This window comes from Mycolicibacter senuensis (assembly GCF_002101885.1).
Taxonomy (GTDB): Bacteria; Actinomycetota; Actinomycetes; order Mycobacteriales; family Mycobacteriaceae; genus Mycobacterium; species Mycobacterium senuense.
On sequence record NZ_LQPS01000010.1, the window covers coordinates 1 to 55,927 of the forward strand.

Sequence of the window (55,927 nt, forward strand, 5' to 3'; positions counted from 1 at the left end):
CCCTGGGGTGCGGCGCCGGGACCGCCCGCCCCTGCGCCCGCCGCCGCACCCCAGGGCGCGGTCATCGGCGGCAACGTCGGCCTGGTCGGCAGCCCCCAGGAGAAGCAACAGATCAGCCGCATCACCGGACGCGCCGATACCCCCACGGTGCTGTTGCTGGCCCCGTTGTTGCGCGGCAGCACCGTGCAGCTGTCCACGGAAGGTGGCCGATGAGAGCTCGTCGCAAGTCGGTGGTCGGCATGGCCATCTTCACCACTTTCGCGCTGACCGTCACCTGGATGGTCTACAACACGTTGCGCCGCGACATCACCGGGCCGACCTACACCTACTCGGCGATCTTCAGCGACGCCTCCGGAATGACCCCGGGCGATGACGTACGCGTCGCCGGCGTCCGCGTCGGACGGGTCGACCGGGTGCAATTGCACGGCACCGCCGCCAAGGTGCAGTTCCGGGTGCAACGCAGCCAGCAGCTCTACCAGAACACGATTGCCTCGGTGACCTATCAGAGCATCATCGGACAGCGCTACCTCGGCCTGGCCCAGGGCCCCGGCGACAACCGCGACATCTTGCCCAATCACGGCCAGATACCGCTCGAACGCACCAACCCGTCGCTGGATGTCTCCTACATGCTCAACGGCTTCGAGCCGCTGTTCGCCGAGCTGGATCCCGAACAGGTCGACAACATCAGCAATGCGACGGTGCTTGCCCTGCAAGGTAATCGGACATCGATACTGACGCTGATCACCCAGGCCTCGCAATTGGCCGAGACCTTCGCCGGCCCCGACGAAGTGCTCAGCACGCTCATCACCAACCTCGATCAGCTGATGACCGACTTGGCCAACCAGAGCACCAACATGGAGAAGATGATCCGTCAGTCGCGCGACACCCTGGTGCGGCTGGCGAACCACCGCGAACCGCTGGTCGACTCGGTGGGCTCGATCAATGCCACCATGGCGCGGTTGTCCACCATCGTCGACAACATCGCCCCGGATCTCGAAGAGTTCGTCGGGCGCGAGCCCGGTCTGCTCAACTACGGCGTCAATGACGGCCGCGAACGGTTCGCCTACATGGCGGCGAACCTGCCGTACGTCCTGCAGGGGCTGGCCCGGGTCACCCAGAGCGGCACCTACAGCGACGTCTACGCCTGCGAATTGGACTTCGGCTTATGGCGCGGTCTGTTCCACTGGTTCCGGTCGTTCGTCGGCGCCGCCACCGCCGGCGAAGGTCTCGCCCACCAACACACGGCGGCGTGCCGATGAGCCTGATTCCCGTCGCGCTCAAACGCCCCATCGAGTCCTTCAGCCGGCCCTGGATGGGCGTGTTCGCGATCGTCGTCATCGCCGCCGTACTGATGGCCACCGTCGTCTACTCCGGCCTGGGCATCGGGAAGACCCGCTATGACGGCGAATTCGCCCAGGCCGCCCAGATCCGCCCGGGCGCCGTGGTGACCATCGCCGGCATCAAGGTCGGCACCGTTGAACGCGTCAAGCTCGCCGGTGACCACGTCGTCGTCGGATTCAACGTCGAGCGCGGCATCCCACTGGGCGCCGACACCCGCGCCGCGATCAAGTTGACCACCATCCTGGGATCGCGCTACCTGGAACTGTCACCGGCGGGCACCGGGCAGCTGGAGAACCGCACGATCTCCCTGGCGCACACCGAGGTTCCCTACGATCTGCAGCGCACCCTCGCCGGGGCGACACGCACCCTGGGTCCGGTGGACGCCAACCGGTTCGTCGACTCCCTGAACATGCTCAACGCCAACGTCGGTGGGGTCGCCGAGGAACTGCCGCAGGCGCTGACCAACCTGCAGGCGATGGCCGACATCATCGCCGACCGCCGCGAGCAACTCGGCACGCTGCTGACCAACACCGAAACACTGACCACCATGCTGCGCGATCAGCGAGCCAACCTCGGCGCCCTGGTCCTGCAGGGCCGCGATGTGCTGCGTGAGATCGCCACCCGGCGCGCGGCCGTGCAACAGCTGTTCGCCAGCGCCACCCTGCTGGTCGATCGCGCCCACGGGATCCTGGGCGACGAGACGGCCCTCAACCAGATGATCCGCGACTTCAGTGAATTCATGCAGATGACCGCCGACCACGACGCGTTGCTGCGCAGCTTCCTGCAGTCCACCCCGGTGGCCTTGCGCAACTTCGCCAACGCCACCGGCAGCGGCAACGCAGCCGATGTCTTCTTGCCGGCCGGCATCTTCGTCGACTCCTGGATGTGCGCGCTGAGCGGACGTGCCCGCCAGTTCAACCTGGTCGAGTACTTCAAGGACTGCCAATGAGCCGCGCCGTCAAGCTGTACCTACTCGCCGGTGTGGCCGCGGTAGTGCTGGCCGTCACCGGCGCCGCGGTCGCCCCGCAACTCGTCCCGGACCTGCCGCGAATAGCGCTGCACAAAATCCGGGTGACCGCCCAATTCGAAGACGCCGTCGGCCTTTACACCGGTAACGGGGTGTCGGTGCTCGGAATGGACGTCGGCAAGGTCACCAGCATCACCCCCAAGGGCGGCTACGTCGAGGTCAAACTCGCGATCGACGCGAGCGTCGATATTCCCGCCGACGTCGAAGCTGTCACCGTCTCGTCCTCGGTGCTCACCGACCGCCACGTCGAGCTCACCCCCGCCTACACCGGCGGGCCCAAGCTGCGCAACGGGGATGTGCTGAGCCTGGAACGCACCCGCACGCCGGTGGAATTCGAACGGACGCTGGCGATGATGCACAAGCTGGGCAGTGCGTTGCGCGGCGACGAGAACAACCAGGGCCCGTTGGGCGAGTTCGTGGCGCTCGGCTCCAAGATCACCGTCGGGAACGGCCCGGATCTCAAGGCGACACTGGGCCGGCTCTCCGAAGCCCTGCAAGTGGGGGCGGACAAGGGCGCACACAGCAAGAAGGCCATCCAGGCGATCATCACAGGCGTCGCCGAACTCAGCGAAGCGGCGTCGCGAAACGACGCCGCGCTACGCGAATTCGGCTCCTACATCCATCAGCTCAGCGACATCCTGGCCGCCGAGAACCTCGGTGGCGGCAACACCGGAGCCAAGATCAATCGGCTGCTCGCCGAGACCTCGCGGCTGTTGGAAGGCAACTCCGAACGGCTGCGGGACGCGTTCACCGCGGTCCGCACGGTAGCCACGACCCTGACCGACAACGAACGCGACCTGCGCGAGATCCTCGATGTCGGACCGTTGTTCATCGACAACTTCTACAACGTCATCGATGACAACGCGGGCAGTCTGCGATCCCACCTGCTGCTCGGTAAGACCCTGTTCAACAGTCAGTTCGGTAAAGAGATCTGCAACTTGATGGGCCTGAAGCAGCTGGCGTGCGCGACCGGGACGCTGCAGGATTACGGGCCGGACTTCGGTCTGGGCAGCATGCTCGACCTGATGCAGGACGGGATCGGTGAGCAGCCGTGAGGCGGCCGGCGGGGTTGAGACGCGGTGCCCGCGCGGCGCTGGCGATTGCCACCGCACTGTTGACGGTCGGCTGCGGCCTGGACCTGCAGAGCGTGGCGCTGCCGGCACCCGGCGGCGGCGGGCCCTACTACACCATCACCGCGGTCTTCTCCGACGCCCTGAATCTTCCCGAGAAGGCGAAGGTGCGGTTGTACGGCGCACAGATCGGTGAGGTCGAATCGATTCGGGCGCAAGATTTCAACGCCTACATCACGATGCGGATCAAATCGGCCGTGCCGTTATATGCCGGCAGCACCGCCGAACTGCGGTCGGCCACCCCGCTCGGTGACATCTTCGTCCAGATCTGGCCCGACAAGGACCGGCCCGACGACGCTCCGCTGCTGCACAACGGTTCCGTGCTGCCGCTGGACTCTACCGCCAATGCGCCGACCATCGAGGAACTGATCAGCTCGATGGCGATGCTGGTCAACGGCGGGACGGTACGCCACCTGGTGTCCATGCTCAACGGTGCCGGCAAGGCGGTCGGCGGGCGTGGTGAAAAACTCGGCTTGCTGTTGGACCGGACCGCGACGCTGCTCTCCCGGATGAGCGCCCGGTCGCAGCAGTTGGACCTGGCGCTGCGCAGATCCTCGGAACTCGCAACGGCGATGTCGACCCGCCAGGACACCTTCGACGCTGCCCTGACCCAGCTGGCGCCGGCCCTCAATGTCGTCTCCGACAACACCTCCGACTTGATCGAGCTGATCGACACCGGTGCGCGGATCACGCGTCAGCTGTCCCGCTTCCCGTCGCTGCAAGGCACCGACACCCGCAGTGTGAGCGCCGATATCAACAAACTGGCGCGGGTGTTCAACGACATCGCGGTCGATCCCGAGCTGTCGCTGATGTCGTTCAACCGGTTCCTGGGCATCCTGATGAAGACCTTCAACGGCCCCGCCGCCCACGTCAAAGGAGAGATCAACAAGATCACCCTGGCGCCCTGGCCCGACAAGAACTATCCGGGCGACCCCGAATTCCACTGGACCGACGGCACCGACTGGCACCTGATGATCGGGGACCTGCGTTACGAGTGGAACATGCTGCTGTCCCGGATCTACGGACCGCAGCGATGAGACCCTTCCTCGATCTCCTCGACCTGGTCGCCAGGCTCGCCGTCTGGCTGGTCCAGTTCGGCTATCGGCGACGTATTCTGCTGTCCGGCATGGGGTTGGCGCTGACCACGGTGGTGGCGGCCGCCTATGTGACCATCTTCGGCGTCGGGATCAACCCGGCGCAGCAGACGATCTCGGTGCGGGTGCTGCTCGGCCAATCCGGCGGGCTGCTGGTCAACCAGGACGTCACCTTGCGCGGTATCCCGATCGGCCGCGTCACCGATGTACAGCTGACCGCGGCGGGGGCCCAAGCCGTCGTCGCAATTCGCGCCGACCGCCCCATTCCGCGTGACGCCCGGGTGCGGGTATCGGGGCTGTCGGTCGCCGGTGAGCAATACCTGGACTTCCGCCCCGAGCACGACACCGGGCCCTATCTGAGCGACGGATCGCTGATCGGCCAGGAACAGACCAGCGTGCCGGTGTCGCTGCCGCAGATCATCGACGACAGCCGCGGCGCCCTCGGCCAGGTCGATGCCGAGAAGCTGACGGCCGTCTTCGACGAACTCCGCGTCGGCCCGGAGGGTGCCAAGAAACTGTCCGCCCTGTTGGACGGCACCGTGCTGTTGGCCTCGACACTGGACGGCGTCCTGCCCGAGACCGTCAGCATGCTGCGCAACACCCGGATCACGTTCACCACCTTCGGCGATGTCAGCCCGGGCCTGGGCGGCACCAGCAATGACCTGCAACAGATCCTCGGCGGCGTCAACAAGATGGACGGCGGCTTCCGCACCCTGGTCGATCTCGGCGGCACCGAACTCGGCCAGGTCGACAGTTTCATCGACGACAACCGGGAGAACGTCTACGCCCTGCTGGGCAACTTGACCACCCTGTCGCAGATCCTCTACCTGCGCGTGCCGGCCCTACAGAATCTGTGGCGCCCCGATCACGGCTCGCTGGTGGATCGTCTGGCCGGCACCGTGCACGACGACGGCATATGGGTCATTGCAGACCTGTATCCCCGGCACCGTTGCGACTACGGCCTGCCCCGCAAGCCACCCTCGGCAGTGAACTTCCCCGCTCCCTACCGCTACACCTACTGCCCCGACGACGACCCGTCGCTGCTGATTCGCGGTGCCCGCAACGCGCCACGCCCACCCGGTGACGACACCGCCGGTCCACCCGCCGGCCATGACCCGTTGGCGACCCTGGAACCACCGCCGGTCTACCCGCCCTACACCTTGCCCACCCCCGACGGCGGTCCAGCGCTGCCCGCCTGGATCCCCAACTGAGAAGAAAGCCGAGCCCGATGGGAAACGCAGCCGATCCCGACGTCTTCGACCAGCTCGCTGAACACGTCGATGATGATTCGCCCGCCGAGGCGAACGACGATGCCGCCGATGACCAGCCCGCCGCGCCCGCACCGGCGCGGCGGCGTGGGAAAGCGGCCACGCTGACCGTCGTACTGCTGATCGCGGCCCTGGCGTATTCGGGGTATGCGGGGTGGCGCCTGCACCAGGTCGACGCCCGCGCCGCCGCCGGCGAGGCCGCCTTGGCGGCGGCCAAGGACTACGCGCTCATCTTGACCACCCTGGACACCGCCGACATCGACGGCAACTACGCCCGGGCGATCGACGGAGCAACCGGCCGGTTCAAGGAGGCCTACAGCCTGGGCGCCCAACAGTTGCGCCAGGTCCTGATCGACAACAAGGCCTCCGGAAAGGGCATCGTCATCGACGCGGCGGTCAAGTCGGCGACCAGAAGCAGGGTCGAGGTGTTGCTGTTCGTGGATCAGTCCATCACCAACGCGGTCCGCTCCGATCCACGGATCGACCGGAACCGGATCCAGATGACCATGGACCTCGTCGACGGCCGTTGGCTGGCCGGCGAAGTCGATCTGGTGTGAGCACCGGAAGGGCAACATGAGCACCGTTGCAGAAACCGACGTCGAGTCGCCCGCGGTCACACCCCGGCCTCGCCGGCTGCGTCGTCTGGCAGCGCCGGTCGCCGCACTGTGCGCAGTCGCCGTGCTCACGGGATGCCAGAGTTGGCTGCTGTACCAGCACCATCGCTCGGGTGTCGCCGCCGACGAAGCACTGGCAGCCGCGGCGCGGTACGCGGAGATCCTGACGACTGCCAATCCCGGCACCATCGACCAGCAGATCACCAGCATCCTCGACGGGTCGACCGGCGGGTTCCACGATCGCTACGCCAAGCAGAGCTCGGATCTGCGGGCACTGCTGCTGGCCAACCAGGTGACCACAACCGGCAGCGTCGTCAATTCAGCGGTGAAATCTGCTGACGCCGGCAGTGCCACCGTGTTGCTGTTCGTTCGCCAGAGCTTCTCCAGCGCGGCCGCGAAAGGCCTCCCCGCCGAGCCGCCCGACGACGTCACCCCGATGGCGATCACCTTGCAGAAGGTGACCGGCCGCTGGCTTGTCAGCGACGTCACCGCCGGGGAGTTGCAGCGATGACCGCCACCGGTCGGGTGACCGCCGTGGCGATGGCGGCGAGCACCGTGGCCGCACTGCTGGGCTGCGCACCGGTCGCTGCGGGTTCGGCACCGAGCTTCTGCGACGAGCTGCAGGCGACCTGGGACGGCAGGCGGTGCACGACACTGGTTGTGTCGTCGCGAAAGGCCGAGCGCTACATCGCTTTTGAGCTTCCCGAACCGCTGTTGGATCATCCCGGCACCGGGCCGGTCGTGCGCGACTTCTACCACCGGCTGATGACCGGCTGGCGCGCTTCGGGCACCGAGGCGATTCGAGACAGCAGCGCGATCGCCTATTCCGACAGTTTCTCCGGTCCCGGCGCCGTGCAGTCGCTCGTCGTCCACGAGTGCCTGGAGCCCTTCGGGATGCAGGCCAACAACGCCTATCGCACCTTCGTCTTCGATACTGACAAGGGCAGCCGACTGACTCTCGATGAGCTGTTCAAGCCCGGTGTCGATCCGATGCGCGTCATCCCCGCGGCCGCTGCGCCGGTGCTGCCGGCGGCGCTGGATGCGGCCGCTCCGCCGCACGCCCCCCACACCTACCCGTTCACCGTCGAGGAGTTCCAGCCCGGCCCGGCCGGGCCCGGCTACACCGGCGGCTATCGGGCCTTCGCACTGTCACCCGAGGAGCTGATCCTGTACCTGCCCGATGCCCCGATGCTGCGCGAGAACCCGCAGCCGGCGGACCGACTGGTGTGGTCCATGGACGGCGGCGCGGTGATCGTCCGGGTACCGCTCACGGCACTGTCGGGGTCACTGCGGCCCGAATACGGTGGAACATGACTTCGCTAGCGCGCAAACCCACGAATCCGGAAGGGACAGCATGATCGGACATCCACCGCATCACCGGGAGTCGCTGCGATGATGCTTCTGGTGCGGCTCATCGATCTGGTCGTCAGCATGCTGCGACTCCTGGCCTCCCCGGAGGCCCGGCTGCTGCGCGCCGGTGTGCTCACGGTGCTGGCCTGCGGTGCCCTCGTCGGGGCGGTCGGCCTGATCTGGCTGCTCGCTCAGCTACCGCAGTACTTCGCCCATCCCTAGCCGCCTGAAAGGAACGCTGACATGTCGACCTGTCACGACGACGACCGTGAACTGGACCGGGCCGGACACCGGCAACTGACCACCGCCGAGACCCGCATTCACGTCGACCAGTACACCCCGCGCTGGGACGAGGAGCTCCTCGACATCACCGAGGCGCTGGACTTCTGGTCAGCGGCCGCGGCCGCGGCCAACGTCGTCATGCAGCTGAGCGTGCCCGGTATCGGCTACGGCGTCGTCGAGAGCCGGGTCGAATCCGGTGCGCTGATGGAACATCCCTGGAAGCGGCTGCGCACCACGGCACAGTACATGGCCGTGGCGATCCTGGGCACCGACTCCGAGCGCGCCGCCTACCGCGACGCCGTCAACGTCGCACACCGGCAGGTCCGCTCGACCGACAGCAGCCCGGTCAAATACAACGCCTTCGACCGCGACCTGCAACTGTGGGTCGCGGCCTGCCTGTTCGTCTTCTACGAGGACACCTTCGAGCTGCTGCGCGGCAAGATGACGCCGGAACAGGCGGAGAACTTCTACCAGCAGGCACGACCGCTCGGCACCACGTTGCAGGTCACCGAAGACCAGTGGCCGGCCAGCCGCGCCGAATTCGACTCCTACTGGAACGCCACCTGCCAGACCCTGGACCTCGACGACGTCGTCCGCGACTACCTGATGCGCCTGATCGATCTGAAGATGGTCAACCCGGTCTTCCGGGTGATGTTCGGACCACTGCTGCGGTTCTTGACGATCGGCTTTCTCGCACCGCGATTCCGTGAGTTGCTCGGCGTCGAATGGTCGAAAACCGAACAGCGCCAATTCGAGAACCTGTTCTTGTTCGTGTCGTTCGTCAACCGTTTCATCCCCCGGTTCATCCGCACGTTCAGCTACCGGGTGCTGATGGGCGACGTTCGCTACCGGATCCGGCGACGCAAGGCGCTGATCTGATCATGGCGCCTTCGGCGGGAAACCTGGACCGGGACAGCATGCTCTGGCATGTCCTGGCCGACCGGCGCTACCTGTTCGTGTTGCCCAGGGCGGTGTGCCTGTTGATGCTGCATCCGGGGATCGCCGCAGGCATCACCGAGCACGCGCTGATGCGTGACCGCATCTGGCTGCACAAGAAGCGCACCGTCACCCAGGCGGTCAACTACGTCTACACCGGGGCAGACCTGAGCCCCCAGATGCGGTTCTCCCACGAGCACGTCAAGGGCGTTGACGGCCTCGGCCGGAAGTATCATGCGCTGAGCCCCGACATCTTCCATTTTCAGCACGCCGCTTACGTAGAGTCGCTGTTTGTCATGGTCAACACCTTCATCCGGCCGCTGGACCGGGACGAACACGAGCAGCTCTACGGCGAGTGCTGCCTGTGGTACCGCAGGTACGGCATATCGAGCCGGTCGATGCCGCCGACCTGGCCGGAGTTCATCGAGTACTTCGAGAACCACTGCCGGACAGAACTATTCGCCGGGCCGCACTTCGAACCGTACCGGGAACAGATTTTCACCCCCGGCGACTGGTGGATGCGGACGGTCCCCCACCCGGCCATCCGCGCGTTACAGCATCCGCATGCCCGGGAGCTGACCGGGATCACCGCCACCGCCGCCGATCGGCGGTCGCTGCGGCGGTTCGTCCGGTTGGCTCGACTGTCGGCTCTGGCGCCCAGACACCACTGGAACGCGCGCGCACGCGCTGCGCTGCGCAGCGACCGCGAGGGCGACGAGCCGTCCCGGCACACTACGCCGTCCCGGCCGACGTGAGACGAGATTTCCGTTGACTCAACATCTTTCTGAGGTAGCGCCCACCGTCCGGCGGCGCCCCAAGGACCGCAAGGATCAGATCGCCCGGGCAGCCGCCGAGGCCTTCAGCGCTCTCGGTTATCACTCGGTCAGATTGGAGGCCATCGCCGGGGAGGTCGGCATCTCGGCTCCCGCTCTGTACCGGCACTACGCCAGCAAGTACGACCTGTTCCGCGACGCCGTACTGGCGTTGAGCCAGCAGTTGGTCGACGCCACCGACCTGGCCTTCGACCCGACGGCCGAACCCGCCGACGAGGCGGCACTGGACCAACTGGTACAGGCCCTGATCGATGTCGCCCTGCGCAATCGGGAATCCGGTGGCCTCTACCGATGGCAGTCACGCTACCTGCGGGAGGCGGACGAGACCCGGCTGGTCGAGCAGCTCCGGCTCGTCAACCGCCGCCTGCAGGCGCCGCTGGCCGCGCTACGTCCCACGGCGACGTCGTTGCAGCTGCGGATGCTGTCGGCCGGGCTGCTCAGCGTGGCCGGCGGGATCGCCGACCATCGCGTGCGCGCCCCGGCAGAAGACATCAAGGATGTGCTGAGCAGGGCATCGTCGGCCTTGCTGAACGCCGAGTTGCCCACCGCAGACGATTTCGCGCCGGGCGCGCCCGCATGGCGGATCTTTTCCCCCGATGCCGGGACCTACGAGGCGCTGCTACACGCCTCGATGATGCTGTTCCACGAGCACGGCTACGCAGAAACCGCGATGGCGCAGATCGCCGCGGTGGCCGGCGTGCGCGTCGCCGGGATCTACCGCTATTTCCCGGGCAAGGCCGACATCCTCAGCACCGCGCTGCGGCGTTCCTCGGACCGGCTTTCCGCCGAACTGTCCCGGGTCAACAGTGACCGGCCCGAACCGCGGGAGGCGCTGACTCAACTGGTCGACGCCTACGTCGCCACCTCGTTCGCCAACCCGGAGCTGGCCTCGATCTACTACAGCGAACGGGTCAATCTCAACCCGGCCGATCAGCAGGCGCTGCGCAACGTGCAGCGGTCGACGATCGACTCCTGGGTCCGGTTGCTCGCCGCGGTGCGCCCGGAACTCACCGCGACCGGCGCGCGGTTCCTGGTTCACGCCGCCATGGGCCTGGTCGTCGACATCGGCCGACTGGTGCGCTACGACCGGCCCGAAACGGATTCGGCGGGCTCACCGGCCGCGGACCGCGCCTACCCGCAGGCGTGCGTACGCACGCTGATGCACGCCGTGCTCTTCGATGCCTGAGTGAGTCAGAGCGCGGCAGGGGCGCGACTACTTGGTGTTGTTGAACTTCTCCACGGCGTCGTCAAGGCGCTGCAGCGCGGCACCGTAGGCGGCGAAGTCACCCTTGTGCTGGGTGTCGCGTAGCGCGGCGATCGCGGCGTCGATCTCACGCAGTGCTGCGGCCTTGGCCGAAGACAGTTCGACGCTTCCGGCCGGCGGCGTCGGTGCCGGTACCGCCGCAGCAGCCGGCGGGGTGGGGCCCTCCGGCTTGGCGGCCGGCGCGCCACCGTCGGTGGGCGCGATGTCGGTCGCCGCCGCGCTGGCGCCGGGCCCGAACAGGCCGGTCAACGCGTCGGAGACCGTCGGCCCGTAGCCGATCTTGTCGTTGTACATCATCGCCACCCGGATCAGCCGCGGATACGACGACGCGGCGTCGCTGGAGCCCGGCGAGGCGTAGACCGGCTCGACGTAGAGCAGCCCGCCCTGGGCCACCGGAAGCGTCAGCAGGTTGCCCCACCGGATGCGGTTCTGGTTGTCGCGCCCGATCACACCGAGGTCCTGACTGACCGCGGTGTCGGTGGTGATCGCGTTGTTGGCCAGCTTGGGCCCGTTGACCTGACCGGGGATGGTCAGCACCGTGATCTTGCCGTAGGTGTCGGGATCGGAGCTGGCGGAGATGTAGGCGGCCAGGTAGTCGCGCTTGAACCGGTTCATCGCGCTGGTCAGCTGATAGGAAGCCGAACCGTCTTCCTTGACAAGGTTTTTCGCAACGATGTAGTACGGCGGCTGGAAACTGCTGGCGGTCGGGTTGGGGTCCAGCGGCACATCCCAGAAGTCCGACGTCGAGAAGAACGTGATCGGGTCGTTGACGTGGTATTTGGCCAGCAGCATCCGCTGCACCTTGAACAGGTCTTCGGGGTAGCGCAGATGTTCGGCGAGTTCGGTGGAGATCTCCGCCTTGGGCTTGACCGTCCCGGGGAACACCTTCATCCAGGCCTGCAGCACCGGGTCCTGCTCGTCCTGGGCGTACAGGTTCACCGTTCCGTCATAAGCGTCGACGGTCGCCTTCACCGAGTTGCGGATGTAGGACACCCGCCGGTCGGGCAGCAGCCGGTTGAACTCCACCTCTTTGGAGTCCATGGTCGCCGACGACAGCGACGTCAGTTCCGAGTAGGGGTAGTTGTCCAACGTGGTGTAGCCGTCGATGATCCACACCAGCCGCTTGTTGACGATCGCGGGGTACACGGTCGAATCGGTGGTCAGCCACGGCGCCACCGCCTGCACCCGGCCGGCCGGGTCGCGGTTGAACAGGATCTTGCTCTCCGAGCCGATCACCGTCGAGAACAAGAAATTGCGTTCGGCGAACTTGGCGGCGAACACGCTGCGGGCCAACCAGTTTCCGATGCTGACACCGCCCTCACCGGTGTAGGTGTAGTTCTTCGTCTCGGTGTTGGTCTCGTAGTCGTATTCGCGGTCGGGACCGTTGCGCCCGACGATCGCGTAGTCGGCGACGGCATCGGCGATCACCGGGCCGTAGTAGACGCGCGGCTGATCGAGCTGGGCCGGGCCGGCGGAGACCACGGTGCCGTTGGCACCGACGACGTTGGCCAAAAACTCCGGATAGCCGCCGTTCTGGTTGGGGTCGTTGGCGATCCCGCGCACGGTGTTGGCCGGCGAGGCGATGAACCCGTTGCCGTGGGTGTAGACGGTGTGCCGGTTGATCCAGTCGCGCTGGTTGTCGATCAGCCGGGCGGGGTTGAGTTCCCGGGCGGCGACGACGTAGTCGCGCAGTTGGCCCTCGTCGTCGCGATAGCGGTCGATGGTGAGCTGGTCGGGGAAGAAGTAGAAGTTCTTGCCCTGCTGGAACTGGGTGAAGGCGGGACTGACGATGGTCGGGTCCAGCAACCGGATGTTGGAGGTGGTGGCGACGTCGGCGCCGACCTGCGCGGCCGTCGCACGTGCGTCGCCGCTGTAGTCGCGGTAGGTGACCACGTCCTCGGTCAGCCCGTAGGCATGGCGGGTAGCGGCGATCGAGCGGGAGATGTACTCGCTCTCCTTCTGCGCCGCGTTGGGCTTGACGCTGAACTGTTCCACGAGCAACGGCCAGCCCGCACCGATGACCACCGACGACAGCAGCAGCAGCACCAGACCGATCGCCGGAATCTGCAAGTCGCGCAGCACAACCGCAGAGAACACCGCGATCGCGCAGATCAGCGCGATCGCCAGCAGGATCATCTTGGCGGGCAGCACCGCATTGATATCGGTGTAGCCGGCGCCGGTGAACGGCTTGCCGGTGCGGGTATGACTGAGCAACTCGTAGCGGTCCAGCCAGTAGGCGGCGGCCTTGAGCAACACCAGGGTGCCGATCAGGCTGACCACCTGGATACGCGCCGGGCGGCTCAGCGCGCCGGCCCGGCCGGACAACCGGATGCCACCGAAGATGTAGTGCGTCGCCAGGTTCGCGATGGCGGCCAGGAAGACCGTCACCAATAGCAGCCCGACCACCAGCCGGTAGAACGGCAGGTCGAAGGCGTAGAAGCCGAGGTCCTTGCCGAACTGCGGATCGGTGATCCCGAACTCAGCGCCATGCAGGAACAACTGGATACGCACCCAGTAGCTCTGCGCGACGATGCCGGCCAGCAGGCCGATCCCCGTCGGTATCCCGAACGCGAACAGTCGCAGCCGCGACAACACCGCGGTGCGATAACGCGCCACCGGGTCGTTGGCGCCGTTGCTGGGCACGAACACCGGCCGCGCCCGGAAGGCGATCGCCAGGGCGGCGAACACGATGCCGCCGACGGCCAGGCCGACCACCACGAAGGCGATCAGCCGGGTCAGCAAGGTGGTGACGAAAACGGACCGGTAGCCCAATTCTCCGAACCACAGCCAGTCGACGTAGCCGTCGATCAGGCGCGGCCCGACCAGCAGCAACCCGATCACGGCGAGTGCACTGCCGATCATGATCCGGCTGCGCGGGGTCAACTTCGGCATTCTCGCGGTGGGCCGCATCCCCACGTGCCACGCTCCCTAGCTCGGTTGTCCTGACGGCCCCACTGTAGCCAACTCCGGCCTCAGCAAGATGGCGGCTGACCTCCGCCGGTGAGGGTGCGCAACGCATCCACCGCCTGCGCGAGACTGTCGATCTTGATCAGCTGCAACCCGTTGGGGTCCGAGCGCGCCTCGTAGCAGTTCTCGGCCGGGACCAGAAACACCGTCGCGCCGGCTTCGCGGGCCGCGATCATCTTGTGCGTGATCCCGCCGATCGAGTCGACCTGACCGTTGGCCTTGATGACGCCGGTGCCGGCGATGAAGTTCTGCCCGGCCAGCGTGCCGGCGCTGAGTTTGTCGACGACCGCCAGCGAGAACATCAGGCCCGCCGACGGCCCACCGATGTTGGCGAGGTTGAACTCGACGGTGAACGGAGCCCACGGCGCGTCGAGCACGGACACACCGAGGAATCCGTTGGGCCGGTCCTTGTTCTCTCCCAGCGTAATCCGCGCAGTACCGGGTGCGGCGTTCTTGCGCCGGTAGTCGATGACCACCGTCTCGCCCGGTTTGGTGGCGGCCAGCAGCTTGGTGAACTGCTCGACGGTGTAGACGGGTTCGCCGTCGACGGCGTCCACCGCGTCACCACGCTGCAGCGCACCGGCCGACGGCCCGGGGTCGTGCACCTCGGCGAGGGTGACCGCACTCGGGTAGCGCAGGTAGCCCAACGCGGCGTACTCGGCGCTCTGCTCGGAGGCGCGGAACTCGGCGTCGTTGTCCTCGTCGACCTCCTCGCGGGACTTGCCGGGCGGATAGACCAGGTCACGCGGCATGAGCTGTTCGCGCCCGGACAGCCACAGCGCCAGCGCCTCACCCAGCGTCAGTCCGTCGCGCTGGGACACCGTGGTCATGTTCAGATGCCCCGACGTGGTCCGCGTCGGGGTGCCCTGGATGTCGACCACCTGCTTGCCGTCGACCATCCCGAGGGTGTCGAAGGTGGGGCCCGGCCCCAGCGACACGAAGGGCACCGTCACCACCGACAGCAGCGCGCCGAACACGACCACCGGCAGCAGCGCCGCCAGCAGTGTCAGAATCCGCCTGTTCACCCCGGGTATGGTAAACGGCCCGGATCCGGCTCACGGCGGGCCGGACCTTCCAGTGCCGCGTGTCGCACCGTCGCCGGACGCCGGTCGGTACGGTTGTGTCTATGGCTGATCTGCCCTTCGGTTTCTCTTCCGGGGACGACCCCGACCGCGAGCGGCCCGGGGGGCGCGACCCCGGCCCGAGCGACTGGGGCATGGGCGCCGGTTTCAACATCGCCGATCTGGGACAGATCTTCACCCAGCTCGGCCAGATGTTCAGCGGCGCGGTGTCCACCGGCGGTCAGCCGCCCGGACCGGTGAATTACGACCTGGCCCGCCAGGTCGCCGCCCGCTCGATCGGTTCGGTGGCCCCCGTCACGGCATCGACCACCACCGCGATCGGTGACGCGATACACCTGGCCGAGACCTGGCTCAACGGTGCGACGGCGTTGCCGGCCGGCACCACCGGTTCGGCGGCGTGGACACCGGTGGACTGGGTGCAGCACACCATGGCGACCTGGCAGCGACTGTGCGACCCGATGGCCGAGCAGGTCTCGTCGGTGTGGGCCTCGGCGCTGCCCGAGGAGGCCAAGAGCATGGCCGGCCCGCTGCTGTCGGTGATGTCGCAGATGGGCGGGATGGCGTTCGGGTCGCAGTTGGGCCAGGCGCTGGGCCGGTTATCCGGAGAGGTGCTGACTTCGACCGACATCGGATTGCCGCTGGGCCCCAAGGGCGTGGCTGCGCTGCTGCCCGGTGCGATCGAGGAACTGGCCGGCGGACTGGAGCAACCGCGCAGCGAGATCGTCACGTTTCTGGCCGCCCGTGAGGCCGCCCACCACCGGCTGTTCACCCACGTCCCGTGGCTGGCCAACCAGCTGCTCAGCGCGGTCGAGGCCTACGCCCGCGGCATAAAGATCGACATCCGGGGCATCGAGGAGCTGGCGCAGGGATTCGACCCGGCGGCGATGTCCGACCCGTCGGCCATGGCAGACCTGCTTAACCAGGGCGTGTTCGAGCCCAAGTCGACACCGGAACAACTGGCGGCGCTGGAGCGACTCGAGACGCTGCTGGCCCTGATCGAGGGCTGGGTGCGCACCGTGGTGACGGCGGCGCTGGGCGAACGGATTCCGGGCACCGCTGCACTGTCGGAGACGCTGCGCCGCCGTCGCGCCACCGGCGGTCCGGCCGAACAGACCTTCGCCACCCTGGTCGGCCTGGAACTGCGGCCCCGCAAGCTGGGTGAGGCCGCGGTGCTGTGGGAGCGGTTGACCGCGGCCGTCGGGATCGACGCCCGCGACCAGGTCTGGCAGCACCCGGATCTGCTGCCCGAGGCCGCCGACCTCGACGACCCGGCCGCGTTCATCGACCGGATCATCGGCGGCGACACCAGCGGCATCGACTCCGCGATCGACCAGGCCATCGCCGAGTTCCGGCGCGACGCCGAGGACCCTGGCGCGGCCGACGACTGATCAGCCCGGTGGCGTCACTGCCTGCCGCCAATTCAACGGGTTGAGGTGACGGTAAGGGTCATCGGCCCGGACGGCCAAAAGTTCGGCCAGGATCTGTTCGAGCGCCGCCCGGGTCTGCTGCCGCACGTCGGCGGCCCAGTCCTCGATAGCCGTCGGCGCCGGTCTGGTGGTGTCGACGGCGACGCCAAAGTGCAAGTACATCCGGTTCGGGCGCGGAATGAGGGTCGGGCCGATGCCATGTTGCAGCGGCATGGCCATGTCGGGCCGGCCCGAAAACCGTTGGGACAGCGCTCCGCTGAAGCGCTCCCAGCTGCCGCCGCGACGGGTGAAACTACGGTACACATCGTCGCCACCGATCAGTCCGACCGGCACGATCGGGTAGCCGTGCTCGACCGCGAGTCGAGCGAACCCGGCACGGCCCTGCCAGCGCAGCGTGTATTCCTCACCTTTGAACTTGGGTATCTCACGACCACCGCCGGGGAACACCAGGATGGGCTCGTTGTTACGCATCAACTCGCGGACGGGCTCGGGAGCGCCCACCAGGGCGCCGGCCGCGGCGAGCAGATCGCGGGCGGGTCCCCGCATCCGCCCGAATTGCCGATCCGTCAGGGGCCGTACCCGTTTGCCGATCGCGCGCCGCACATGGAACGGGATCAGCAGCGCTTCCGCCCCGACCTGAGTATGATTGCCCACCAACAGAAACCGACCATCACGGGGAAGATTATCCAGCCCCTCGACGTAGGGCCGGTAGGCCTCGGCCAGCGGCGTAACCGCGTCGGCGACGCCCTCCAAGACCCGCCGCATGAGCTCAACGCGCAGCGGCTGGTTCATGATCGCGTTGGTGTCGGTGAGGACGTGCATGTCCACACATTACCGAACGAACTCGTTCGTACGGTTATGATCTTGCTGTGAGGAGGAGCGCCACCGAGCTACGCGGTCACATACTCGACGCCGCCCGCGCCGAATTCGCCCGCCATGGCCTTGCCGGGTCGCGTATCGATCGGATCGCGCATGCCGCACACGCCAGCAAGGAACGCCTCTACGCCCACTTCGGCGACAAGGAGGCGCTGTTTCGGGAAGTGATGGCCACCGACGTGGTGGCCTTCTATCGCTCGGTCACCCTCCGCCCCGAAGCGGTACCCGAATTCGCGGGCGATATCTACGATTTGGGAAGAAACAGCCCCGAGCACCTGCGCATGGTGACCTGGGCGCGGTTGGAGGGATTGGCTCTCGACGAACCCCGCGCTGACGGGCAGGCGATCTTCGAGCACACGATCGCCGCGATCGAAACCGCCCAAGCCGGAGGCTACGTCGACCCGGACTGGGAACCCCTCGACCTGCTGACCCTGCTGTTCGGCGTCGGCCTTGCCTGGGCTCACACGCCCGACCCGCACCCGGGCGGCGTCGCGCCGGCCGCTGCCACGCGCCAACGTACCGCCGCCGTGGAGGCCGCACGGCGCATCGTCTCCAACGCTGTGGACAACCGCAGACGGCGACGCCGCCCGGCGTGACACTCTCTGAGGCGTGACCAGGGTCGACTCCCCGACGCCCGCCTACATCCTGGATCCGGCGCGGCCGGTGCTGCTGCGACCGGACGGGGCGGTGCAGGTGGGTTGGGATCCCGGGCGGGCCGTACTCGTGCGGCCACCGCACGGGCTGACCGCCACCGGGCTGGCCGCGGTGCTGCGCATGATGCAGACCCCGACTACCGCGGCCGAGCTGCGGCTCGAGGCCGCCCGCCACGGCACGGTGGACACCGCGGAGCTCGACCACCTGCTCAGCGCGCTGGTCGGTGCCCGCGTCGCGGTGCGAGACAGCGGTCCGCGCCGGCCGCGCCGCGCGGCGTCGCTGCGGGTGCACGGCCGCGGGCCGCTCTCGGACCTGCTGGTCGAGTCGCTGCGCTGCTCGGGCGCCATGGTTCGGCGCAGCAGCCAGCCGCACGCCGCGGTGAGCACCGCCGGTACGGATCTGGTGGTGCTGTCGGACTACCTGGTCGCCGACCCCCGGCTGGTGCGCGAACTGCACGCCGAGCGGGTGGCGCACCTTCCGGTGCGGGTGCGCGACGGTACCGGCGTGGTCGGCCCGCTCGTGCTTCCCGGCATGACCAGCTGCCTGGGCTGCGCAGATCTGCACCGGCGGGACCGGGACGCCTCCTGGCCGGCGGTGGCCGCCCAGTTGCGCGACACGGTCGCCCACAGCGACCGCGCGACGGTGCTGGCGACCGTGGCGCTGGCGCTCAGCCAGGTCGATCGGGTGATCGCGGCGGTGCGCGGGCCGGCGGCCGGCAGTTCCTTCGCTGACCTGGGTCCTCCGCCGACGCTCAACGCCACCCTGGAGATGGATCTGGCGAGCGGGTCGATCATGACACGCCGCTGGGCTCGCCACCCGCTCTGCGACTGCTGACGCCGACCCCGCCCACCGGCGATTTCACACGCGGTGACCAGCGCCACAACGACATCATGGATGATGGAGAGGTGTCAGAGATCAAGCGTGGAAGCGCCGCGCGCAATGCGAAGCTGGCCAGCCTGCCCGTCGGCTTCGCCGGCCGGGCAGCACTCGGGTTCGGGAAGCGGCTGACCGGCAAGTCGAAGGACGCGGTCACCGCCGAGCTCATGGAGAAGGCGGCCAACCAGTTGTTCACCGTCCTGGGTGAGCTCAAGGGCGGGGCCATGAAGGTCGGCCAGGCACTGTCGGTGATGGAGGCGGCCATCCCCGAGGAGTTCGGCGAGCCCTACCGGGAGGCGCTGACCAAACTGCAGAAGGACGCGCCGCCGCTGCCGGCGGACAAGGTCCACCGGGTGCTCGACGCCCAGCTGGGCACCAAGTGGCGGGAACGGTTCAGCGATTTCGACGACACCCCGGTCGCCTCGGCCAGCATCGGCCAGGTGCATCGCGGCGTGTGGGCCGACGGCCGCCGGGTGGCGGTCAAGATCCAGTACCCCGGAGCCGACGAGGCGTTGCGCGCCGACCTGAAGACCATCCGCCGGCTGACCGGCATCTTCAAGCAGCTAGCTCCCGGTGTGGACGTCAAGGGTGTGATCGATGAGCTCATCGAACGCACCGAGATGGAGCTGGACTACCGGCTGGAGGCCGACAACCAGCGGGTCTTCGCGAAGGCCTACGCCGGTCACCCGCATTTCCTGATCCCCAACGTGGTGGCCAGCGCCCCCAAGACGGTGATCCAGGAGTGGATCGACGGCATCGGCATGGCCGAGATCATCCGCAACGGCACCGTCGAGCAGCGGGACCTGATGGGCACCCGGCTGGCCGAGTTCACCTGGGACGCGGCGCGCCGTCTCGAGCTGATCCACGGTGATGCTCACCCCGGCAACTTCATGCTGCTGCCGGACGGCCGGATGGGCGTGATCGACTTCGGCGCGGTGGCGCCGATGCCCGGCGGCTTCCCGCCGGAGCTGGGCGCGGCCGTGCGCTACGCCCGCGACAAGGACTACGACCGGGTCATCACGGTGATGCGCCAGGGCGGCTTCATCCAGAAGGGCCAGAACGTCTCGGTGCGCGAGATCGACGAGATGCTGCGCCAGTACGTCGAGCCGGTCGAGGTCGAGGTCTTCCACTACACCCGCAAGTGGCTGATGCGGATGGCGGGCAAACAGCTCGAACGCCCCGTCGAGCAACTCAAGACCGCCCGGCAGCTGGACCTGCCGCCGAAGCTGGCGATGCCGATGCGGGTGCTCGGGTCGACCACGGCGATCATGTGCCAGCTCGACGCGCATGTGCCGGTCAAGCGGATCTCGGAGGAATTGGTCCCGGGCTTCACCGATCCCGACGTCAAAACCGTCGGGCCCTCGGCCTGACCGGCGCACCGCGCCCGATCACGCTGCCAGGTGCTGCTTGCGGGGCCGGCCCCGGGGGCGTTTGCGGCCGATGACGGTCCCGCGGTCGAGGATCTCGCCGCCCCAGACCCCCCACGGCTCGCCGCGCTGCAACGCCAGCGCCAGGCACTGCCGCCGGATCGGGCAGTCGCCGCAGAGCAGCTTGGCCCGCTCTAGATCGGCCGGGTTGTCGGCGAACCACAGGTCGGGGTCGCGATTGCACGGCAATGCCGTTCGATTCTTCATCGGTGATCACCTGCTCTCGGGTGGTTCGGTTGGTCTGGAGACGAAAAAACGGCCACGGTCCCTGCGCGGGTCCGTGGCCGTGGGGCGGCTGAGTTGGAAGTGTTAGGCAAAACCCCGATGCACGGACTCGTCGGCCGCGGCGGCAGCATGCGCGCCGGCGGCACGTGCGGCAGCGGCCGCACGTACGACGAATGCACCCGGGGTGGTCATGGAGGCCAAGGCTAGCCGGTCGCCGGCGGACGGCACAACTGAATTTCTCCGGCCCCGCGTTCAGCCCCGGTTGCGGACCAGCTCGAGCACGTCGGAACCGAACTGCTCCAGTTTGCGCGCGCCGATGCCCGGGATGGCGACCAGAGCGGCCTCATCGGCGGGCAGCATCTCGGCGATCGCGGTGAGGGTGTTGTCGGAGAAGACGATGTAGGCGGGCACTTTCAGCTCGCTGGCGGTGCGCAGCCGCCAGTCCTTGAGCGCCACCAGCAACTCGGTGTCGACGTCGGCCGCGCACGTCTCGCACCGGCTCAGCATGATGGCCGCCGGCGTGCCCAGCGCCTTGTTGCAGACCCGGCAGTGTTTCGGCGCCCCGCGGCCCCGGCGCCGCGCGGGCGCCCGCGGATCGGGCTGCGGGACCGCGCCGTCGATACCCTGCAGGAACCGCGACGGCTTGCGGCCGGCTCGCCCGCCGGGGGCGCGGGCCAGCGCCCAGCTCAACGCCAGGTGCACCCGGGCGCGGGTGACTCCGACGTAGAGCAGCCGGCGTTCCTCCTCGACGGCCTCGCTGTCGGGGCCGTGGGCCAGCGCGTGCGAGATCGGCAGCGTGCCGTCGACGAGCCCGACCAAGAACACCGCATCCCATTCCAGTCCCTTGGCGGCGTGCAGCGACGCCAGCGTGACACCCTGCACCGTCGGCGGGTGACGCGAGTCGGCGCGCACCCGCAGTTCGGCCAGCAGGCCGGGCAGATCCAGGTCGGGGCGCTGCGCCACTTCGTCGTCGGCCAGTTCGGCCAGCGCACCCAGGGCCTCCCAGCGTTCCCGCGCCTTGACGCCGCTGGGTGCTTCGGCCGTCAGTCCCAGCGGTTCGAGCACCCGGCGCACGGTGTCGGAGAGTGTGGAGCCGGTGTCGTCGCCGCGCTCGGCGGTGCGCCGCAGCGCCACCAACGCCTGCCGGATCTCCTGGCGGTGGAAGAATCCCTCTCCCCCGCGGACCTGGTAGGCGATGCCGGCCTCGGTCAGCGCCTCCTCATAGACCTCCGACTGCGCGTTGACCCGGTACAGCACGGCGATCTCGGCCGGAGCGACACCGCCGTCGATCAGCTTCGCGATCGACTTGGCCACCGCGGTCGCCTCGGCGACCTCGTCGGGGTGCTCCCGAAACGTCGGCGGCGGGCCGGGGTCGCGCTGGCCGACCAGCTTGAGCTTGCTGCCCGCAACCCGCCCGCGGGCCGCGGCGATCACCCGGTTGGCCAGCGACACCACCTCCGGCGTGGACCGGTAGTCGCGTTCCAAGCGCACCAGGGTGGCGTCGGGGAAGCGGCGGGTGAAGTCGAGCAGGTAGCGCGGTGAGGCGCCGGTGAACGAGTAAATGGTCTGGTTGGCGTCGCCGACCACGGTCAGGTCGTCGCGCTCGCCCAGCCAGGCTGAGAGCACCCGCTGCTGCAGCGGGGTGACGTCCTGGTATTCGTCGACGACGAAGCAGCGGTAACGGTCCCGGAACTCGGCGGCCACCGCCGCATCGTTCTCGATAGCGGCGGCGGTGTGCAGCAACAGGTCGTCGAAGTCGAGCATCGCCACTTCGCCGCGGGCTTTCAAGGCTTCATAGCCGGCGTAGACGTCGGCCAGTTTCGCGGCGTCGATCGGGGTGTCGCGGCCGGCGGCCGCCACCGCCTCCGGATACTGCTCCGGGGAGATCAGCGACGCCTTGGCCCACTCGATCTCGCCCGCGACGTCGCGGACATCGTCGTTGGACAGCCGCAGCCCGGCATGTCCGGCGGCCCGGGCGACCACCCCGAACTTGCGGTCCAGCAGTTCCCAGCCGGTCTCGCCGACCACCCGCGGCCAGAAGTAGCGCAGTTGCCGCCGCGCGGCGGCGTGGAAGGTCAGCGCCTGGACCGCGCCCACTCCGTTCCCGGCCCCGCCCTCGGCGCTCGCGCCCAGGGCACGCAGCCGCGACCGCATCTCCCCGGCGGCGCGCTGGGTGAACGTCACCGCCAGCACCTGCCCCGGCGCGACGTGACCGGCCGCGACCAGCTGCGCGATCCGGTGGGTGATGGTGCGGGTTTTGCCGGTTCCGGCACCGGCCAGCACGCACACCGGCCCGCGGGGGGCCAATACCGCGGCACGCTGCTCGTCATCCAGGCCGGCGATGAGCCCGTCCGCCAGGACGCCGTTCGGGTCAGCCATGGCGTCCATCTTGACAGGGGCCTCCGACGCCGGGCCGCGAGCGGCCCGCTTCCTCAGCCGCTAGCGTTAAGAGCTATGACTGTCAGCGATCCACCGCTCATCATGTACACGACGCAATGGTGCGGTTACTGCCGCCAGCTCAAAAAGGCCCTGGAGAAGTTCGAGATCGGCTACGACGAGATCAACATCGAGCAGGATCCCACCGCCGCCAAGTTCGTCGAGTCGGTCAACGGCGGCAACCGCACGGTTCCGACGCTGCGCTTCGCCGACGGTTCGACGATGACGAACCCGACCGGGCGCGAGGTCAAGGCGAAGCTGGATCGGCTCAGCGGCTAGGCAGCCGGGCGGTCAGTCGACCCAGGACTCGATGATGGTCCGGGCGATCGAAATCGACCCGGGCAGCAGCAGTTTCGCGTCCGCGGAACCGCCCATCCAGGCCCCCGCCGCCAGCGCGGCCCGCACCTCGTCGCGAGTGAACCAGGCGGCCTCGGTGATCTCTCCGTCACTGAAGACGAACTCCTGGCCCGGGTCGGCGACGGCGTGGAAGCCGACCATCAGCGAACGCGGGAATGGCCAGGGCTGGCTGCCCAGATAGCTCACGTCGCTTACCGCCAGCCCGACCTCTTCGTGGACCTCGCGGACCACGCAGGCCTCGAACGACTCGCCGGCTTCGACGAAACCGGCCAGCAGCGAGAACATCCGGACGGGCCAGTTGTGCTGCCGGGCCAGCACCACCCGGTCGGCGCCGTCGTGCACCAAACAGATCACCGCCGGGTCGATGCGCGGAAACTCCTCGGCGCCGGTGATCGGATTGGACCGCGCCCACCCGCTGCGCACCGGCGTGGTCGGTGTGCCGTCGACAGCGGAGAACCGGGCGTTCTCATGCCAATTCAGCAGGGCGATCGCCGAGGAGACCAGCTGAGCGCTGGTGTCGTCGAAGACGTCGCCGGTCGCGCGCAGGTCGAGCACCGAGATGTCATCGTCGTCCGGCACCCGCAGCGCAGCACGGATCGCCCAGACATGCCGGCCGTCCTCGAGCCGGCCCAGGAACACCGCGTCCGGCGGCGGCGCGTCACCGAGTTCGCCCGCGTCCTCCAGCACCACCCGCCCGCCGGCGACCAGCACCTGGTTACGGGGGTCGACCCGCAGCAGCGCCGCGGCCGACCAACCGGCGACGGCGGCGTCGGTGTCGGTGCGCAACTGATCGGCCCGGTCGGCCCCGACCCGCGACAACAGCGGTACCTGGCGCAGCCGGAAGCTCACGGGTTGCTCACCGTTCGCACGTAGAGCAGCCGGTCGCCCGCCTCGACCGCATCCAGTTCCGGTGCGTCCAGCCGCAGCAGCTGCCCGTCACGGACCACGGCGAGCACGATCTCGTTGAGATGTTTCGCCGAGCCACCGACCTCCTGCTGCTCGACTTCTCGCTCGGCGATGGCGTAGCCGGCGTCAGGGGTCAGCAGATCCTCGATCATCTCCACCACGCTGGGTGTGGTGGTGGCGATGCCGAGCAGCCGGCCGGCGGTCTCCGAGGACACCACCACCGAGTTGGCGCCGGACTGTTCGAGCAGGTGCTGGTTCTCGGCTTCCCGGATGGCCGCCACGATGGTGGCCTCCGGGGCGATCTCACGGGCAGTCAAGGTGACCAATGCCGCGGTGTCGTCGCGGCCGGTGGCCACCACGATCGCAGCCGCGCGCTGGGCACTGGCCAGCCGCAGCACATCGGACTTGGTGCCGTCGCCGCGCACCGTCACCAGCCCCTTGCCCTCGGCCTGATCGAGGACGGCCTGGTCGTTGTCCACCACGACGATGTCCTTGGGCGGCGACTCGTCGTCGCCGCGCATCGCGGCGATGGCGGTCTTGCCCTTGGTGCCGTACCCGATGACGATGGTGTGGTCTTTCACCCTTCTCCTCCAACGCTGAATGCGGAATGCCTGCCGAGAATTCTCGGTGAACGCCTCCACGGTCGTTCCGACCAGCAGGATCAGGAACGCGATCCGCAACGGGGTGATGATCGCGACGTTGATCATCCGGGAGAACTCGGTGACGGGCGTGATGTCGCCGTACCCGGTGGTCGACAAGGTCACCGCCGAGTAGTACAGGCAGTCCAGGAAACTCAGCCGGTCGCCCTGCACGTCCTGGTAGCCGTCGCGGTCGAGGTAGACCAAGAGCGTCGACACCAGCAGCGCCGCGAACGCGATCGCGGTGCGCCGGTAGACGGTGCGCCCCGGACTGGATTGCCGCTGCGGCATGTGCATGCGGCCGACGAGCGCGTAACTGGGCTGGGCGGTCAGCGGTTCATCGAGGCCGCGCAGCCGACGCCATCTAGCGCTCGCCACGACGAACGGTCACCGGTCAGCCTGACGCACGGACCCACTGTAACCATCCGGGTCGGCACCGGTGAGCAGAGCGGCCAGCTCAGCCGAATCGGGCAGCTCACCGGGTACGACGGTGGTCCCGGTTCGCACGTAGTGGAAGGCGGCCCGCACCCGCGCTTCGGGGCAGCCGGTCAGCGCGGCCCAGGCCAGCCGGTAGACGGCGAGCTGGACGGCGGCGTGCCGGCGTGCCTCGGGGCCGTCGGGGGCCGCTCCGGTCTTCCAGTCCACCACGGTGACACCGCCGTCCGGCTCGGCGAACACCGCGTCGATGCGGCCACGCACCACGGTCTGCCCGAAGGTCATCTCGAAGGGCACCTCGACGGCGGTGGGTGAGCGGGCCGCCCACGGCGAGGCCAGGAACGCGGTCTGCAGGTCCGCCAGCTCTTCGGCGTCGGCGCGGGCGGTGTCGGCGTCGGCCGCACCGGGCAGGTCGTCGAGCTCGAAGAGCCGCTCGGCGCCGTAGAACCGCTGCACCCAGTCATGGAATGCGGTGCCCAGCACTGCATGCGGATCCGGGCGGGTGGGAAGCCGGCGGGTCAGCCGCTGGGCCGCGCCGGTGGGGTCGCGGCTCAACTCGACCAGGCCGCTCACCGAGACCTGGTTGGGCAGCATCCGGGCCGGTTGCGCGGCGACGCGGGCCCGTTCGGCCAGCAGCGCATCGACTTCGACAGACCACGAGCCGGCCCGCGATCCGTTCACGGTCTGACCGTCCGGCGGCTGATCGGCCCGGAGCGCCGCGCTGACCAGCGCCGCGCCGCGTTCGACATCGATCCGCCGGCCGCCCAGCGGATCGATCGGCCAGGTTCCTTCGCCGGCATTGTCGCCCAGCGGGTTTCGCTCCCCGGCAGCCGGCGCTTCCGCCCATTGTTCAATCGACCCGCACGGCGTCCCGGCGGCCGCCGAACTGTCGATCACCGCCTTGAGTTCGGTCAGGAACTCCGACGGGCCGCGCGGCTTGGTCTCGCCGGCGCCCCAGTGGTGACCGGAGACCAGCAAGGTGTCCTCGGCGCGGGTGACCGCAACGTAGAGCAGCCGACGTTCTTCGTCGACACGGCGCTGATCCAGCCGACGCAGATGACCGGTTATGGTGTCGGACAGTTGCTTTCGATCGGTGACCGCGGCGGTGTCGAGCACCGGGACGCCGTGACCGCCGGATTTATGCGGCGGCCCCAGCGTCGGCTCGGCTCGGTCGCCGCGCAACAGCGGCGGCAGTTCGGCGGCATCGGACAGCCAGCTGCGGCGCGACGCGGTCGACGGAAACACCCGCGCCACCAGGTGCGGGACCGCCACCACCTGCCATTCCAGTCCCTTGGCGGCGTGCACCGTCAGGATCTGGACCCGGTCGGCGGCCACCGCGGGTGCGGCCGGCGCCAACCCGTTCTCCACCACGGCGGCCGCATCCAGGTAGGCCAGCAGGCCCGGCAGCGACGCCTGGCCGACCCCTCCGTCCACGTAACCGGCCACCACGTCGGCGAACGCATCGAGCTGCTCGGTGCCCGACACTCCCGTCACCGGCTGCGCGGCGAGCACCTCGCAATCCAGGCTCATCACCCGGCGCAGTTCGGCGACCAGATCGGGCAGCGGATGCCACAGGTGGCCACGCAGCACGGTCAGCTCCTCGGCCAGCGCGGTGATGCGCCGGTACCCAGTGGCCGAATAGCGCTCCGCCGGCCCCGGATCGGCGAGGGCATCCGCCAGGCACGCGGTGTCGGAATCGGGTCCGGCCTGCGCGGCGATCTCGGCGGCCGTGAGCGGCCCGCTTCCCCGATCGGTGCGGGCCAGCTCGGCCGCCCGCCGCCACAGTGCGGCCAGGTCGGCGGCGCCGAGCCGCCACCGCGCGCCGGTCAGCACCCGGATCGCTGCGGCCCCGGCGGTCGGCTCGGACACCAGCCGCAGCATCGCCACCAGGTCGGCGACCTCGGGCACCGACAGCAGCCCGGCCAGCCCGACCACCTCGACCGGGACGCCCCGGGCCCGGATCGCCTCGGCGAACGGCACGGCGTCGGCGTTTCGCCGCACCAGCACCGCGGCGGTGGGTGGCGCGACACCGTCGGCCGCTGCTTGCCGGTAGCACTGCTGCAGCGCCTCGGCCACCCACTGCTGTTCGGCGGCCACGTCGGACAGCAATGCCAGCCGCACGGTGCCCGGGGGCGCCTCCGGCCGCGCCCGCAAGGTGTGCACGGTGACCGAACGCTGCCGGGCCTCCGCGGAGATCTCGTTGGCGACGTGCAGCACCTCCGGCGGGTTCCGCCAGCTGGTCCGCAACTCCAACGTCGGGGCCGGGGTGCCGTCGGAGAGCGGGAAGTCGGTGGCGAATCGCGGCAGGTTGGTCGCCGAGGCGCCACGCCAGCCGTAGATCGACTGGATCGGGTCCCCCACCGCGGTCAGGGCCAGCCCGTCGTCGACGCCGCCGCCGAACAGTGCCGACAGCGCGATCCGCTGGGCGTGGCCGGTGTCCTGATATTCGTCGAGCAACACCACCCGGTAGCCGGCGCGCAGCCGCGCACCGACCGACTCGGCGGCCTGCGCGAGCCGGGCGGCCATGGCCATCTGCGCACCGAAGTCCATCACCTGCTCCGCGGCCATCCGCTGGTGCAGGGCGTCGATCAGCGGTACCAGCGAGGCGCGCTCGGTCTGGGTGTCCAGCATCTTGAGCAGCGACTGGTTGGGTTCGGCGCGCTGCCGCGGGCCGGGCGGCAGGGTGTGGACCAGCCGCTCCAACTCCAGGTGGGTGTCTCGCAGCGCATCGGTGTCCACCAGGTGTTCGGCCAACTGCCCGGCCAGGCGCAACACCATCGCGGTGATCGCGGCCGGATCCCGGTCGGTGCGCAGCTCCCCCGGGTAGCCACTGACCACGTCGAACGCCAGCTGCCACAGCCCGGTCTCGGTGAGCAGCCGGGTGCCGGGTTCGATCCCCAGCAGCAGCCCGTGTTCGCGCAGCAGCGCACCGGCGAACGCGTGGTAGGTGCTCACCCTGGGCGTCGCCGCCGTCGCCGCCGTCGCCGCCGGGCCACCGCCGGGCCCGGCGGCGCCCGGGTCGGGGATCAACAGGCCGGCGCCGGCCAGCCGGGCCAACCGGGAACGGACCCGCCGCAGCAGTTGGCCGGCGGCCTTGCGGGTGAACGTCAAACCCAGCACCTGGCCCGGATCGGCGTAGCCGTTGGCGACCAGCCACACCACCCGGGCGGCCATCGTCTCGGTCTTCCCGGCGCCGGCCCCGGCGATCACCACCAGCGGGCCCGGCGGCGCGGCGATGACCGCGGCCTGCTCCTCGGTGGGCTGGTGCAACCCGAGCGCAGCCGCCAGCTCGACGGGGTCGTAGCGGGCTGTCATGCGCCGCTCCCGCCGGTGTGGGCCGGGCAGATCGGCCGGATCGGGCAGTGCCGGCAGCCGTCGTTGACCCGGGCGGTGAACTGCGGACCGGCGGTGGCCGCGGCCGCCTCGGCGATGCGCTCCCGCCAGTCGCGGCCGGACTCGGAGGTGAGCGGGTCCTGCTCACGCTCGGTGGCGCCGCCCGCTGCGGCCTTTGCCGGGTAGACCAGCCGCGCACCGCCAGGCTGCTCGTCGGGCCCGACCAGGCCGGCCTGCACTGCCAGCTGGTAGACGGCCAGCTGTGCGTGCTGTTGCGCGTCGTCCTTGCTGGCCGGGGTCTTGGCGGTCTTGACGTCGACGACCACCAGTCGCCCGGCGGCGTCGCGTTCGATCCGGTCGATCCGGCCGCGCAACCGCACGCCGTCGATCACGCCGTCGAAGGCGATCTCGGTGCCGACCTCGGTGAGTTCGCCGCGGGTCTGCGCCCGCCAGGCGAGGAACGTCTCGATCATGGCGCGATGCCGGTGCCGCTCATTGGCCGAGTGCCACCGCGACTCGAACGGCAGTTGCCGCCAGGCCCGGTCCAACTCGGCCAGCAGATCTTCCCGGCTGACAGCCGACTCGGCGACCAGGGCGTGCATCAGCGACCCGAGCGTCGAGCGCAGGTCGCGGCCGTCGGTCCCGCCGTGCCGTTCGGCCAGCCAGCGCAGCGGGCAGTCCAGCAGGCTCTGCAGCGCAGACGGCGACAGGGTGACAGGCTGACCGCCGACGGCGTGCCACAGCGGCTCCTCGGTGCTCACCGGCACCGTCCCGTGCCAGTCGGCCGGGTCGGCACCCGGCACCCCGGCAGCCGCCAGTCGGGCCAGTTGCGTTGCGGCGTCGGCGCGTTCGGAGTCACTGACAACGCCGTCGGGAGCGCAGACCACCGCCCGCAGCCGTCCGACGACCCCGGCCGCCGACAGCACCGACGGGGCCGTGACCGGCGGGGCCGGCGCCGGGGGGTCGTCGGCGGTGGCGCAGGCCACGAGTTCGGTGTGGAACTCCGAGGGCAGCTGTTCCTCGGCCGCGCCGTCGCCCTCCCCGTCGACGGCGGTGATCATCAACCGGTGGCGTGCCCGGCCCATCGCCGCCACCAGCAGCCGCCGCTCCTCGGCGAGCAGCGGCGCCCGGGCCGAGACCTCGTCACCGAGACCGTGCAGGGTGTCCAGCAGACGCTGGGTCCCCAGCACGCCGCCGCGCGGAACCGTGTTGGGCCACAGCCCTTCCTGAACACCGGCGATGACCACCAGATCCCACTGCCGCCCGAGTGCAGCATGTGCGCTCAGCACCTCGACCGCCTCGACACCCGTCGCGGTCTCGGCGCGCGGCATCCCCAGTTGCATGGCGGTGACATGCTCGATGAGGCCGGCCACGGTGGCACCGGCGGTGCGCGCGACGTACTGCTCGGCGAGATCGAACAGCCCGGTCACCGCGTCCAGGTCCCGGCCGGCTCGGGCGCCGGCCGGGCCGCCGCGCTCGGTGGCCGACAGCCAACGTTGTTGCAGCCCCGACCGATTCCAGGCCTGCCACAGCGTGTGGTGCGGGTCCCGGCCGTCGGCGTGGCTCCGCGTCGCGGCCCGCACCACCGCGCCCACCCTGCGCAGCGCGCGGGCGTGCGCGACCGGCAGCTGGCCGGTATCGCCGGAGAGCACCGCCACCAACCGGTCATCGGGCTCGGATTCCGGGCCGGCTGCGGCGCCGCGGCGCAGCACCCGCTGCAGCTGCCGCAACGAGATGGGGTCCATCCGCCCGATCGGGCCGGTGAGCAAGGTCAGCGCCCGGGGACCGTCCACCCCCTCGTCGGCGCATCGCAGCACCGTCAGCAGGGCGGCCACCGCCGGCTGCTGGGCCAGCAGGCCGCCGGCGGCGGGCAGGGCCACCGGAATGCCGGCGGCGGCCAGCGTGCGAGGCAGCCGGGCCGCCACGCGCGGCACCGACCGGACGATCACCGCCATCTGCGACCAGGGCAGCTCGTCGACCAGGTGGGCGCGCCGCAGCGTGTCGGCGATGAGGGCGGCCTCGGCATGGCCGGAGACCGCGGTGCGCACCGCGACCGACCCGGCGTCGGGGCCCACGCCCTCGAGGCGCCGGGTGGTGCTGATGCCCGGCAGCCGCCCGGCGATGGCGTTGACGGCGCGGGCCACTGCCGGGGCGCACCGGTGCGATGCCGTCAGGCTCAAGGTGTGGGCCCCGCCCGGCGTCGGGTCGTCGGAGAGCAGCGCGGTCGGTTCGGCGCCGCGGAACCCGAACACCGCCTGGTCGGGATCGCCGGCGATGACGGTGCGCGGCACCCCGGCGGCGAGTACCCGCACCAGCCGGGCGGCCTGCGGGTCGAGTAGCTGCGCGTCGTCGACCAGCAGCAGCCGCAACCGGCTGCGTTCCTCGGCCAGCAGATCGGGGTCGGCTGCGAAGGCCTCCAAGGCGGCCCCGACCAATTCCGCGGCGCCCAGCGCCGGTTTGGTGGCCTGGGGTGCCGCGGTGCCCACCGCGGCACGCAGCAGCATCACCTGCTCGTACTGCCGGGCGAACCGGCCCGCGGCCGTCCACTCCGGGCGCCGGCACCGCTTGCCCAGCCGGATCAGCTCGGCCGGGTCGACGCCCCGTTCGGCGCAGCGCGCCATCAGATCCCGCAGTTCGGTGGCGAAGCCGTCGGTGCCCAGCGCCGCGTGCAACGACGACGGCCAGGCCCGGGCGCCGTCGCCGGCCAGCAGTTCGCGGATGACACTGTCCTGCTCGGCCCCGGTGACCAGCCGAGGCGGCGCGGCCTCGGCCCGTCGCGCGGCGCGCTGCAGCACCGCGAACGCGTAGCCGTGCACGGTGCGCACCAGTGGCTCGCTGACCGCCCGGGCCGCGCCCGGGCCGCCCGCGGCCAGCAACGTCGCAGTGACTGCACCCCGGGCCGCCGCCGGCAGCCGGCCCGATCCGGTCAACAACAGCAGCGAATCCGCATCGGCGCCGGCGGCGAGGTGAGCCGCGGCCGCCTCGATCAGCAGGCTGGTCTTCCCGGTCCCTGGGCCGCCGCGCACCTGCAGCACCCCGCGCCGCAGCGGATCCAGCGCCGCGGCCACCTCGGCGGCATACGGCTCCCGGTGCTGCGTCATGACGCCATGACACCACTACCCTCTGACAATCCGGGTGCCGACTGGCACCATCGACGGGTGAATTCCGATCATCGGCTGCACGTGCACCGCTACGGCCCACCCGGCCCGATCCGGCTGTTGGCGGTGCACGGCTTGACCGGCCACGGGGCCCGCTGGCGACACGTCGCCGCGCAGCTGCCTGAAACCACCGTAGCCGCACCGGATCTGATCGGTCACGGACACTCGTCATGGGCGGCCCCGTGGACCATCGACGCCAACGTGGCGGCCCTGATCGGATTGCTCGAGCACGGCGCCGACGGCCCCGTCGCGGTCGTCGGGCATTCCTTCGGCGGGGCGATAGCGCTGCATCTGGCTGCGGCGCGCCCCGACCTGGTCGGTTCGGTGGTGCTGCTCGACCCGGCGATCGGCCTGGACGGCGAGTGGATGGCCGAGATCGCCGCGGCGATGCTGGCCTCCCCGGACTACCCCGACGCCGCGGAGGCCCGCGCCGAGAAGGCCGACGGGGGCTGGTCGGATGTGGAGCCGGCGCTGCTCGACGCCGAACTCGACGAACACCTGGTGGCATTGCCCGGCGGGCGGTTCGGCTGGCGGATCAGCGTGCCGGCGATGATGTCGTACTGGAGCGAGTTGGCCCGGCCCGTCGTGCTGCCCCGATCGACGCCGACGACGCTGCTGCGCGCCACCAGCACCTCGCCGCCATATGTGGGCGCAAGGCTCATCGAGGCCCTGCAGACGCGGCTCGGCACGAATTTCGAGCTGGTGGACCTTGACTGCGATCACATGGTGGATCAGGCCCGGCCCGCCGAGGTGGCGGCCGTGATCCACGACCTGCTGGCCGGCAACCGGGAGCCCGCCCCGTGGCGGCGGTGACCGACGAGCAGATGGAGCGGGTGCGCGCACTGGTCCTCGGCATCCCGGCCGGCCGGGTCGCCACCTACGGCGACATCGCCTCCGCGGCAGGGCTTTCCAGCCCGCGAATCGTCGGCTGGGTGCTGCGGGTCGACGGTTCCGACCTGCCGTGGCATCGGGTGATCAGGGCATCCGGGCGACCGGCAACCCACCTGCACACCGAACAACTCGACCGGCTTCGCGCCGAAGGGGTGCCGACCGTCGACGGCCGCGTGGATCTGCGCGCCGCACGTCACCGATTCTGACCCGGCCCCGGCGTCAGAGCGCCAGCCGCACCAGCGCGGCGGTGCGGGCCAGCCCCGGGAACGCCTCCGCGGTCGACCGCGGGTGCAGCGCATGTACGGCGAGCCGGAACATCAACGCGCGCAACAGCATCTGTGGCCACTCGGGCAGTGACTCCCAACGTTCGATCAGCCCGTCGTCGGCATCCCCCCACGACAGGGCGTCTACCACCACGACTCCGGCGGCCCAGGACGCCGGGCGCCAGTACGGCGTGATGTCGGTGATACCGGGTGCCGCAGCACCGGAGAACAGCACCGTGCCGTAGAGGTCGCCGTGCACCAGCTGGCTGGAACCCTTGGTGGGCTTGCGCAACGTGGCGAGCTGATTGATCAGGTCGATGGAGCGCTGGCCGTCCACCGAGCCCGGGGCCAACCGGGCGCCGGCCTGCAGCGAGGCGAACGGCTTCTCCTCCCACGCGGCCCGATCAGCGGCGATGAACACATCGACGTCGGCCCATGGCGCCACCGGCGCCTGGGTGAGGAACCGGGGCCGTTCCAGCTTGGCGGTGGCCTCGTGCAACCGAACCGCCGCCGAGACCACTTCGTCGTGGCGCGGCTCGGGGTTGCCCGCCACGAACGTGTCGGCCCGCCACCCCGACACCACATAGCGACCGTCGGTGGAGCGCACCGGCCGGGCCAGCCGGATGCCGTCGGCGAACAGCGTTTCGCGCACCTTTGCCGACCAGGCCGCCCTGGCATGGTCGGCAACCATCGACACCACCACTTCCCCGCACTTCCAGCCGTCTTCCCACCCGGCACCCAGCGGGGTGGGCTCCACACTGCGAAGGCCGAAAGTCGCCAGCACGTGCTCGGGCGGCGGCTCGACAGTCACGCGACAACTCTATGCCGTCAAACTCAGGGCGTCGGGGAGCCTCGCCGGGATCAATACATCACCATGTCGGGCTGCATCGCCTTGGCCCACGCCACAATTCCACCCTGCAGATGGACCGCGTCGGCGAAACCGGCCTTCTTCAGGGTGGCCAGGGCCGCCGCCGAGCGGACGCCGGTCTTGCAGTACAGCACCGACATCCGGTCCTGCGGCAGGGTCGCCAGACCCTCGCCGGAGTTGAGCGTCGACTGCGGCACCAACCGGGCGCCCTCGATGTGGTTGATCTCCCACTCCGCCGGCTCACGCACGTCGATCAGCTCCAGTTGCTGCCCGGAGTCCAGCAGCTCACGCAGCTCGGCCGGGGTGATGGTGGACCCGGCGGCCGCCTCGGCCGCATCCGCGGAGACCACCCCGCAGAACGCCTCGTAGTCGATCAATTCGGTGATCTTGGGCGTGGACGGATCCTTGCGGACTCGAATGGTGCGGTAGCTCATCTCCAGCGCGTCATAGATCAGCAGCCGTCCCAGCAACGACTCCCCGATCCCGGTGATCAACTTGATCGCCTCGGTGCCCATCACCGACCCGACCGACGCGCACAGCACCCCCAGCACGCCCCCCTCGGCGCACGACGGCACCATTCCCGGCGGCGGCGGCTCGGGGTACAGATCGCGGTAATTGAGTCCCCGACCGTCCGGTGCGTCCTCCCAGAAGACCGAGACCTGCCCCTCGAAACGGAAGATCGAGCCCCACACGTACGGCTTGTGCGCCAGCGCCGCGGCATCGTTGACCAGGTAGCGGGTGGCGAAGTTGTCGGTGCCGTCCAGGATCAGGTCGTAGGATTCGAACAGCTGCACGGCGTTGGACGGGTCCAGCCGCATCTGGTGCAACCGGACCTCCACCAGCGGGTTGACCGCGTTGATCGAGTCGCGGGCGCTCTCGGCCTTGGCCCGGCCGACGTCGGCGACCCCGTGGATGACCTGCCGTTGCAGGTTGGATTCGTCGACGACATCGAAATCGATGATCCCGATGGTCCCGACGCCGGCGGCCGCCAGGTACAGCAGCGTCGGTGCGCCCAGTCCCCCGGCTCCGATCACCAGCACACGGGCGTTCTTGAGCCGTTTCTGTCCCTGCACGCCCACGTCCGGGATGATCAGGTGCCGGCTGTAGCGCTCCACCTCATCGCGCGTCAGCTCGCCGGCGGGCTCCACCAGCGGCGGCAGTGATCTCGACACCGCACAATCTCCTCGAAGTCGTCTTCGTCATCAATCACAGCAGCTGGTGGGGACAACGACAAACGCACCACGAAGCTTCCCGGGCCCGGCCGTGGGGTCCGGCAGCCGGCTCCGGCGATCGGTTCAGGCGATCGGGGCCGGCCACGGGTTGAACCGGCAGGTCTTCCCGTCGGGCTTGACCCAGTCCGGGTCGAACTTCGCCGCGTCGTCATTGGAGGTGCCGAACGTCTGCTGCATCATCACCGGCGCCAGGCCGTCCTGCCGCTCGCACGGCTCGTGATGCTGATAGCCCAGGGCGTGGCCGACCTCGTGGTTGATCAGGTACTGCCGGTAGGAGCCGATGTCACCCTGGAACGGCACCGCGCCGCGAACCCAGCGGGCCTCGTTGATGAACACCCGAGGTTCGGACCGCGCACCGTAGGACGGGTTGTAGCACGACGCTTCCAGCGGAATCTCGTAGCCGCAGCCTTCCCGAACGGTCAGCGGCGAGGTCAGCGAGATCCGGAAATCGGGTTCGACACCGCTGGTCGCGTCGACCCGCACGAACCCGATCTGCGGAGTGTGCGTCCACCCCTTGGGATTACGCAACGTCTGGTCGACCATCCGGGCGAACGCCTCGTCACCGCCGAAGGCGGTCGTGTCGATGCCGTTCTCCACCTCGATGGTGTAGGCGAACACCTTCTCGGTGCCGTGGCCGAACTGCGGCTGCGTGCCCGCAATGACGTGCCAGGTCATGGCACCGGCCTCGGTGAACGGCCCGCCGTCGGGCAACATCCCGGTCGGCAGGTTGACGTCGAATTCGGTGAGTCCCCGCGGCGGCGCGCCGATGATCGAGGTGCCGGCCGATCCGATCGTCGGCGGGCCCTGGACCGGCTCGTCGGAGTCCTGGGCTCGCACCCCGGTGCCGGTCACGGTCTGATACACCACCACCACGGTGAGCACCATCAGGACCGGCAGTGCGTAGGCACGCCAGCCGTAGGTGGACACGAAACTGCCCAGCCGGGTCTGCTTGCGCCACTGCCGGTGGACGTCGCGGTCAGAGCGCAACCGCCCGGCGCCGGCGGCGAGTGGATCGCGCTGCGCGCGCAGGGGTTCGCGGAAGCGATCCCGAAGCACCGGGGCTCGACCGCCGCCGCGTTGCCCCGGGTCGTAGGTCACCGTCCCAGAATGACACAACCACCGCGAGCTGGGACTCTTCGCCGCGCCATGTCGGGGCGCCGCGAACCTGCCGCAGCAGGCCGGCGTCGCCTTGGTGGATGTCGCTGGCGGATCCGACGGGGGCAGCGCGTAGTCTCGCTCTCACGCACCGGCCGTCGGGCGCTCATTGCCACCGGCCGGCCGAACCCGGATTGAGGAGTCGATGAGCAAACCGATCGACACGGCCGAGCGCGGTGGCGGCAAGTCGGCCGGCCGCGGCTCAGGCGGCACCAAGGCGCCGGCGACCACCGGCCGTCGGGGCAGCCGGCTGCCGCGCGACGAGCGACGCGGACAGCTGCTGATCGCGGCCAGTGAGGTGTTCGTCGACCGCGGCTACCACGCCGCCGGGATGGACGAGATCGCCGACCGGGCGGGCGTCAGCAAACCGATCCTCTACCAGCACTTCGCGTCGAAACTGGAGCTGTACCTGGCGGTGCTGGGCCGCCACGTGGAGAACCTGGTCTCCGGGGTGCGCCAGGCCTTGCGGACCACCACCGACAACCGTCAGCGGCTGCGGTCGGCGGTGCAGGCGTTCTTCGACTTCATCGAGCACGACGGCCAGGGCTACCGGCTGATCTTCGAGAACGACAACGTCGCCGAGCCGCAGGTCGCGGTCCAGGTGCGGGTGGCGACCGAATCGTGCATCGACGCGATCTTCGATCTGGTCAGCCACGACTCCGGCCTCGACCCGCACCGCGCCCGCATGGTCGCCGTGGGGCTGGTCGCCATCAGTGTGGACTGCGCCCGCTACTGGCTCGACAGCGATCGGCCGATCACCAAGGAAGACGCCGTCGAGGGGACGGTCGCGTTCGCCTGGGGCGGGCTGTCACACGTGCCCCTGACCCGCTAAGCGGAATTGGCTCCGGCAGCGGCGTCGGAGCCGATCCCGAACCCGACCCGCCGGCTGTCGGCGGCGCCGATCTCCACATAGGCGATCTTGGCTGCCTGCACCAGGAACCGGCGCCCCTTCTCGTCGGTGAGGGCCAGCAAGTCCGTGCCCTTGCCCAGCGCGGCGGTGACGAGTTCCTCGACCTCATCGGGCGTCTGCGCGCTGTTGATGACCAGTTCGCGCGAGCTGTCGGTGACCCCGATCTTGACCTCCACGCCGGCCCCTTTCGTTTGCGTTGGGCGTTGTCAAGCAGGCTAGTGGACGGGCACCCGGTTGGCGCGCACCGGCCGTTCGCCCACGGCGATACGCGGCCGCTACGCCAGGCCCAGTTCGCGCATCCGCTCGTCATGGGTGTGCTGGATGCGGTCGAAGAACCCGGCCAGGTGCGCCAGCCCGGCCGCTCCGGCGACCACCAGGTCGACGAGTTCGTCGTGGTCGGCCAACACGTACTGGGCCTGGGTGATGGCCTCCCCGAGCAGCCGGCGCGACCACAACGCCAGCCGGCTGCGCTGTTTGGCGCTGGAGGTCACCGCACCCCGCACCTCGTTGACGACGAACTGGGAGTGCTTGGTCTCGGCCAGCACCGCGCGCACCACGTCGGCCACCTCGTCGGGGAGGCCGTGGGCGATCTGCAGGTAGAAGTCGGCGGCCATCGCGTCACCGACATAGGTCTTGACCAGTGCCTCCAGCCAGGTGCTGGGCATCGTCAGCCGATGGTAATTGTCAAGGGCGGTGGCGTATTTCGACATCGCCTCCACCACGTCGACACCGCGTGCGTCGAGTGCTTGCCGCAGCAATTCGAAGTGGCCCATCTCCGCAGCGGCCATCGCGGCCATCGAGATCCGGCCGCGCAGATCGGGCGCCATGCGGGCTTCGTCGGTGAGCCGGTAGAACGCCGCCACCTCGCCGTAGGCCAGCACGGCGAAAAGCTCGTTGACGCCGGGATGATCGGCGGACAGTCGCGGTGGGGAAGGCTGCGCTTCGGCGTCGGTCGAGGGAACCGAATTCATCACCACACTGTAGGCGTTCCGCGGCGGTGCACCGATGCCCGGCCCGACCAGGTAGTATGACAGCCGGGCAGTGCCTATTCGGCGCTCCCGCGCAATGTGCGTACACGCGGTTGGCCCGCCTCCTCGGCGAGTGCAGGGCCCCCGACGGTGCTCTCGATGATGGGCAAAGTATCGACTGTCACAGCGTGTGCGCCCGGACCAGCACGCGATCGACTTTCATACCGCGCCGACTTCGAAAGGCACCTGCCAGCGCATGACCCCGCTTATCTCCACCACTCGACCCACCTCTCCGCCGACCTTCACCGAACTGGGCGTCCGCGACGAGATCGTCCGCGCTCTCGCCGAGGACGGCATCGAGCACGCCTTCGCGATCCAGGAGCTGACGTTGCCGCTGGCCCTGGCCGGCGATGACCTGATCGGTCAGGCCCGCACCGGTATGGGCAAGACCTTCGGCTTCGGCGTCCCGCTGCTGCAGCGGGTCAGCACCGGCACCGACCGGCCGCTGACCGGCATTCCGCGGGCGCTGGTGGTGGTGCCCACCCGTGAGCTGTGCATCCAGGTCTCCGGCGACCTGGCCGACGCGGCGAAATACCTGACCGCCGGGGACCGGCCGTTGTCGGTGCAGGCCATCTACGGTGGCCGGCCCTACGAGCCGCAGATCGAGGCGCTGCAGGCCGGCGCGGACGTCGTGGTGGGCACCCCGGGCCGGCTGCTCGACCTGGCCCAGCAGGGCCACCTGCAGCTGGGCGGACTCACGGTGCTGGTGCTCGACGAAGCCGACGAGATGCTGGACCTGGGCTTTCTGCCCGACATCGAGCGCATCCTGGCCCGCATCCCCGATGACCGGCAGTCGATGCTGTTCTCGGCGACCATGCCCGGCCCGATCATCACGCTGGCCCGCAGCTTCATGAACCAGCCCACCCACATCCGCGCCGAGGCGCCGCACTCCTCGGCGGTGCACGACGCCACCGAGCAGTTCGTCTACCGGGCCCACGCGCTGGACAAGGCCGAGCTGGTCGCCCGGGTGCTGCAGGCCCGCGGCCGGGGCGCCACGATGATCTTCACCCGCACCAAGCGGACGGCGCAGAAGGTCGCCGACGATCTCGGTGAGCGCGGGTTCAAGGTCGGCGCGGTACACGGTGACCTCAACCAGGTGGCCCGCGAGAAGGCCCTCAAGGCGTTCCGCACCGGCGACATCGACGTGCTGGTCGCCACCGACGTGGCGGCCCGCGGCATCGACATCGACGATGTCACCCACGTCATCAACTACCAGTGCCCCGACGACGAGAAGACCTACGTGCACCGCATCGGCCGCACCGGCCGCGCCGGCAAGACCGGGGTGGCGGTCACGCTGGTCGACTGGGACGAGCTGGCCCGCTGGACGATGATCGACAAGGCGCTGAGCCTGCAGTGCCCGGACCCGGCGGAGACCTACTCCAGCTCACCGCATCTGTTCACCGAGCTGAACATCCCCACCGACGCCAGCGGCACCATCGGCCAGGCGCGCCGGTCACCGGCCAAGCGGGCCGAGGGCGGCGACCGTGAGCGCCGCGAGAGCTCGGCCGACCGGCAGCGGGCGCCCCGCAACCCCGACCGGTCCCGGCGGCGTACCCGCGGCGGCCAGGCATCCGGCGGGGACACTTCGGCTCCGGCCTCCCGGACCGGTGAGCCCGGCGAGACCAGAACCGCCGGTTCCTCCGACGACAACGGCCAGGCCGCACCGCGCCGCCGCCGTCGCCGGCGGCCGAGCAAGGCCGCGGCCGCGGCGAACGGCAACTGAGCCGGCCGCACTGAGATGGTGCGACCGGAGCGCCGCACCGCCGGCGATGTGCTGGCCGCGGCGGTGATCGCGGTCGTGGTCGTCGCCGCCGGGGTGATCATCTGGTGGACCAGTGACGCCCGCGCGACGGTCAGCCGGCCTGCGTCGGATGAAGCGACCACTCCGCAGTCGGCCGCCATGGTGCCAGCCGCCCTGAACCAACTGTGGACGGCGGCCAGCCCGGTCACCCGGGCCCCGGTGATGGTCTCCGGCACGGTGATCACCGGCGAGGGGCCGCAGCTGACCGGCCGCGACCCGGCCACCGGCGAGCAACGCTGGAGCTATGCCCGCGACGTCGACCTGTGCGGCGTGTCGTGGATCTACCGCTATGCCGTCGCGGTGTACCCCGACTCCCGCGGCTGCGGCCAGGTCAGCACCGTCATCGCCGGGACCGGCCGGCGAGGACCGGCCCGGACCAGTTACGCCGACCGCAGCGTGATCGTCACCTCCGAGGGAAGCTCGGTGCTCTCGGCCGGCAGCACCCGGCTGGAACTGTGGCGCTCGGACCTGGTCCGGGTGCTGTCCTACGGGGAGATCGACGCCCGGGTGAAGCCGACGGCCCGCGGCCGCGGCCAGGGCTGCACGCTGGTGTCGGCGGCGGCGGCCTCCTCGGCGGTCTCGGTGCTCGAGGCCTGCCCCGGGCAGGTCGATCTGCAGTTGACGCTGTTGCGCGCCGGCAAGGAAGAAGACGAACCGGAGACCCAGCATGTCCCGCAGCCGGGCGTGGCCGCCGATTCCGGCGCCCGGGTGCTCACGGTGACCGACTCCGACTCCGGCGTCAACACCGCGGTCTATCTGCCCGCCCCGCAGCCGCGTGTCGAAGTGGTCGACCAGACCGGCACCACCATCGCCAAGACGATGCTGCCGGCAAAGCCCAGCGCCGCCAGCGCCGCCGTGTCGGTGTCGCGGCCCACCGGGCTGGTCTGCTGGTGGACCGGCGATGCGGTGATGGTGTTCGACTCGGGAACCCTCACCTATCGCTACACCGTCCCGGCGGCCGGTGCCGCGGTTCCGTTGGGGCCGGCGGCGATGATGGCCGACCGTCTGCTGATCCCGGTGATCGGCGGGGTCGGCGTCTTCAACCAGCGCACCGGCGCCGCCGAACGTGTCATCCCGGTCAGCCGCCCCGCCGGGGTGACGACGGTGTTCCCGGCGGTGTCGGGTCCGACGGTGCTGGAGCAGCGCGGCGACACTGTGGTCGCGCTGGGCTGAACCGCGCACCGGCGCGCTCGCCGCAAGGGGGCGCGGCTAGACCTCCGGGGTGAAGGTGGGCAGCGCCTTGCCGTTCTTCCAGTACTTGAGCAGCGCTTCGGCCAGCTCCCGATAGGCTTGGGCGCCTTTGTTCTTGCGGGCCGCGATCACCGACGCGCCCGACGCGCTGGCCTCGGCGAAGCGCACGGTGCGCGGGATCGGCGGAGCCAGAACCGCCAGGTCGTAGCGGTCGGCGATGTCGAGCAACACGTCGCGGCTGTGGGTGGTGCGCGAGTCGTACAGCGTGGGCAACGCGCCGAGCAGGCGCAGTTTCGGGTTGGTGATCTGCTGGACGTCGTCGACGGTGCGCAGGAACTGGCCGACACCGCGATGGGCCAGGGTCTCGCACTGCAACGGCACGATCACCTCGCCGGCCGCGGTGAGCCCGTTGAGGGTGAGCACCCCCAGCGAGGGCGGGCAGTCGATGACGGCGACGTCGAACTGGGCGTCGAACTCGCCGTCCAGCTTGGCCAGCGCCCGCTGCAGGGCGTACTCGCGGCCGGCCCGCATCAACAGCATCGCCTCGGCGCCGGCCAGGTCGATGTTGGCCGGAAGCAACGTCATACCCTCGTCGGTCGACACCAGCGCGGTGTTGGGCTCCACCTCACCGAGCAGCACCTCGTGCACCGACACCGGCAGCTTGTCGGGGTCGTGTCCCAGGGAGAAGGTCAGACAGCCCTGCGGATCGAGGTCGACCAGCAGCACCCGCCGGCCCAGTTCTGTCATCGCCGCGCCCAGCGACGCCACCGTCGTGGTCTTGGCCACGCCGCCCTTCTGGTTGGCAACCGCCAAGATTCGCATGCCCGTCACACAGGCCATACTGGCACGCCTTGCGGCCCGGCAGCACCAAACGCTGGTCGGTGTCCGTCGTCGGGCAGAATCGACGGGCGTGGGCATCGAGGAGCACCGACTGCTGCTACTGCGCCACGGCGAAACCGAGTGGTCGAAAAGTGGACGGCACACCGGCCGCACCGAATTGGAGCTGACCGAGACCGGCCGGCGCGAAGCGGTCGCCGCCCGCGCAATGCTGGCGAAACTGCGGTTGGACAACCCGTTCGTGGTGTGCAGCCCGCGCCGCCGCGCCCAACTGACCGCCGAACTCGCCGGGCTGCACGTCGACGAAGTCTCCGACGACCTCGCCGAATGGGACTACGGCCGCTATGAAGGCCTTACCACCGCGCAGATCAGGGAATCCGAATCGGACTGGCTGGTCTGGACGCACGGCAGTGCGGGGGGCGAGTCGGTGGCACAGGTCAGCGATCGCGCCGACCGGGCGGTCGCGGCGGCATTGCGACTGCTGGTCTCACGCGATGTGGTGTTCGTCGGTCACGGTCATTTCTCCCGGGCGGTGATCACCCGCTGGCTCGAGCTGCCGCTGGCCGACGGTGCGCGCTTCGGTATGACCGCGGCCTCGCTCGCGGTCTGCGGCTTCGAGCACGGGGTGCGCCAGCTCACCGCCCTCGGGCTGACTGGTCCGAAGGCCGCGGGGCTTTGACGGCACCGGCATTCGTCCTGTCCGGACCGGCCGGGACGCTGGTGGCCGACGGGATGGCCGCCGGCTTCTGCGATGTGGGTGCCGCGCGGGCCGCGCTGACCTCCGGCGAGGCGCCGATCGTGGTGGGCGCGTTGCCATTCCGGCCGGGCGCCGCCGCCGCTCTGTTCGTGCCCGACCGGGTGCGCCACGACCAGACGCTGCCGGCCGGGCCCGCGGCGGCACTGCCCGCGGTGCGTATCGCCGCGCAGCTGCCCGGCCCCGACGAGCACCGCGACCGGATTCGCCGTGCCCTGCAAGAGTTGACCGCAGCAAACGGTGTCCTACGCAAAGTGGTGTTGGCCCGCAGTCTGCGGCTGGCCGCCGACGCGCCGTTGCACCCGGACGCGGTGCTGCGCCGATTGGCCGCCGCCGACCCGAGCGGCTACGGCTATCTGGTCGACCTGAGCACCGCCGGGGACGCCTATGCCGGGGCTGTTCTGGTGGGCGCCAGCCCCGAGTTGCTGGTGGCCCGCGACGGCGACCGGATCACCTGCCGGCCGTTCGCCGGCTCGGCGCCGCGCTCCCCCGACCCGGCCGTCGACGCCGCCAACGCGGCCGCATTGGCCGATTCCGGCAAGAACCGCCATGAACACCAACTGGTCGTCGACCAGTTGCGTACCGCACTCGAGCCGCTGTGCAGCGAACTTGACATCGCAGGAGAGCCACGGCTGACCGGAACCGCCGCGGTCTGGCATCTGAACACCCCGATCACCGGTCGGCTCCGCGACACCGCCACCACCGCACTGGATTTGGCGTTGGCACTGCATCCCACCGCGGCGGTCGGCGGGGTTCCGACGGCGGCCGCGATCGATCTCATCGCAGAGCTGGAGGGCGAACGCGGCTTCTACGCCGGCGCGGTCGGCTGGTGCGACGCGAACGGTGACGGCCGGTGGGTGGTGTCGATCCGCTGCGCACAACTGTCCGCCGACCGGCGGTCCGCACTGGCGCATGCCGGCGGCGGGATCGTCGCGGGATCGAACCCCGATGATGAACTGGCCGAAACGGTGACGAAGTTCAGCACTATCCTGTCGGCGCTGGGCGTTGCGCCGCCCAGCGCAGCGCGGCGGGGCTGAACAGCGCCGCCAGCACCGCCGCCGCGGCGATGCCGACCATCGCGCCGTAACCCCACCGGTGTGAGCCGACTCCCATGTACCAGGCCACCGGAAGCAGCGACAGGTTGGCGAACACCGCGACGCCGCGTCCGACCCGCCGGCCCCGCCGCAACGCCCAGCCGGCGGCCAGCACCGCGGCGCCGATAAGCGCGAACCACGCCGCGGTGCCGTACCCGCTGGCCATCCGCTGATCGACGCCGGCCACCGCCCGCACCACCAGCACCACGGCGACAACCAGAAAGGCCGCGCCCTGCACCGCGACGATCAGGCCCGCAGCGCGCACGGCGCGGGGTGGGTCGGCGACGGCGTTCACGTCGCCAGCCTAGCCACCCCGCAGTAGGCGCCGGATGCCCATAGACTGATATCCCGTGCGTGCCGTGCTGATCGTCAATCCCAATGCCACCTCGACGACCCCGGCCGGCCGTGACCTGCTGGCCCACGCCCTCAAGAGCCGGCTCGAGCTGAGCGTGGTGCACACCGATTACCGCGGTCACGCCATCGAGATCAGCCAGGCCGCCGCCCGCGACGGGATCGACCTGGTCATCGCGCACGGCGGCGACGGAACCGTGCACGGCGTGGTCAACGGGTTGCTCGGGGCGCCCGGTTCGGCGCCGCCGAAACACCTGCCCGCGGTGGCGGTGGTGCCGGGCGGCTCGGCGAACGTCTTCGCACGCTCGCTGGGGATCGCCGGCGACCCGACCGTCGCCACCAACCAGCTGATCGGGTTGCTCAACGGGCCCGGCGGCCAACCGAGTTGGCGTCGGATCGGACTCATCGACTGCGGTGAGCGGTGGTCGGTGCTCAACGCCGGCATGGGTGTCGACGGCGAAGTGGTGGCCGCCGTCGAAGCCGAACGTGAGAAGGGGCACGCCGTCACCCCGCTGCGCTATGTCCGCGCCGCGGTGCCCGCCGTGCTGGCCACCACCCGCCGCGCCCCGACGCTGACGCTGCAACTGGGCGGGGCTGCGCCGGTCGCCGGTGTGCACTTCGTGTTCATCTCGAACTGCGCTCCGTGGACCTACGCCGATGAGCGGTGTGTGTGGACCAATCCGGACACCACGTTCGAGGGCGGCATGGGGGTGTTCGCCACCACCAGCATGAAGGTGCTGCCCACCTTGCGACTGGTCCGCCAGATGCTGTCGAAGCGGCCGAAACTGCGCGCCAAGCAACTCATCCGCGACGACGACGTGCCCGCGCTGCGGGTCGACGCCGGCGACACACCGATCGCCACTCAGATCGATGGCGAATACCTCGGATTGCGAAGTGAGATGACGTTCCGTGCGGTTCCCGACGCCCTGAACGTCGTCGCTCCGGCACGAAAAAATCCTGGTTGACCTGCGCAGACAGTTGCTTCATCAGTCGATGAGCACACAGTTGACCCCACTGTAGTACACGTCGGTGCCGTGACAGTCGGCAGCCCCGCGCAAGGGTGACGTTGGCCACGTGATAACGCATACTCTTGACATCTGTCGAAGCTGTGAAACGATCAAGCGATCGGATGCAAGCCGTAATCATTTCTTGCGCCGCTTATAACAGTCGAAAAGCAAAGAGTTGCGCGCCGCGCTGCGCTCAGAGTGAGGAGTTGGAGACCTATGGATTGGCGCCACAAGGCGGTCTGTCGCGACGAGGATCCGGAGCTGTTCTTCCCGGTGGGAAACAGCGGGCCGGCGCTCGCTCAGATCGCTTCCGCTAAGCAGGTCTGCACCCGGTGCCCGGTGGTCACCGAGTGCCTTACCTGGGCGCTGGAGACCGGCCAGGACGCCGGTGTGTGGGGCGGAATGAGCGAGGACGAGCGGCGGGCGCTCAAGCGCCGCAACGCTCGCACGCGGGCGCGCAGCGGGGTCTGACCCGAGCAGACAGCGACGACGCGGCTCCGACCTGGTCGGGGCCGCGTCGTTTTGCGCCGGGACCGCCCGGCGTCTCACAGCGCCTGGCGGTTCCGTCGGCTTCCGACGGGAATGCGAAGCACCATCTCGGTCCCGCCCCCCGGGGCATCGCGTGCGGTCAGCGAGCCGTTGAGCTCCGCCGAGACCAGGGTGTTGACGATCTGCAGACCGAGCCGGTCGGAGGTCTCCAGGCTGAACGCGGCAGGCAGGCCGTGGCCGTCGTCGTGCACCACCACGTCCAGCCAGCGCGCCGACCGTTCGGCCCGGATCGTCACATCCCGCCGGTCGGCATCCGCGTCGAAGGCGTGCTCGATGGCGTTCTGCACCAGTTCGGTGATCACCATGGTCAGTGCGGTCGCCCGGTCGGCGTCGAGTGCTCCCAGGGTCCCCGTCCGGGCGACGTGGATCGGGGTGTCGACACTGGCGACGTCGTTCATCATCGGCAGGATCCGGTCGATCACCTCGTCGAGATTCACCACCTCGTCGACCGACATCGACAGCGCCTCGTGCACCACCGCGATCGACGACACCCGTCGCACCGATTCCAGTAGCGCCTCGCGCCCCTCGCTGCTGGTTGTGCGGCGCGCCTGCAGCCGCAGCAGCGCCGACACGGTCTGCAGGTTGTTCTTCACCCGGTGATGTATCTCGCGGATCGTGGCGTCTTTGGACAGCAGGGCGCGGTCCCGTCGCTTGACCTCGGTGACGTCGCGAACCAGCACGGCGGCCCCGGCCGGCCGGCCGTGCACGATCAACGGCAGCGTGCGCAGCAGCACCACCGCGCCGGCCGCGTCGACCTCGAACCGCATACTCGCTCCGCCGGCCAGTGAGTCCGCGATGTGCTCGGCCAGTTCGTGCGCCTCGAACGTGTCCGAGATCAGCGGCCGGGTGACGGCCACCAGGTCGTGGCCGGCCAGCTCGGCGGCCAGGCCCATCCGGTGATACGCCGACACCGCGTTCGGGCTGGCGTAGCTGACCGTGCCGTCGACCCCGAGACGGATGAAGCCGTCGCCGACGCGGGGGCTCGAGCGGGACACCGCGATGTCACCGACGTCGGGGAAGGTGCCCTCGGAGAGCATGTGCACCAGATCAGCCGCGCAGTCGAGGTAGGCCGCCTCCAGCCGGCTGGATTCGCGCCCGGCCCGCAACGCGGTCTGGTGGGTCAGCACCGCCACCACCCGGTCGTCGTATCGAACCGGAACGGCTTCCATATCGCGTTGGCCCGCAATGCTTTCCCGCGCGATCACGCCTGAGGCGAATGCCCCGGCCACCAGTGGCATCCAGTCCGCGGCGGCCACCGTGCCGACGGCGTCGCTGAGCAGCACCGTGGGAGCGGTGTTGGGCCGGCACTGCGCCACACACACCAGCGCGCCGCCGGCGTCGGAGTCGCGGCGTACCCACATCAAGTAGTCGGCGAATGACAGGTCCGCCAGCAGTTGCCACTCCCCGACCACGGCGTGCAGGTGATCCACCGCATTGCCCGGCAATACGGTGTGTTCGGCAAGCAGGTCACCGAGGGTGGACATCGGTCACGACGCGCCGTGAGACGTTGCGATCAGCCGATCACGGCGATGAGATCGCCGGCCTGGATGACGTCGCCGACCTTCACAGCCACCTTGCTGACGGTGCCCGCGGTCTCGGCCAGCACCGGGATCTCCATCTTCATCGACTCCAGCAACACCACGGTGTCGCCCTCGTTGATCTGTTCGCCCTCGTGGACCACGACTTCGAGCACGCTGGCCACGATCTCCGCGCGAACGTCCTCGGCCATCTTCACCTCGTTCATCACCCAGTCAACGATTCCCTGATCCCCAAAATCCTTCGTCTTATGGAACCACAGCCCCCATCCGGGACTGAGCGGGGCGCACGGGTAAGCGAACTCCAAGACAAATAAGAAGACGTAGAGAGTTCGATCCGTGATCGTGTCGTGTTTCTCCTGTGACAATTGCATAGCACCGTTACTCGAGTGTTTCGAACGCGTGACGTATTCGCCGTGACGCGGCAAGAGTCGAAGTCGAACTTGAGGAGTAGCGCGTGTTGATTGTGAACCGATTTGCCAGCCCCCGGATCCGGTTGCCCCTGATCTGCGCCGGCGCGATGACGCTGGCCACGCTCGGATTCGGCGTCGCCTCGGCCAAAGCCGCCCCGGCGCTGGTCGACGACCCGATGCCGATTCCCGCTCCGATCGGCGCCCCGGCGCTGCCCGGACCGGCCGTAGGAGGCTCGTCGGCAGGCGTTAACGCCGCCAACTCCTTCCTGCAGGCGCTCAACGGCATGCTGAACCGCGTGGTGCCCGGGGTCGGGTCGATCATGCCGAGCGACGTCAGCTCGCTGACCCCGCCCGGCGCCGGGGCGCCCGGCGCGCCCGCGCTCGAGACGCCGCCGGCGCCGGTTGCGCCCGTGCCGCAGACCCTGGCGGGCTCGCGCACCTTCCACTGAGGCGCCGCAGCGTTGGGCGGCCGACGGGCCGACCGCGGTGGCGGGGCGCATGCCCCGCCACCGCGTCACACCCGGTCGTGTGAGAGACTTTCCAGCCGGAATACCTGCTAGGAGGGTGGATCATGGCAAAGCGTGGCCGCAAGAAGCGCGATCGCAAGCACAGCAAGGCCAACCACGGCAAGCGCCCCAACGCTTAAAACGCTGTCCGAGGCCTTCCCTGGCCGACCCGCTAGCCTTCGCGGTGGATGATCGTGGTGCGGCTGATCTCCAACCGGACCCGCTCGTAGAGTTGCCGCGGCGCCCGGTCGCCACTGCATTTGCGGGCGATCAGCGCCTTGATCCGTTCCTCGACCCCGTAGTGCCGCAGGCAGCCGGGGCATTCCTCGAGGTGCTGTCGCAGTTTGGCTCGGGTCTCGGCGGTGCATTCGCCGTCGAGCAACGTCCATACCTCGGCGATGACCTCGGAACAGTCGGCGGCCGGCCCGTCGGGCCCCGGCGTGGTGCAACCGCTGGTGTGCTCGGTCACGACGACACCTCCTCCGATTGACCGTCACGGATGAACCCGCGGTCGCGGGCGACGTCGGCCAACAGACTGCGCAACTGGCGCCTGCCGCGGTGCAGCCGCGACATCACCGTGCCGATCGGCGTTTCCATGATCTCGGCGATCTCCTTGTAGGGGAATCCTTCGACGTCGGCGTAGTACACCGCCATCCGGAAGTCTTCGGGAAGCTGCTGCAGCGCGTCCTTGATCTCGGTGTCCGGCAGCGACTCCAAGGCCTCGACCTCGGCCGAGCGCAGACCTGTCGACGAGTGCTGGGCGGTGGCCGCCAGCTGCCAGTCGGTGATCTCGTCCGTCGGGTACTCGGCCGGCTTGCGCTGCTTCTTGCGATAGCTGTTGATGTAGGTGTTGGTCAGGATCCGGTACAGCCAGGCCTTGAGGTTGGTGCCGTCCCGAAAGGACCGGAACCCGGAGTAGGCCTTGACCATCGTCTCCTGCAGCAGATCTTCGGCGTCGGCGGGATTGCGTGTCATGCGCAGCGCACCGCCGTAGAGCTGATCGAGCATCGGGATCGCGTCGCGTTCGAAGCGCGCCGTCAGCTGCTCGTCGGTCTCCTCGGAACGAACCGGGCCCTTCGTCTCGGTTTCGGTCGCACTGTCACCGTCAGCCATCTCGATCGCTGCTGTCCCTTCTGTCGCGCTGCCCACAACCGGCCCAGCCGATGACTCGATTTCCAGCAGACCGATCGCCATTGACACCCGGACTCCTTCTGTGATCCTAGGACTGTGATCGACAGCCGCGCGCACTGACCGCGCACTGCCTTGCTCAACAGCGTCGGTCACGACGCTATTTCCGGCCGTATCCTGGCCCGGTGAGTCGCGCGGCAACCCGGGCCATCGCCGCCCTTGTCGCCGCACAGGTGCCCCACGAGGTGCTGCGCTACCACCACGACCCGGACCAGCGCTCGTTCGGGGCCGAGGCCGTCGAGCACCTGGCGACCGCCGGGGCGTCCGGACTACGACCCGAACAGATCCTCAAAACCCTGATCGTGGAACTCGCCGGGGCACCGCCGCCCGCCTTGGCGGTCGCGGTCCTGCCGGTGCCGGCGACGCTGTCGCTGAAGGCCGTCGCCGCCGCGTTCGGGGCGTCCAGGGCGGGCATGGCCGACCCGGCGGTGGCGCAACGGGTGACGGGCTACGTGCTGGGCGGGATCTCGCCGTTCGGCCAGCGCAGGACGCTGCCGACGGTGGTGGACGCCTCCGCGTCGGGCTTCGAGAAGGTGCTGTGCAGTGCGGGGCAGCGCGGCTGGGACGTGGCGGTGGCCCCGGCGGATCTGATCCGGCTCACCGCTGCGCTCGTCGCCGACATCCGGACCCGGTGAGCGTCGCGCACCGGTCGCCCCGGCTAGACGCTGGATCCGCTGATCGGTCCCGGATCTTCCCGCGGTGGGTCTCCGAGCGCCTCGTCGATGGTCAGGCAGAACGCCAACTCGCTGTCGAGCCCCGCTGCGTGGACGATGCGGCCCACCAGCGGTTGGCTGCTCACCAACCGGAGGCTGACACCGCGTGGGCGGCACGTGGCCGATTCCTCGACCAGCACGGCGAACGCGCAGATGCCCATGAACTCGAGCCCGCTGGTATCGATGATCAGCGGCCCGGGGCCTTCGGTGACGGCGGCGGCCTCGTTCACCAGCCGCCGCCAGACCTCCACGTTGGACGCATCGACACTGCCGCTGGCGGAGACCACCAGCGCTGGTCCGCTGCGCTCCAGAGCGACACGAAGTTCCAGGTCCGGACGGGCCGGCATGGGGGCCAAGGCCTCGCCGAGCCGGGCGGGAAGATCGGTGACGGTGGCGATCGCACCGGCCCCGTCACTTGCCGTCCTGCCCGGTGCGGCCACCGAACCGAGCCATGCCGAACAGCGACCGAGTTTACGGCGTAAACCGAACAGCATGCGGATGAAGTTACGCCAGTTTGTTTACGTTGTAAACCCGGCTGCGGCGGCGATGGCTCCGATCGCCACCAGCGCGATCACCCAGGCGCGCCGGGTCGACAGCGAGGACCGGCATCCGGCCACGTAATTGGTGTGCGGACCACCCTGGCCGGCGATCACGGCGGTGGCCACGCTTTCGGCGTTGGCGTCCAGGGCGGCCGAGAAATCCGCGGCGACGGCATTGCCGCAGCCGATCGAGCCGCCGTCGCCATCGGCGACCGACACCGGCGCCAGCAACACGATCGCGCCCGCGAGCAACACCATCAGCGCCACCGGCCGCAGCAATCGCTGCACCGCCATCACGCTTCCCCTTCTTTCTGCCGCGACCCGAACGAGGCGCGCCCCGCCCGGATTCACCGTCGGGCGGGGCGCGCATTCTCACTGGCTCAGTCCTTGAAGGCGTCCTTGATGTTCTCGCCCGCCTTCTTCAGGCTGGACTTGCCCTGGTCGGTTTTGCCTTCGTTCCGGAGGTCGTCACTGCCGGTGACGTTGCCGACGGCCTCCTTGGCCTTGCCCGCAACGTCCTCCGCAGCGTTCCTCGCCTTGTCCGCCAGTCCCATCGTGAAACTCCTCCCACACTCGTAACAGACCTTGCGACAGGCAACATACCCAGGGCGTTTACACTGTAAACCTCCCGGTGCGGAGCGGGGACGTCAGCGCCGGGAGTGCAACAACTCGAGCCGGTCGAGCATGGCCTCCAGCGCCTCTTCGAACTCGATGCCGCTGTGGTCTTCGGACAACATCGGCTGCAGCCGCTGCAGGTGCGGATAACTCGTCAGGTCGCGGGCGGGACACTCGCCGGCCTCGAGGATGACCTCGTCGGGGTGAAGGTCGGCGCCGCGCGCCGACACCTCCAACAGCAGGTGTCCGATCAGGAACGTGGTGTAGGAGCGGTAGGCGTCCACGGCAGCCCCGTCGCCGAACCCGTAGGAGATCAGCGTGTCGAGGAAGCTTTCCATCCAGCGCAGGCTGCGCAGCGGCGGGCGAACCCACGGCGCTTCCGGGGCCTGGGTGGCGACCAGCGGGAAAACCTCCGGGTGGTCGAGGGCGATCTGGCGTACGCCGTGCGCGAGCCGCATCAGGTAGTCCTGCCAGCCGTCTTCTTGTCGCCGCGCGGCGAGTTGGTCGGCGTAGAGCCGATCGACGATGTGGTCGACGACCCCGGTCAGCAGGTCGCCGCGACTGTGCACGTAGCGGTACAGCGCCATCGCCTCGACTCCGCAGGCCGTCCCCAATCGGCGCATGGTCAACTTCGACAGGCCGTGGCGATCGATGAAGTCGATGGCCGTCTCCAGAATCGCGTCACGGCTCAACTGTGACAGCGGCCGGATCCCATCGACGATGTCGGCTCCGGCAGCGTCTGCCGGCCGCTGCGCACCGCGATCGTCGGCATCCACTTGACCACCCATTTCCCAACGACAACGACAACGAGTCAGTTTACGTCGTAAGCGCGGCCGGAGACACCGGAAGCATCGACCTCGCCTGACGGCCGCCTCAGTGTGGCGCTCTCGCTTGACACCGCCGCCGACCCGAATATACGTTCACAGTTAATGAATAATAATTCATTTCTCTTGAACTTGGCCTCATCCCGGCGCGCCGACCGGCCGGCCCCGAGGGCAGGAGTAACCGCATGAGTACCACGATCGCGCTGGTGACCGGCGCCGGCTCGGGCATCGGCAAGGCCATCGCCCTGGCGTTCGCGGGCCAAGGTGACCGGGTGGTGGCCGCCGATCTCGACCAGCCGGCCGCCGAGGCCACCGCCCAGGCATACCCGGAGCTCATCACCGCGCTGCCGGTGGATATCGCCGATCGCGCCCGGGTCGACGAACTGCGCGATCGCACCCACGCCGAGGTCGGTGTTCCCACCGTCGTGGTCAACGCGGCCGGATGGGATCGCACCGACCAATTCCTCAACGCCACCACCGAATTCGCCGAGAAGGTGGTGGCGATCAACTACCTCGGGCCGGTGCACTTGTGCGGTGCGTTCCTGCCCGGGATGATCGAGGCCGGCGGCGGTGGCCGGGTCGTGAACCTGGCCAGCGACGCCGGCCGGGTCGGCAGCTCCGGGGAGACGATCTATGCCGGCGCCAAGGGCGGTGTGATCGCACTGACCAAGTCACTGGCCCGGGAGATGGCGCGCCATCACATCACCGTCAACTGCGTCTGCCCCGGCCCCACCGACACCCCGCTGTTCGACGCCCAGCCGGAGAAGCTGAAAGAGGCGCTGGTCAAAGCGATTCCGTTCCGGCGGCTGGCCCGCCCCGAGGAGGTCGCCGCGCCGGTGCTGTTCTTCGCCTCGGATGCCGCCTCGTTCATCACCGGACAGGTGATCAGCGTCAGCGGTGGCCTCACCATGGCCGGCTGACCGGCAACACCTCATCAGCCCAACCAGTAAGGACGCCCCCGATGACCACACCCGCCTTCGACGAACTCGACCCGCTGAGCCTGGATTCGCTGCTGTCCGACGACGAGATCGCGGTGCGCGACACCGTCGCGAAGTTCTGCGCCGAGCACGTGCTGCCCCACGTCGGCGAATGGTTCGAGATCGGCGACCTGCCCGCCCGCGAACTGGCCCGCGAATTCGGCAAGCTGGGCCTGCTCGGGATGCACCTGCACGGCTACGGCTGCGGCGGCGCCTCTGCCGTGCACTACGGGCTGGCCTGCGTCGAACTCGAGGCCGCCGACTCCGGTATCCGCTCACTGGTGAGTGTGCAGGGCTCGCTGGCGATGTTCGCCATCCACCGCAACGGTTCCGAGGACCAGAAGCAGCGGTGGCTGCCGGGCATGGCCACCGGCGAGCTCATCGGCTGCTTCGGGCTGACCGAACCCGACGTCGGCTCCGATCCGGCCGCCATGAAGACCCGGGCCAGGCGCACCGGATCCGATTGGGTTCTCAACGGCCGCAAGATGTGGATCACCAACGGATCCATCGCCGACGTCGCCGTGGTGTGGGCGGCCACCGACGACGGCATCCGCGGCTTCGTCGTGCCCACCGACATCCCCGGGTTCACGGCGAACACGATTCACCACAAACTGTCCCTGCGAGCCTCTGTCACCAGCGAACTGGTGCTCGACGACGTGCGACTGCCCGCCGAGGCGATGCTGCCGCAGGCCCGCGGCGTCAGGGGGCCGCTGGAGTGCCTGTCCGAGGCCCGCTACGGAATCGTCTGGGGCGCAATGGGTGCGGCCCGCTCAGCCTGGCAGGCCGCCCGCGACTATGCCATGGCGCGTACCCAGTTCGGCAAACCGATCGCCGGTTTCCAGCTCACCCAGGCCAAACTCGTCGACACCGCCGTCGAGCTGCACAAGGGTCAGCTGCTCTCGCTGCACCTGGGACGGCTCAAGGACTCCGTCGGCCTGCGCCCCGAGCAGGTCAGCCTCGGCAAGCTCAACAACACCCGCGAAGCGATCGAGATCTGTCGCACTGCGCGAACCATCCTGGGCGGTAACGGGATCTCGTTGGAATACCCGGTCATCCGGCACATGGTCAACCTGGAGTCGGTGCTGACCTACGAGGGCACCCCGGAGATGCACCAGCTGGTGCTGGGCAAAGCCTTCACCGGGCTTGCGGCATTCAACTGACCAGGGCAACTCCGATGGCGCTGAGCTATACCCGAGAACATCAGCAGTTCCGCGAGACGGTCGCCGACTTCGTGCAGCGGACCGTCGTCGGGGCCCACCAGGACTGGGAGCGTTGCGGCGCGTGGGACCGCTCGCTGTTCACCATGGCCGGCGAGCTCGGTCTGCTGGGCTTCCCGGTACCCGAGGAGTTCGGCGGGCCCGGAGTGCACGACTACCGCTATCACGCGATCGTCATCGAGGAGTTGCAGCTGGCCGGCGCCGCCGCCGAAGCCGTCGCGTTCTCGCTGCAGAACGACGTGGTGCTGCCCTATCTGACCGACCTGACCACACCCGAGCAGCAGCGCCGCTGGCTGCCCGGCGTGGTGACCGGCGACACCGTGCTCGGGATCGCGATGACCGAACCCGGCGCCGGCAGCGACTTGGCCGGAATCCGCACCACCGCCCGCCGGGACGGCGACGACTACGTGGTCAACGGCACCAAGACGTTCATCTCCAACGGCCAGACCGGTGATCTGTTCGTGGTCGCGGTGCGCACCGGCGAGGACCGGCACCGGGGGCTGTCGCTGCTGGTGGTCTCCGGCGACACCCCGGGCCTTCACCGCGGGCGCAACCTGGAGAAGATCGGGCTGCACGCCCAGGACACCTCCGAGCTGTCCTTCGCCGACATGCGGGTGCCGGCCGCCAACCTGCTCGGTGCCGAAGGCCAGGGCTTCTACCAGCTGGTGCGCAACCTGCCCCAGGAGCGGCTGTCGCTGGGCGTCGGCGCGGTGGCCGCGGCCGAGGGCGTGCTGGCCCAGACCCTCGACTACGTCAAGGCGCGGCAAGCCTTCGGCTCCCCCATCGCGAGCTTCCAGAACACCCAGTTCGTGCTCGCCGAGATCGCCACCGAACTCGATGTGGCGCGCACCTTCCTCGACGACTGCATCGCGGCACACCTGGACGGCGAGCTGACCGCGGCACGGGCGGCCAAGTTGAAGTGGTGGAGTACCGAGTTGCAGGTCCGTACCGCCGACCGGTGCCTGCAGCTGTTCGGCGGCTACGGCTACATGCGCGAATACCCGGTGGCGCGAGCGTTCGTCGACGCCCGCATCCAGACCATCTACGGTGGCACGACCGAGATCATGAAGACGATCATCGCCAAGGACCTGGGCATCTGATGGCCATCGACTACGGCCGGTTGCCCGTCGAGGAGGCCGTCCGAGCGGCACGCACCGATTCCCGGCGCCGGCAGATCCTGGACGCCGCGGTGAACGTCATGCAGCAGACCGGCTTTCACCAGATGTCGATGCAGGATCTGGCGGCCGAGGCCAACGTCAGCGTCGGGCTGATCTACAAGTATTTCGGCGGCAAGGAGGATCTGCTGCTGGCGACGATCGTGCGGATCCAGGAGACATTCGCCGATCAGCTCGCCCCGGTCATCGCCGCGGCCGGCGCCGATCCGGTCGCGCAGTTGACCGCCGGAATCCGCCGCTACATCGAGATCGTCGACGAGAACCTCGACGCCGTCGTACTCACCTACCGGGAGAGCCGCACCCTGGACGCGGCCGGGCGCGCCCAGATCAAAGAGCTCGAGATCGCCACTGCGGCACC

The 55,927-nt window shown here is 69.4% G+C and carries 57 protein-coding genes and 1 pseudogene (1 of these 58 cut by a window edge); 34 read left to right on the forward strand and 24 right to left on the reverse strand.

What is annotated here, in order from left to right:
* From AWC24_RS01350 to AWC24_RS01410, 13 genes and pseudogenes are all read left to right on the forward strand, one after another.
* Positions 1-213: pseudogene (locus tag AWC24_RS01350) on the forward strand (MlaD family protein); the annotation flags it as partial.
* The gene (locus AWC24_RS01355; protein WP_234807214.1) at positions 210-1,259 is read left to right on the forward strand and encodes an MlaD family protein; all 1,050 of its coding nucleotides are present in this window, start codon (positions 210-212) and stop codon (positions 1,257-1,259) included. The pseudogene AWC24_RS01350 and the gene AWC24_RS01355, both read left to right, overlap by 4 nt.
* The gene (locus AWC24_RS01360; RefSeq protein ID WP_085081764.1) at positions 1,256-2,290 is read left to right on the forward strand and encodes an MCE family protein; all 1,035 of its coding nucleotides are present in this window, start codon (positions 1,256-1,258) and stop codon (positions 2,288-2,290) included. Before AWC24_RS01355 ends, AWC24_RS01360 begins: the two co-directional genes overlap by 4 nt.
* Positions 2,287-3,423 (forward strand): MCE family protein, encoded by a 1,137-nt coding sequence (locus AWC24_RS01365; RefSeq protein WP_085081718.1) that lies wholly within the window; start codon positions 2,287-2,289, stop codon positions 3,421-3,423. The genes AWC24_RS01360 and AWC24_RS01365 overlap by 4 nt, the downstream gene beginning before the upstream one ends.
* A complete protein-coding gene (locus AWC24_RS01370; RefSeq protein ID WP_085081719.1) occupies positions 3,420-4,535 on the forward strand; it encodes an MlaD family protein in 1,116 nt (371 codons plus the stop codon). Before AWC24_RS01365 ends, AWC24_RS01370 begins: the two co-directional genes overlap by 4 nt.
* Positions 4,532-5,803 (forward strand): MlaD family protein, encoded by a 1,272-nt coding sequence (locus AWC24_RS01375; protein ID WP_085081720.1) that lies wholly within the window; start codon positions 4,532-4,534, stop codon positions 5,801-5,803. Before AWC24_RS01370 ends, AWC24_RS01375 begins: the two co-directional genes overlap by 4 nt.
* 17 nt (positions 5,804-5,820) lie before the next feature.
* Positions 5,821-6,417: an Rv1363c family protein gene (locus tag AWC24_RS01380; RefSeq protein WP_085081721.1), complete on the forward strand. Its 597-nt coding sequence runs from the start codon at positions 5,821-5,823 to the stop codon at positions 6,415-6,417.
* A gap of 16 nt (positions 6,418-6,433) precedes the next feature.
* Positions 6,434-6,985, forward strand: a complete 552-nt coding sequence (locus AWC24_RS01385) for an Rv1363c family protein (RefSeq protein WP_085081722.1) — start codon at positions 6,434-6,436, stop codon at positions 6,983-6,985.
* Positions 6,982-7,788 (forward strand): mannan-binding lectin, encoded by an 807-nt coding sequence (locus tag AWC24_RS01390; RefSeq protein ID WP_085081723.1) that lies wholly within the window; start codon positions 6,982-6,984, stop codon positions 7,786-7,788. Before AWC24_RS01385 ends, AWC24_RS01390 begins: the two co-directional genes overlap by 4 nt.
* 78 nt (positions 7,789-7,866) lie before the next feature.
* Positions 7,867-8,046: a hypothetical protein gene (locus AWC24_RS01395; protein ID WP_085081724.1), complete on the forward strand. Its 180-nt coding sequence runs from the start codon at positions 7,867-7,869 to the stop codon at positions 8,044-8,046.
* Positions 8,047-8,067: 21 nt separating this feature from the next.
* Positions 8,068-8,985, forward strand: coding sequence for an oxygenase MpaB family protein (locus AWC24_RS01400; RefSeq protein WP_085081725.1), 918 nt, complete (start codon positions 8,068-8,070; stop codon positions 8,983-8,985).
* A gap of 2 nt (positions 8,986-8,987) precedes the next feature.
* Entirely contained in the window at positions 8,988-9,797 is an 810-nt protein-coding gene (locus tag AWC24_RS01405) for an oxygenase MpaB family protein (RefSeq protein ID WP_234807215.1), read from the forward strand.
* Between the two features lie 13 nt (positions 9,798-9,810).
* Entirely contained in the window at positions 9,811-11,061 is a 1,251-nt protein-coding gene (locus AWC24_RS01410) for a TetR/AcrR family transcriptional regulator (protein WP_174813595.1), read from the forward strand.
* Between the two features lie 27 nt (positions 11,062-11,088).
* Here AWC24_RS01410 and AWC24_RS01415 read toward each other — a convergent pair whose 3' ends face one another.
* Positions 11,089-14,055, reverse strand: coding sequence for a UPF0182 family protein (locus AWC24_RS01415; protein ID WP_085081726.1), 2,967 nt, complete (start codon positions 14,053-14,055; stop codon positions 11,089-11,091).
* A 56-nt stretch (positions 14,056-14,111) separates the two neighbouring features.
* Entirely contained in the window at positions 14,112-15,131 is a 1,020-nt protein-coding gene (locus tag AWC24_RS01420; protein WP_085081727.1) for a YlbL family protein, read from the reverse strand.
* Between the two features lie 101 nt (positions 15,132-15,232).
* Between AWC24_RS01420 and AWC24_RS01425 the strand changes: the two genes are divergently transcribed.
* On the forward strand, positions 15,233-16,576 hold the full coding sequence (locus AWC24_RS01425; RefSeq protein WP_085081728.1) for a zinc-dependent metalloprotease: 1,344 nt from the start codon (positions 15,233-15,235) through the stop codon (positions 16,574-16,576).
* On the opposite strand, the gene AWC24_RS01430 is transcribed toward AWC24_RS01425, so the two are convergent.
* Positions 16,577-17,437 carry a 1-acyl-sn-glycerol-3-phosphate acyltransferase gene (locus AWC24_RS01430; RefSeq protein ID WP_085081767.1) on the reverse strand — a complete coding sequence of 287 codons (861 nt, stop codon included), beginning with the start codon at positions 17,435-17,437 and terminating at the stop codon, positions 16,577-16,579.
* A 47-nt stretch (positions 17,438-17,484) separates the two neighbouring features.
* On the opposite strand from AWC24_RS01430, the gene AWC24_RS01435 reads away from it, so the two are divergent.
* Genes AWC24_RS01435 through AWC24_RS01445 form a run of 3 tightly spaced genes read left to right on the forward strand, consistent with a single transcriptional unit; the run spans position 17,485 to position 20,391 of the window.
* Positions 17,485-18,087: a TetR/AcrR family transcriptional regulator gene (locus AWC24_RS01435; protein ID WP_085081729.1), complete on the forward strand. Its 603-nt coding sequence runs from the start codon at positions 17,485-17,487 to the stop codon at positions 18,085-18,087.
* 13 nt (positions 18,088-18,100) lie between these two features.
* Positions 18,101-18,979, forward strand: a complete 879-nt coding sequence (locus AWC24_RS01440; RefSeq protein WP_085081730.1) for a bacteriocin biosynthesis cyclodehydratase domain-containing protein — start codon at positions 18,101-18,103, stop codon at positions 18,977-18,979.
* Between the two features lie 56 nt (positions 18,980-19,035).
* Complete coding sequence (locus AWC24_RS01445; protein WP_085081731.1) at positions 19,036-20,391, forward strand: macrolide-binding ATPase MABP-1; 1,356 nt, start codon at positions 19,036-19,038, stop codon at positions 20,389-20,391.
* 18 nt (positions 20,392-20,409) lie between these two features.
* On the opposite strand, the gene AWC24_RS01450 is transcribed toward AWC24_RS01445, so the two are convergent.
* Together AWC24_RS01450 and AWC24_RS01455 are read right to left on the reverse strand one after the other, a co-directional pair.
* Positions 20,410-20,655 (reverse strand): WhiB family transcriptional regulator, encoded by a 246-nt coding sequence (locus AWC24_RS01450; RefSeq protein ID WP_085081732.1) that lies wholly within the window; start codon positions 20,653-20,655, stop codon positions 20,410-20,412.
* A gap of 270 nt (positions 20,656-20,925) precedes the next feature.
* Entirely contained in the window at positions 20,926-23,061 is a 2,136-nt protein-coding gene (locus AWC24_RS01455) for an ATP-dependent DNA helicase UvrD2 (RefSeq protein WP_085081733.1), read from the reverse strand.
* Between the two features lie 66 nt (positions 23,062-23,127).
* On the opposite strand from AWC24_RS01455, the gene AWC24_RS01460 reads away from it, so the two are divergent.
* Complete coding sequence (locus tag AWC24_RS01460; protein ID WP_085081734.1) at positions 23,128-23,388, forward strand: mycoredoxin; 261 nt, start codon at positions 23,128-23,130, stop codon at positions 23,386-23,388.
* A gap of 12 nt (positions 23,389-23,400) precedes the next feature.
* Here AWC24_RS01460 and nudC read toward each other — a convergent pair whose 3' ends face one another.
* Genes nudC through AWC24_RS01480 form a run of 4 tightly spaced genes read right to left on the reverse strand, consistent with a single transcriptional unit; the run spans position 23,401 to position 31,879 of the window.
* On the reverse strand, positions 23,401-24,315 hold the full coding sequence (nudC, locus tag AWC24_RS01465) for an NAD(+) diphosphatase (RefSeq protein WP_085081735.1): 915 nt from the start codon (positions 24,313-24,315) through the stop codon (positions 23,401-23,403).
* Positions 24,312-25,388 carry a potassium channel family protein gene (locus AWC24_RS01470; protein WP_085081736.1) on the reverse strand — a complete coding sequence of 359 codons (1,077 nt, stop codon included), beginning with the start codon at positions 25,386-25,388 and terminating at the stop codon, positions 24,312-24,314. The genes nudC and AWC24_RS01470 overlap by 4 nt, the downstream gene beginning before the upstream one ends.
* 9 nt (positions 25,389-25,397) lie before the next feature.
* On the reverse strand, positions 25,398-28,760 hold the full coding sequence (locus AWC24_RS01475; protein ID WP_085081737.1) for an ATP-dependent helicase: 3,363 nt from the start codon (positions 28,758-28,760) through the stop codon (positions 25,398-25,400).
* Positions 28,757-31,879 carry an ATP-dependent helicase gene (locus AWC24_RS01480; protein ID WP_085081738.1) on the reverse strand — a complete coding sequence of 1,041 codons (3,123 nt, stop codon included), beginning with the start codon at positions 31,877-31,879 and terminating at the stop codon, positions 28,757-28,759. Before AWC24_RS01480 ends, AWC24_RS01475 begins: the two co-directional genes overlap by 4 nt.
* Positions 31,880-31,936: 57 nt before the next feature.
* On the opposite strand from AWC24_RS01480, the gene AWC24_RS01485 reads away from it, so the two are divergent.
* On the forward strand, positions 31,937-32,749 hold the full coding sequence (locus AWC24_RS01485) for an alpha/beta fold hydrolase (RefSeq protein WP_085081739.1): 813 nt from the start codon (positions 31,937-31,939) through the stop codon (positions 32,747-32,749).
* Positions 32,737-33,033: an MGMT family protein gene (locus tag AWC24_RS01490; RefSeq protein ID WP_085081740.1), complete on the forward strand. Its 297-nt coding sequence runs from the start codon at positions 32,737-32,739 to the stop codon at positions 33,031-33,033. Before AWC24_RS01485 ends, AWC24_RS01490 begins: the two co-directional genes overlap by 13 nt.
* Before the next feature lie 13 nt (positions 33,034-33,046).
* On the opposite strand, the gene AWC24_RS01495 is transcribed toward AWC24_RS01490, so the two are convergent.
* From AWC24_RS01495 to AWC24_RS01505, 3 genes are all read right to left on the reverse strand, one after another.
* Entirely contained in the window at positions 33,047-33,901 is an 855-nt protein-coding gene (locus AWC24_RS01495; RefSeq protein WP_085081741.1) for a TIGR02569 family protein, read from the reverse strand.
* Positions 33,902-33,951: 50 nt separating this feature from the next.
* Positions 33,952-35,130, reverse strand: coding sequence for an adenylyltransferase/sulfurtransferase MoeZ (moeZ, locus tag AWC24_RS01500; RefSeq protein ID WP_085081742.1), 1,179 nt, complete (start codon positions 35,128-35,130; stop codon positions 33,952-33,954).
* A gap of 123 nt (positions 35,131-35,253) precedes the next feature.
* The gene (locus AWC24_RS01505) at positions 35,254-36,288 is read right to left on the reverse strand and encodes a DUF3152 domain-containing protein (protein ID WP_085081743.1); all 1,035 of its coding nucleotides are present in this window, start codon (positions 36,286-36,288) and stop codon (positions 35,254-35,256) included.
* Positions 36,289-36,490: 202 nt separating this feature from the next.
* Between AWC24_RS01505 and fasR the strand changes: the two genes are divergently transcribed.
* A complete protein-coding gene (fasR, locus tag AWC24_RS01510) occupies positions 36,491-37,177 on the forward strand; it encodes an HTH-type transcriptional activator FasR (RefSeq protein ID WP_085081744.1) in 687 nt (228 codons plus the stop codon).
* Here the strand turns inward: fasR and AWC24_RS01515 are convergent.
* Complete coding sequence (locus tag AWC24_RS01515; protein WP_085081745.1) at positions 37,174-37,431, reverse strand: DUF3107 domain-containing protein; 258 nt, start codon at positions 37,429-37,431, stop codon at positions 37,174-37,176. The genes fasR and AWC24_RS01515 overlap by 4 nt on opposite strands.
* Positions 37,432-37,530: 99 nt before the next feature.
* Positions 37,531-38,226 (reverse strand): ferritin-like fold-containing protein, encoded by a 696-nt coding sequence (locus tag AWC24_RS01520; protein WP_085081768.1) that lies wholly within the window; start codon positions 38,224-38,226, stop codon positions 37,531-37,533.
* A gap of 253 nt (positions 38,227-38,479) precedes the next feature.
* On the opposite strand from AWC24_RS01520, the gene AWC24_RS01525 reads away from it, so the two are divergent.
* Positions 38,480-40,006, forward strand: a complete 1,527-nt coding sequence (locus AWC24_RS01525; RefSeq protein ID WP_085081769.1) for a DEAD/DEAH box helicase — start codon at positions 38,480-38,482, stop codon at positions 40,004-40,006.
* 15 nt (positions 40,007-40,021) lie between these two features.
* Positions 40,022-41,257 (forward strand): Rv3212 family protein, encoded by a 1,236-nt coding sequence (locus tag AWC24_RS01530; protein ID WP_085081746.1) that lies wholly within the window; start codon positions 40,022-40,024, stop codon positions 41,255-41,257.
* 36 nt (positions 41,258-41,293) lie between these two features.
* Here AWC24_RS01530 and AWC24_RS01535 read toward each other — a convergent pair whose 3' ends face one another.
* On the reverse strand, positions 41,294-42,097 hold the full coding sequence (locus tag AWC24_RS01535) for a ParA family protein (protein ID WP_407663438.1): 804 nt from the start codon (positions 42,095-42,097) through the stop codon (positions 41,294-41,296).
* 88 nt (positions 42,098-42,185) lie between these two features.
* On the opposite strand from AWC24_RS01535, the gene AWC24_RS01540 reads away from it, so the two are divergent.
* Positions 42,186-42,791: an acid phosphatase gene (locus tag AWC24_RS01540; protein ID WP_085081747.1), complete on the forward strand. Its 606-nt coding sequence runs from the start codon at positions 42,186-42,188 to the stop codon at positions 42,789-42,791.
* A gap of 53 nt (positions 42,792-42,844) precedes the next feature.
* Positions 42,845-43,903, forward strand: coding sequence for an isochorismate synthase (locus AWC24_RS01545; RefSeq protein WP_085081771.1), 1,059 nt, complete (start codon positions 42,845-42,847; stop codon positions 43,901-43,903).
* Here AWC24_RS01545 and AWC24_RS01550 read toward each other — a convergent pair.
* The gene (locus AWC24_RS01550; RefSeq protein WP_085081748.1) at positions 43,851-44,255 is read right to left on the reverse strand and encodes a hypothetical protein; all 405 of its coding nucleotides are present in this window, start codon (positions 44,253-44,255) and stop codon (positions 43,851-43,853) included. The genes AWC24_RS01545 and AWC24_RS01550 overlap by 53 nt on opposite strands.
* Before the next feature lie 55 nt (positions 44,256-44,310).
* Between AWC24_RS01550 and AWC24_RS01555 the strand changes: the two genes are divergently transcribed.
* Together AWC24_RS01555 and AWC24_RS01560 are read left to right on the forward strand one after the other, a co-directional pair.
* Positions 44,311-45,276 (forward strand): diacylglycerol/lipid kinase family protein, encoded by a 966-nt coding sequence (locus tag AWC24_RS01555; RefSeq protein ID WP_085081749.1) that lies wholly within the window; start codon positions 44,311-44,313, stop codon positions 45,274-45,276.
* Positions 45,277-45,534: 258 nt separating this feature from the next.
* On the forward strand, positions 45,535-45,789 hold the full coding sequence (locus AWC24_RS01560; RefSeq protein WP_013829861.1) for a WhiB family transcriptional regulator: 255 nt from the start codon (positions 45,535-45,537) through the stop codon (positions 45,787-45,789).
* Positions 45,790-45,863: 74 nt separating this feature from the next.
* Here AWC24_RS01560 and pdtaS read toward each other — a convergent pair whose 3' ends face one another.
* Both pdtaS and AWC24_RS01570 read right to left on the reverse strand, forming a co-directional pair.
* A complete protein-coding gene (gene pdtaS / locus AWC24_RS01565; protein ID WP_085081750.1) occupies positions 45,864-47,351 on the reverse strand; it encodes a two-component system sensor histidine kinase PdtaS in 1,488 nt (495 codons plus the stop codon).
* 29 nt (positions 47,352-47,380) lie between these two features.
* On the reverse strand, positions 47,381-47,596 hold the full coding sequence (locus tag AWC24_RS01570; RefSeq protein WP_085081772.1) for a biotin/lipoyl-binding carrier protein: 216 nt from the start codon (positions 47,594-47,596) through the stop codon (positions 47,381-47,383).
* A 263-nt stretch (positions 47,597-47,859) separates the two neighbouring features.
* Here AWC24_RS01570 and AWC24_RS01575 point away from each other — a divergent pair, with 263 nt between their 5' ends.
* Positions 47,860-48,264: a hypothetical protein gene (locus tag AWC24_RS01575; RefSeq protein WP_085081751.1), complete on the forward strand. Its 405-nt coding sequence runs from the start codon at positions 47,860-47,862 to the stop codon at positions 48,262-48,264.
* 122 nt (positions 48,265-48,386) lie between these two features.
* Complete coding sequence (locus AWC24_RS23460) at positions 48,387-48,461, forward strand: 50S ribosomal protein bL37 (protein WP_011728008.1); 75 nt, start codon at positions 48,387-48,389, stop codon at positions 48,459-48,461.
* A gap of 32 nt (positions 48,462-48,493) precedes the next feature.
* Here the strand turns inward: AWC24_RS23460 and rsrA are convergent, their stop codons facing one another.
* Both rsrA and AWC24_RS01585 read right to left on the reverse strand, forming a co-directional pair.
* Entirely contained in the window at positions 48,494-48,790 is a 297-nt protein-coding gene (rsrA, locus tag AWC24_RS01580; RefSeq protein WP_085081752.1) for a mycothiol system anti-sigma-R factor, read from the reverse strand.
* Positions 48,787-49,434: a sigma-70 family RNA polymerase sigma factor gene (locus AWC24_RS01585; protein WP_170307866.1), complete on the reverse strand. Its 648-nt coding sequence runs from the start codon at positions 49,432-49,434 to the stop codon at positions 48,787-48,789. The genes rsrA and AWC24_RS01585 overlap by 4 nt, the downstream gene beginning before the upstream one ends.
* 200 nt (positions 49,435-49,634) lie before the next feature.
* On the opposite strand from AWC24_RS01585, the gene AWC24_RS01590 reads away from it, so the two are divergent.
* Positions 49,635-50,144, forward strand: a complete 510-nt coding sequence (locus AWC24_RS01590) for an aminoacyl-tRNA deacylase (protein ID WP_085081753.1) — start codon at positions 49,635-49,637, stop codon at positions 50,142-50,144.
* A gap of 23 nt (positions 50,145-50,167) precedes the next feature.
* Here the strand turns inward: AWC24_RS01590 and AWC24_RS01595 are convergent, their stop codons facing one another.
* From AWC24_RS01595 to AWC24_RS01610, 4 genes are all read right to left on the reverse strand, one after another.
* Positions 50,168-50,716, reverse strand: a complete 549-nt coding sequence (locus AWC24_RS01595) for an anti-sigma factor antagonist (protein ID WP_085081754.1) — start codon at positions 50,714-50,716, stop codon at positions 50,168-50,170.
* Positions 50,717-50,740: 24 nt separating this feature from the next.
* The gene (locus tag AWC24_RS01600) at positions 50,741-51,055 is read right to left on the reverse strand and encodes an aminopeptidase (RefSeq protein WP_085081755.1); all 315 of its coding nucleotides are present in this window, start codon (positions 51,053-51,055) and stop codon (positions 50,741-50,743) included.
* 86 nt (positions 51,056-51,141) lie between these two features.
* A complete protein-coding gene (locus AWC24_RS01605) occupies positions 51,142-51,315 on the reverse strand; it encodes a CsbD family protein (protein WP_085081756.1) in 174 nt (57 codons plus the stop codon).
* A 93-nt stretch (positions 51,316-51,408) separates the two neighbouring features.
* A complete protein-coding gene (locus AWC24_RS01610; protein WP_085081757.1) occupies positions 51,409-52,164 on the reverse strand; it encodes a TetR/AcrR family transcriptional regulator in 756 nt (251 codons plus the stop codon).
* A gap of 221 nt (positions 52,165-52,385) precedes the next feature.
* Between AWC24_RS01610 and AWC24_RS01615 the strand changes: the two genes are divergently transcribed.
* The 4 genes in view from AWC24_RS01615 to AWC24_RS01630 are tightly spaced (at most 41 nt apart) and all read left to right on the forward strand, a layout consistent with a single transcriptional unit that may run on beyond the window.
* Complete coding sequence (locus tag AWC24_RS01615; RefSeq protein ID WP_085081758.1) at positions 52,386-53,120, forward strand: SDR family NAD(P)-dependent oxidoreductase; 735 nt, start codon at positions 52,386-52,388, stop codon at positions 53,118-53,120.
* A 41-nt stretch (positions 53,121-53,161) separates the two neighbouring features.
* Positions 53,162-54,337 carry an acyl-CoA dehydrogenase family protein gene (locus AWC24_RS01620; RefSeq protein WP_085081759.1) on the forward strand — a complete coding sequence of 392 codons (1,176 nt, stop codon included), beginning with the start codon at positions 53,162-53,164 and terminating at the stop codon, positions 54,335-54,337.
* Between the two features lie 14 nt (positions 54,338-54,351).
* Complete coding sequence (locus AWC24_RS01625; protein WP_085081760.1) at positions 54,352-55,494, forward strand: acyl-CoA dehydrogenase family protein; 1,143 nt, start codon at positions 54,352-54,354, stop codon at positions 55,492-55,494.
* Positions 55,494-55,927, forward strand: partial view of a TetR/AcrR family transcriptional regulator gene (locus AWC24_RS01630; RefSeq protein WP_085081761.1) — the 5' portion only. 193 nt of this gene lie beyond the right edge of the window; the window shows 434 of its 627 coding nt (coding positions 1-434); it begins with the start codon at positions 55,494-55,496; the stop codon falls past the right edge of the window. Before AWC24_RS01625 ends, AWC24_RS01630 begins: the two co-directional genes overlap by 1 nt.

Bases quoted from the DNA above. Each gene is read 5' to 3' on its own strand.
- AWC24_RS01355 (WP_234807214.1), top strand. From the start codon at position 210: ATGAGAGCTCGTCGCAAGTCGGTGGTCGGCATGGCCATCTTCACCACT.
- AWC24_RS01360 (WP_085081764.1), top strand. From the start codon at position 1,256: ATGAGCCTGATTCCCGTCGCGCTCAAACGCCCCATCGAGTCCTTCAGC.
- AWC24_RS01365 (WP_085081718.1), top strand. From the start codon at position 2,287: ATGAGCCGCGCCGTCAAGCTGTACCTACTCGCCGGTGTGGCCGCGGTA.
- AWC24_RS01375 (WP_085081720.1), top strand. From the start codon at position 4,532: ATGAGACCCTTCCTCGATCTCCTCGACCTGGTCGCCAGGCTCGCCGTC.
- AWC24_RS01380 (WP_085081721.1), top strand. From the start codon at position 5,821: ATGGGAAACGCAGCCGATCCCGACGTCTTCGACCAGCTCGCTGAACAC.
- AWC24_RS01385 (WP_085081722.1), top strand. From the start codon at position 6,434: ATGAGCACCGTTGCAGAAACCGACGTCGAGTCGCCCGCGGTCACACCC.
- AWC24_RS01390 (WP_085081723.1), top strand. From the start codon at position 6,982: ATGACCGCCACCGGTCGGGTGACCGCCGTGGCGATGGCGGCGAGCACC.
- AWC24_RS01395 (WP_085081724.1), top strand. From the start codon at position 7,867: ATGATGCTTCTGGTGCGGCTCATCGATCTGGTCGTCAGCATGCTGCGA.
- AWC24_RS01400 (WP_085081725.1), top strand. From the start codon at position 8,068: ATGTCGACCTGTCACGACGACGACCGTGAACTGGACCGGGCCGGACAC.
- AWC24_RS01405 (WP_234807215.1), top strand. From the start codon at position 8,988: ATGGCGCCTTCGGCGGGAAACCTGGACCGGGACAGCATGCTCTGGCAT.
- AWC24_RS01425 (WP_085081728.1), top strand. From the start codon at position 15,233: ATGGCTGATCTGCCCTTCGGTTTCTCTTCCGGGGACGACCCCGACCGC.
- AWC24_RS01430 (WP_085081767.1), bottom strand. From the start codon at position 17,437: ATGCACGTCCTCACCGACACCAACGCGATCATGAACCAGCCGCTGCGC.
- AWC24_RS01445 (WP_085081731.1), top strand. From the start codon at position 19,036: ATGGATGATGGAGAGGTGTCAGAGATCAAGCGTGGAAGCGCCGCGCGC.
- AWC24_RS01450 (WP_085081732.1), bottom strand. From the start codon at position 20,655: ATGAAGAATCGAACGGCATTGCCGTGCAATCGCGACCCCGACCTGTGG.
- AWC24_RS01455 (WP_085081733.1), bottom strand. From the start codon at position 23,061: ATGGACGCCATGGCTGACCCGAACGGCGTCCTGGCGGACGGGCTCATC.
- AWC24_RS01460 (WP_085081734.1), top strand. From the start codon at position 23,128: ATGACTGTCAGCGATCCACCGCTCATCATGTACACGACGCAATGGTGC.
- AWC24_RS01475 (WP_085081737.1), bottom strand. From the start codon at position 28,760: ATGACAGCCCGCTACGACCCCGTCGAGCTGGCGGCTGCGCTCGGGTTG.
- AWC24_RS01480 (WP_085081738.1), bottom strand. From the start codon at position 31,879: ATGACGCAGCACCGGGAGCCGTATGCCGCCGAGGTGGCCGCGGCGCTG.
- fasR (WP_085081744.1), top strand. From the start codon at position 36,491: ATGAGCAAACCGATCGACACGGCCGAGCGCGGTGGCGGCAAGTCGGCC.
- AWC24_RS01520 (WP_085081768.1), bottom strand. From the start codon at position 38,226: ATGAATTCGGTTCCCTCGACCGACGCCGAAGCGCAGCCTTCCCCACCG.
- AWC24_RS01525 (WP_085081769.1), top strand. From the start codon at position 38,480: ATGACCCCGCTTATCTCCACCACTCGACCCACCTCTCCGCCGACCTTC.
- AWC24_RS01530 (WP_085081746.1), top strand. From the start codon at position 40,022: ATGGTGCGACCGGAGCGCCGCACCGCCGGCGATGTGCTGGCCGCGGCG.
- AWC24_RS01535 (WP_407663438.1), bottom strand. From the start codon at position 42,097: ATGCGAATCTTGGCGGTTGCCAACCAGAAGGGCGGCGTGGCCAAGACC.
- AWC24_RS01545 (WP_085081771.1), top strand. From the start codon at position 42,845: ATGGCCGCCGGCTTCTGCGATGTGGGTGCCGCGCGGGCCGCGCTGACC.
- AWC24_RS01560 (WP_013829861.1), top strand. From the start codon at position 45,535: ATGGATTGGCGCCACAAGGCGGTCTGTCGCGACGAGGATCCGGAGCTG.
- pdtaS (WP_085081750.1), bottom strand. From the start codon at position 47,351: ATGTCCACCCTCGGTGACCTGCTTGCCGAACACACCGTATTGCCGGGC.
- AWC24_RS01570 (WP_085081772.1), bottom strand. From the start codon at position 47,596: ATGGCCGAGGACGTTCGCGCGGAGATCGTGGCCAGCGTGCTCGAAGTC.
- AWC24_RS01585 (WP_170307866.1), bottom strand. From the start codon at position 49,434: ATGGCTGACGGTGACAGTGCGACCGAAACCGAGACGAAGGGCCCGGTT.
- AWC24_RS01595 (WP_085081754.1), bottom strand. From the start codon at position 50,716: ATGCTGTTCGGTTTACGCCGTAAACTCGGTCGCTGTTCGGCATGGCTC.
- AWC24_RS01600 (WP_085081755.1), bottom strand. From the start codon at position 51,055: ATGGCGGTGCAGCGATTGCTGCGGCCGGTGGCGCTGATGGTGTTGCTC.
- AWC24_RS01605 (WP_085081756.1), bottom strand. From the start codon at position 51,315: ATGGGACTGGCGGACAAGGCGAGGAACGCTGCGGAGGACGTTGCGGGC.
- AWC24_RS01610 (WP_085081757.1), bottom strand. From the start codon at position 52,164: ATGGGTGGTCAAGTGGATGCCGACGATCGCGGTGCGCAGCGGCCGGCA.
- AWC24_RS01615 (WP_085081758.1), top strand. From the start codon at position 52,386: ATGAGTACCACGATCGCGCTGGTGACCGGCGCCGGCTCGGGCATCGGC.
- AWC24_RS01620 (WP_085081759.1), top strand. From the start codon at position 53,162: ATGACCACACCCGCCTTCGACGAACTCGACCCGCTGAGCCTGGATTCG.
- AWC24_RS01625 (WP_085081760.1), top strand. From the start codon at position 54,352: ATGGCGCTGAGCTATACCCGAGAACATCAGCAGTTCCGCGAGACGGTC.